Here is a 55,172-nt window from a genome sequence, read left to right as displayed (position 1 = left end):
GCGCGGCCGGCACGCCTTCGCGGGCGCGTTCGGCGGCTATGCGCTCGACTCCTACGACTACTTCACGCTCCCGCTGAGCATGGTCGCGCTGTCCGCGTACTTCGGCCTGGACAGCGGCCAGACGGGCCTGTTCACCACGGTCACCCTCGTCGTCTCTGCCGTCGGCGGCGCCCTCGCCGGCGTGCTCGCGGACCGGGTGGGCCGGGTGCGGGCGCTGCTGCTCACCGTGATCACCTACGCGGTCTTCACGGTCGCCTGCGGCTTCGCGCCCGACTTCGAGACCCTGCTCATCTTCCGCGCGTTGCAGGGCCTCGGCTTCGGCGGCGAGTGGGCGGTCGGCGCCATCCTGGTCGCCGAGTACGCGAGCGCCCGGCACCGCGGCCGCACGCTGGGCGCCGTGCAGAGCGCCTGGGCGGCCGGCTGGGCGCTGGCCGTCATCGTGTACACGCTGGTGTTCTCGTTCGTCGACGACGCTCTCGCCTGGCGTGTGATGTTCTGGACCGGCGCGCTGCCCGCCCTGCTCGTGGTCTGGGTACGGCGCCGGGTGCACGACGCTCCCGAGGCCACCGCCGCACGTGAACGCAGCGGCGAGAAGGGCTCCTTCACGGTCATCTTCAAGCCGGGCCTGCTGCGCACCACCGTCTTCGCCGGGCTGCTGTCGACCGGCGTCCAGGGCGGCTACTACACGCTGGCCACCTGGGTGCCGACCTATCTGAAGTCCGAGCGCGGTCTGTCCGTCGTCGGCACCGGCGGATACCTCACCTTCCTGATCTCCGGCGCGTTCATCGGTTACCTCACCGGCGGCTATCTGACGGACCGGCTGGGGCGACGGCGCAACATCTGGCTGTTCGCGCTGCTGTCGGCGCTGTGCATCGCGGCCTACGCGAACATCCCGAGCGGCGCCAACACCCTGCTCCTCGTGCTCGGTTTCCCGCTCGGGTTCTGCATGTCGGCCATCTTCAGCGGCTTCGGCTCGTATCTGAGCGAGCTGTACCCGACGGCCGTGCGCGGCACCGGTCAGGGCTTCACCTACAACACCGGCCGAGCCGTGGGCGCCGTCTTCCCGACCAGCGTCGGCTTCCTGGCGGACAGCTGGGGCGTGGGCGGCGCGCTGGTCTTCGGCGCGATCGGCTACGGGCTGGCCGCCGTCGCCCTGCTGGGACTTCCCGAGACGCGCGGGAAGGAGCTGGTGTGAACCGTACGGACGACAGCGCGGCCCTCCGTGCCGCCACCGACCGCCCGGTCGTCCTCGTCGACCCGCACGCGCACGCGTGGAGCCCGTCGGCCGCACGCGCCCGCTTCCGGGCGGGGCTGTCCGGCCCGACCGCCGGTGTCGCCGCCGGCCACACCCAGGTCAACCTCATCTCGGTCCCGGCCGACTGGGCGTACGAGACGCTGCTGTTCTGCACCCGCAATCCCAAGCCCTGCCCGGTCCTCGACGTCACCGACGCGGGCTCGTGGACGACCGCGCTCGCCGACGGGGCGGACCTGCGCACCGATCTGCCGCGCTACCGGGTGTGGGAGCACGGCCGGCTGGTGGATGAGCCGACCGATGTGCGGGCGTACTGGCGCGACGACCTGGTGTCGTTCCTCATCGGATGCAGTTTCACCTTCGAGTGGGCGCTGACCGCGGCCGGTGTGCCGCTGCGCCACCTCGAGCAGGGCCGCAACGTCCCCATGTACACGACGAGTTGGCAGTGCCGTCCGGCGGGGCGGTTGCACGGCCCGCTGGTGGTGTCGATGCGCCCGGTGCCGCCTGGGAACCTGTCGGCGGCGATCCGGGAGAGCGGGCTGCTGCCGGCCGTGCACGGCAGCCCCGTGCACTACGGCGATCCTTCGGTGCTCGGCATCGACGACCTCAGCCGTGCCGACTTCGGCGATCCGGTCCGTCCGGAACCGGACGACATCCCGGTGTTCTGGGCCTGCGGAGTGACCCCGCAGGCCGCGGTGACCGCCTCCCGGCCGCCGTTCGCCCTCACCCACGCACCGGGACAGATGTTCCTCACCGACGCCCGCGACGAGCAGTACCGCGTGGCCTGAGCATCCGGGAAGAATCCGTGACCTCGATCGATCTGAACGCCGACCTCGGCGAGGGCTTCGGCCGCTGGGAGCTGACCGACGACGAGCAACTGTTGTCCGTCGTCACCAGCGCCAACGTGGCCTGCGGCTTCCACGCCGGGGACGCGGCCACCATGCGCCGGGTGTGCGAGCTGGCGGCCGAGCGCGGGGTGCGGATCGGCGCGCAGGTCTCCTACCGGGATCTGGCCGGGTTCGGGCGGCGCGCGATGGATGTGCCGTCCGCCGAACTGGCCGCCGAGGTCGCGTATCAGATCGGCGCCCTGGAGGTGTTCGCGCGGGCGGCAGGGGCGCGCGTGGCCTACGTCAAGCCGCACGGCGCCCTGTACAACCGGGTGGTGCGTGACGAGGAGCAGGCGCAGGCGGTGGTCGACGGGGTGCTCCTCGCCGACGCGGCGCTGCCGGTGCTGGGGCTGCCCGGCTCGCGGCTGCTGGAGAGGGCGGTGAAGGCCGGACTGCCCGTCGTCACCGAGGCGTTCGCCGACCGCGCCTACACCGACGAGGCCACCTTGGTGCCGCGCGGCCGGGACGGCGCCGTGATCACCGATTCGGAGGCGGTGGCGGAGCGGTCGCTGAGCCTCGCCCGTTCGGGCACGATTGCCGCGCACTCCGGCGCGCGGATCGAGGTACGCGCGCGTTCCCTGTGCCTGCACGGTGACACGCCGGGCGCGGTGGAACTGGCCCGCCGGGTGCGCCGGCGGCTGGAGGAGGCCGGTGTGCGGGTGGAGGCGTTCGCGTGAGAGCGCTGCCCGTGGGCGACGACGCCCTGCTGCTCGAGGTGACCACCGGCGAGGCGGCCGAGGCGCTGCACGCGGATCTGGTGCGCCGACGTGCCGAGGGACTGCTCACCGTGCGCGAGATCGTCCCTGCGGCACGCACGGTCCTGCTCGACGGCCTGTCCGACCGGGACCGCGTGGCCGGCGAACTGGCCCGCGCCCACATCGCTCCCGCACCCGCACGCGCGCGTGCGGGCGTCGAGATACCGGTGTGCTACGACGGCCCCGACCTGGCGGAGGTCGCGGCGCACTGGGGGGTCGGCGCGGCGGAGGCGGCGCGGATCCACGCGGCGACCGAGTTCCGGGTGGCGTTCTGCGGGTTCGCCCCCGGCTTCGGCTACCTCACGGGCCTGCCGTCCCGTTACGACGTGCCGCGCCGGGGCACTCCGCGCACGGCCGTCCCGGCCGGTTCGGTGGCGCTGGCCGGCCCGTACACCGGCGTCTACCCGCGCTCCTCCCCGGGCGGCTGGCAGCTGATCGGCACGACGGACGCCGTGCTGTGGGACCCCACGCGCGTACCGGCCGCGCTGCTCGCGCCGGGCACGCGCGTGCGGTTCGTGCCCGTGGGCGGGGTGGGTGCCGTATGACGGACCGTGCGCTCGCCGTCGTACGGGCCGGGGCGCTCACCACCGTGCAGGACCGTGGGCGGCCCGGGCACGCGCATCTCGGGGTGCCCCGGTCCGGGGCGCTCGACGCGGCCGCCGCCGAGTTGGTCAACCGCCTGGTCGGCAATCCGCCGGAGGCGGCCGTCCTGGAGACGACGCTGAGCGGCTGCGCGCTGCGGCCGCGCCGCGCGGTCACCGTGGCCGTCGGCGGCGCTCCCTGCCGGGTCACCGTGGCCGGCCGGCCGGCCGCCTGGGGAGCCCCGGTGCGGGTGCCCGCCGGGGCGTTGCTGGACGTCGGCCCCGCGGTGCGCGGCGTGCGCAGTTATGTGGCGGTCTCCGGCGGCGTCGCCGTCGAACCGGTCCTCGGCAGCCGCTCCACCGACCTGCTCTCCGGGCTCGGCCCGGCGCCGCTCGCCGACGGCGCGGTGCTCCCCCTGGGCCCGGAGACCGGCCCGGCGACGGCACCGTACGCGCGCGTGGACGTGGCCCCGCAGCCCTGCCCACCGGACGAACTGGTGCTGCGGGTCACCCTGGGGCCGCGCGACGACTGGTTCACACCGGAGGCGGTGCGCGTCTTCACCACGCGCGCGTACCGGGTGTCCGCCGCGAGCAACCGCATCGGCCTGCGCACCGAGGGGCCTTCCCTGGAACGTGCGCGGCCGGGTGAACTGCCCAGTGAGGGCATGGTCCTTGGGGCCGTGCAAGTGCCACCCGACGGACGCCCCGTGGTCTTCCTCGCCGATCACCCGACCACCGGCGGCTACCCGGTGATCGGCGTGGTCCGCACCGCCGACCTCCCGGCCGCGGCCCAGGCGGTGCCGGGCACGCCGGTGCGGTTCGTGGCGGTACGCCGCCGGTAGGGCGCCGCTTCGGCCTGCTGCGAACTCCCGTCGGCAGAGGGCCCCTTGGCCGACTCCGGACTCCCGCGGGTAGAGGGCCGCATCGGCCGGCTGCGAACTCCCCTCGGCTGCGGGCGGCTTCGGCCGAATCCGGCCCTCCGCCGGCAGAGGGCCGCTTCGGCCGGCCGCGAACTCCGGTGCGGCCGGCCGGGGCGATCGGCAGGGTGATCCCATGCGACTCACCAAGTTCACTCACGCGTGTGTGCGGTTGGAGAAGGATGCCCGGGCGATCGTCGTCGATCCGGGTGTGCTGACCGAGGAGCCCGAGGCGTACGAGGGGGCCGAAGCCGTGCTGGTCACCCATGAGCACTTCGACCACTTCGATGCGGACCGCCTGCGCGATCTCGGCTCGGACATCTACACCTGCGCCGGGGTCGCCCACCGCCTCGGCGATCTCGGAGAACGGGTCCACGTGGTGCGTGTGGGCGACCGGTTCCGCGTCGCCGGGTTCGAGGTGTCCGTGGTGGGCGAGCGCCACCACCCCAGCCATCCGGACGTCCCCCCGGTCGACAACGTCGGTTTCCTCGTCGACGGCGAAGTCTTCCACCCTGGCGACGCGCTGACGGTGGTGGATGCGCCGACGCTCCTGCTGCCCGGGCAGGCCCCGTGGCTGACCGTGCCCGACATGATCCGCTACCTGCGCCGGATGGCGCCCCGCCGTGCCTACGCGGTGCACGACGGGTTGCTGAACGACTGGGGTCTGAAGGTCCTGGACGACGTGCTGGCCATGGAGGCGGAGCGGGCGGGCCGCCAGTACCGGCGGCTCCGCCCCGGGGAGAGCGTTGATCTGTCATAGGGATGCGGTGGCCCGGCGAGGGCCTACGCCGCCTCCTCCACCTCCCCCACGGTCACTGCCGCCAGTGCCGCCGAGACCGCCGCCGATGCGCGCAGGTCGAGGCGGGCGCTGGTGCCCCGGGCCCGGTGGCGCAGTTCCTCCGCGGCGAGGGTGAGCAGTTGGGGCAGCAGGTCGGTGCAGCGGCGGGCCACCCAGCCGGTGCCTGCGGTGGCCAGCCACCGCACGCTCGCCGCGCGGCCGGGCGCGGGGAGCTCCGGCTCGGCCGTGGGCGCGGGCCCGGTCGCCAGGCCCGCACCGGCCAGCAGGGCGTGACAGCGGACGGCGAGCTGCCGGTGCCCGCGTTCGCCGGGGTGGAGGCGGTCCGCGCTCCACATCGCGCGGTCGCTGATCCACGCGTCGCTGCCGGCGTGCAGGTGCAGCGTGCCGTATCGCTCGGACAGGGCGTGCACAACGGAGTTGACCGCGTGCTGCCGCCGGGCCAGCGGCCGGGCGAGGGCGCCGGGGAGGCCCAGCATCGTGCCCGGGTCGGGCAGGCAGGCGGTGAGAACGGTCGCGCCCTGCCGGGTGAGGGCGCCGTACACGGTGTCGAGGCGGGCGGCCACCTCGTGGATGGCGAAGGTGCAGCGCAGCGTGTCGTTGACGCCGATCACGACCGACACCAGGTCGGGGCGCAGCGCGAGCGCGGCCGGCAGCTGCCTGTCCAGCACGTCCCGCGTCTGCGCCCCGCTGACCGCGAGGTTGGTGAAGTCCACGGGCGACTCGGCCAGGGACGGGGCGAGCAGGGCGGCCCAGCCGCGCCAACCGCCCTCGACAGGGTCGCCCACGCCCTGGGTCAGCGAGTCGCCGAGGGCCGCGAACCGCACGGGTCTCATGCCACGCCCTCCGGCACCGTGGGCCGCGGCGCGAGGGGCACGTCGTGCGCGGCGAGGAAGGCGTCCACGGCCTGCTGCCAGCTGAAGCACTCGGCACGCGCGCGTGCCGCCGCCCGGCGCTCCCGCGCGGGCCGCGCCAGCAGCGACTCCACGGCGTCCGCGAAGGCCTCGCCGTGGTCGGCCGCGGTGACGCCCGCCGATCCGACGACCTCGGGGAGCGCGGACGACGCGCTGACAGCCACGGGAGTGCCGCAGGCCAGCGCCTCCAGCGCGGCCAGACCGAACGTCTCGGCGGGGCCGGGCGCCAGGCACACGTCGGCGGACGCCTGCAGCACGCCCAGCTCCCGGCGGTCGGACAGGTGTCCCAGGAAGGTGACCGGCAACCGCCGTTCCACGGCCCGCTGTTCGAGCCGCGACCGCAGCGGGCCGTCCCCGGCTACGACGAGCACTGCCCGGCGTCCGCGCCTGAGCAGCTCTTCCAGGACGTCCAGGGCGGTGCCGGGCCGTTTCTCCACGGACAGCCGCGAGCACATCAGGAGCAGCGTCTCGTCCCCACGCGCGTGCACCGCCCGCACGCCCGCGTCCCGCAGCGCGGGGTGCCGCTCGGCCAGATCGACGCCGAGCGGGGCGCGTACGACGTTGCGGGCGCCGATCCTGACGAACTCGCGCTCGGCGAACTCCGTCGTGCACACCACGCGCGCGTACGTATGCGCGGTGCGGACGTTGAGCGCGTCGGCGGCCCGCCGGGCCGCGCCCTCCGGCAGACCCCAGGTGCGCAGCACCCCGTCCGCGGACTCGTGGGAGACCATCACGGCGGGCACCCGCGCACGGCGCGCCCACTTGCCGGTCCACCTCAGGGTCGTACGGTCGGACACCTCCAGGCGGTCGGGGGCCAGCTCCTCCAAGAGCCGGGCCAGGCGCCGCCTGTCGGTGAGGACGCGGTAGCCGCCGGTGCCGGGCAGCACGGGCCCCGGCAGGGTGATGACACGTCCCTGCTCGGTCTCCTCGTCGCTCTCGCCCGCGCCGGGGACGACCAGGACCGGGTCGTGCCCGGCGGCCCGGTAGCCCTTGCCCAGTTCGCGCAGGGCGGTGCGCAGTCCGCCGGAGGCGGGGGTCACGAAGTTCGCGAGCCGGACGATCCGCAGGCCGCTCATGCCGCCGCCCGGCGCAGCGGCACCGCCCTCGGTCCGTGTCATGCCGCCACCGCCGTCCGACGCGCGGCGAGCACCTCGGCGTAGTGGCCGATCAGCTGGTCACCCACGGCCGCCCAGGTGCGGCCCTCGACCATGGCCCGCCCGGCGGCTCCGAAGGCCGTGCGCAGTGCCGGGTCGGCGGCCAGGGCGCGCACGCCCTCCCGTACGGCGGTGGCGTCACCGGCCGGGAAGAGCAGTCCGGTGTGGCCGTGGGCGACCAGGTCCAGCGGGCCGCCGGCGGCGGGCGCGAGCACCGGCACACCGCTGGCCATGGCCTCCTGCACGGTCTGGCAGAACGTCTCGAAGGGGCCCGTGTGGGCGAAGACGTCGAGGGAGGCGAAGATCCGGGCGAGGTCGTCGCCGGTGCGGCGGCCCAGGAAGACGGCTCCGGGCAGCGCCTCCTCCAGGCCGGGGCGGCTGGGTCCGTCGCCGACGACGACCACCCGCACGCCGTCCAGGCCGCACACCCCGGCGAGGAGTTCGACGTGCTTCTCGGGGGCGAGCCGGCCGACGTAGCCGACGATCACCTCACCGTGGGGGGCGAGTTCGCGGCGCAGTGCCTCGTCGCGGCGGTCGGGCCGGAAGCGGGCGGTGTCCACTCCGCGCGGCCACAGCCTGAGGCGGGGTACGCCGTGCTCGTCCAGGTCGCGCAGGGCGGCGGTGGACGGGGCGAGGGTGAGGTCGGCCGCGGCGTGCACGGAGCGGATGCGCCGCCAGGCGGCGGCCTCGCCCGCGCCCATGTAGGTGCGGGCGTATCCGGCCAGGTCGGTCTGGTAGACGGCGACGGCCGGGATGCCGAGCCGGGCGGCGGCGGCCATGCCGCGCGCCCCGAGGACGAAGGGACTGGCCAGGTGGACCAGGTCGGCGCGGTGCTCGACGAGCGTCGCGGCCAGGCGCCGGGTGGGGAGGGCGACACGGACCTGGGGATAGCCGGGCAGCGGGAGGGAGGGGACGTGGACGACGGGGCAGGGGACGGACGCGTCGGGCTTGTTCCCCGGCGCGGGGGCCGGCGCGACGACGAGCGGGGCGTGACCGCGGTCGACGAGGTGCCGGGCGGTCTGGAGCGCGCAATGGGCCACGCCGTTCACGTCGGGGGGAAAGGATTCGGTCACGATGACGACACGCATACCGGTGTTGTCGCCGCGCCGGACGTGGCCGCGTCAACGTGGATCTTTCCGGCCGAGGAACGTCCTGTGAGCGTTGCGCTGCACACCCGAGCGAGTCGGAAACCGGCCATGCCGTCCTGACGTACGGGTCACCCGGCGTTCACACGGACGGCCGCGATGCCCCGTCGCCGCGCGCCGTGTCGGGCAGGATCACAGCGCCAGGACGGCGGCCCCCGACGGTCTCACCGTGCCCGGACAGCGTGCCGAATACGGGTCTCACCGTGCCCGGACAGCGACCCGCGCCCGGCGGCCTCCCACACCCGCACGGCGGCCCGTGCCGGATCTCCACGTGCCGGACGGACAAAGGCCCGCGCCAGGGTCGTACGGGCCCCGGACGGACGCCCGCCCTCCCCCGTCGCCCGTGTCACACCGCCGACGCGTCCGGCCCGATGCGGCTCCGTACGGCCGTCTGGACCTCGTCCTCCTCCGCCGGGTCCGCGGCCAGCCGGCGCAGTCGCTCCACCACGCGCGCGTCGCCGGTCTCGGCGTGCCGGGCGGCGATCTCGCGGGTGGTCTCCTCGCAGTCCCACAGGCACTCGACGGCGAAGCCGGTGCCGAAGGAGGGGTCGGTGGCCGCCAGCGCGCGGGCGCAGTGGCCGCGCAGATGCGAGGAGGCGGTCTCCCGGTAGACGTGCCGCAGGACGGGTGCGGCGCAGGCGATGCCGAGGCGTCCGGCGCCGTCGACGAGGGTCCACAGGGTGGGCGCGTCACAGCCCTCGCCGCGTACGGCCTCACGCAGGACGCCGAGGACGAGGTCGCTGTCCTGGGCGCCGCCCCGGCAGGCGAGGACGCGTCCGGCGGCACCGCCCAGCGCGTCGGGCCGGCGGGCCCAGCCGCGGGCCCGGTCGACGGCGACGACGCTGCGCATGCGTTCGAAGGCGTCGACGGCGGCCTCGACGACGGGCGCCGTGCCGCCCGCGACGGCTGCCTCGATCAGGTCGAGGACGTCGGGGTCGTTGCTGTCGGCGAGGTAGCGCAGGGCGGTGCACCGGGCTCCCTCGGTGCCGTCCAGCGCGGCCCGCACGATCTCCGGCCGGTCCTCGGGGCCCGCTACGGCGGCGAGGCAGCGGGCGGCCGGGACATGGAGCGCGGCGCCGCGTTCGACGCCCTGCTGGGCCCATTCGAGGACCGCGGCGACGCTCCACCCGGGCCGCGGGCCGGCCGGGCGCATCTGCCGCTGCCAGCGGTCGAAGCTGCCGGCCTCGTGGGCGGCACGTACGCGTGCCGCGATGTCGGCACGCGGGTCCTCGGCCCACAGCCGCCACGGCCGGGGTTCGAAGGCGTCGCGCACGACGGCGGCCAGCGCGGCCTCGCCCTCGGCATCGGTGGTGAAGCGGGCGAGGACGGGCATGGCGAGGGCGCGCAGCCCGGCGTCGTCGTCGCGCAGGGCGAGTTCGTCGAGCGCCCAGGCCCAGTTGGAGCCGGTGGCCGCGTAGCGGCGCAGCAGCTCCAGGGCGTCACGGCGGCCGTAGGAGGCGAGGTGGCCGAGCACGGCAAGGGCGAGTCCGGTGCGGGACTCGTCGGTGTCGAAGACGTCCTCGACGTCGAAGAGGTGGGCCTCGATCTCGTCCAGCTCACCGCCGAGGTCGAGGAAGAGACGGGCGTAGTAAAGGGAGCGGTTCTCCACCTGCCAGTCGTGGCGGGGGTCGCGCAGGACACACTGGTTCAGCGCCGCGAGGGCCTCGGCGCGGGGGGCGGTGAGCGCGTGCAGTGTTCCGTCGCCGCGGCCCCGCTGGAGCAGGCCGAGCAGCGTACCGCTGGGCGCTATGACCGGATCGAACATGGGAAACAGCCTCACATCAAGCGTCGACGCAACCGGGGACGTGCATTACCTGGCCGCGTGACAACACGTCGGGGCGCCCGCCGTTTCCTGCTTGCTGTAGACCATTTCTCTCTGCCTCTCGTCGGTGGCCCATGCGGGCCGCATCACGGCCCGCGCGGTGCGGCACTACCTGCCCGGCCATCACGTCCGTGAATCACGACGTCATGATGACCCGGCGGTTCTGCCCACCGCGACCGAAATTTCCGGCGGCCTGTTACCGCCTCCCCCGTGGTCGGTGTCCTATCTGGTCAAAACCCTTGTTCCCGCTGATCAAAGCGGGTGTGTTCAGGCCGCGCCGAACAGCTCGAGCAGCTCGGCCTTGCCGAACATGCGTGCCGTGTCGACGGCCGACGGGGTGCCCGCGGCCGGGTCGGCGCCGCCCTCCAGGAGGGCCCTGATGACGGCTTCCTCGCCCTTGAAGACGGCGCCGGCGAGCGGGGTCTGACCGCGGTCGTTGGCGCGGTCGGCCTCGGCGCCGCGGGTCAGCAGCGCACGGACGGTGTCGGCGTGGCCGTGGTAGGCGGCGAGCATCACCAGGGTGTCGCCGCGGTCGTTCGTGAGGTTGGCCGGTACGCCCGCGTCGACATAGGCCACGAGCGGCTCCGTCTGCCCCTGCCGGGCCAGATCGAAGATCTTGGTCGCCAGCTCCACGACCTCGGGGTCGGGGGCTTCAGTCATCGGCCGGACCGCCTCTCACTGCGTTCTTGGGGACTGCTGTTGCCGGGCGCCGCCTCCGCGGCCGCGGGAGCAGCGTACGACCGCGAGCGCGGTGCGGCCGTACGAGTGAATCGCCAGGGTACTGGCTCGTCGGTCACCTGTCGGGCGCCGCAGGCGGCAAAGATCACCGACAGGCCTGTTCAACGCCAATTGTCCTGCTCGGACAGCGCAGCCGACGCTCCGCCGAGCGGGGGAAATCGTGGGAATTTCCCCCGTTTGCACCTTTAATCGTATAGATACATCCTGTGAGCCTGGAAGTACTCATGGTGACTGTCCCCACCGAACACCAGGAGAGCTCAAATGATCCTGTCCATCTCAGGCGTCGTCCTGCTCGGCATTGTCGTGTTCGTCTTCTTCCGCAAGGACGGCCTCAAGGCGTCGCACGCGCTGATCTCGGCGCTGTTCGGCTTCTACCTGGCCAGTACGGCGATCGCGCCGAGCATCAAGGCCGGCGGCGAGAGCCTGGCCAGTCTCCTCGGCGGCATCAGGTTCTGACGCCGTCCTCCCGACCCGTACGCACCACAAGGAGGCAGCAGTGGCCCGGCGCCCCCTCCCCCGCATCCTCAGCACAGGCAGCGCGCAGATCGCCCGGAGCCGGGAGCTGGCCCGGACGGCGGCGGACAGCGCCACCGACGTCCTCCATCCGCTGATCACGATCACCCGCGGTCTGCGCCGACTGGCCTCGGCCGGGTGGCGCAGATGGGCCGAGACCCCGAAGGACAAGCGCAGCCAGCTGCTGTTCATGGTGGCCGCGGTGATCCTGGCCGTGGCCCTGGTTCCGTACGGTCTGCTGCTCGCCGTCATCACCCTGATGGCGGCGGCAGCCTGGCAGGGCCGTGACCGCACGCCCCCGGAGCCCGAGGGCCCGGACGAGTCGCAGACGCAACGGCTGAAAGCGCTGTACGAGGCCCTCGTGCCGTACTTCTCCACCGCCGAGGACCCGGCACCGCTGTACGCGCACGGCGGCGAGTGGGAGACGGCCTTCCCGGCGCACGAGTTCGACGGCTCCGGCCGGATCACCCACCTCCAGATCCGCTACCCGGCGTACTTCCCGGACGGCCGGGCCGAGGCACGCGCGCGTGTCGAGCAGCTGCTCACCGCGAAGTCGGGCCGCGGCCGCGAGTACCACTTCGCGTGGGACGAGGAGGGCAACGAGCTGACGGTGAGCGTGCTCGCGCCGCTGCCCACGGACATCGCCGCGCAGCGGTTCGTCACCACACCGGGCGAGACGGTCCTCGGCTTCACGGACTCCCTCCAGGTCCAGCGGACCCTCCCGCTCTCCTTCGGTGACGAGCAGCGCGACATGCCGCCGGTCGTCTGGCGCACGGGCATCCGCTCCACCGAGCCGCACCTGCTGGTCATGGGCCAGCCCGGCAGCGGCACCTCGACCCTGCTGCGCTCGATCGCGCTCCAGGCCCTCCCCTACGGCGACGTCCTGATCGTCGACGGCGGAGGCACCGGGGAGTACGCCTGCCTGACCGGCCGGGACGGTGTGCTGGCCGTGGAGTGCGGGCTAGGCGGGGCGCTGGCCAGCCTGGAATGGGCGGCCACCGAGACCGAGCGCCGGCTGATCGCCGCCAACCGGGCCCGCCAGGAGGGGCACCCGCCGCCGGACGACACCCGGCGCCCGTTGTGGGTCCTGCTCGACCGGCCGACCGCGTTCGCGCCGCTGGCCGCCGCCGACGGCCGCAAGGACCCGGAGGCGCTGCTCCAGGTACCGCTGCGGCACGGCCGCGCGGCGAACGTGACCGTCGTGATCGCCGAGCAGTTCGACAGCCTGGACGCGCTGAGCGATCCGGTACGGCAGCACACACGCGCGCGTGTCGCACTGGGCCCGGCAACACCGGCCCAGCTGGAGGCCGTCCTGGGCGCGCCGCCGTGCACCACTCCCCTCGCCCACGTCCCGCCCGGCCGGGGCTACGCCCGCCTTGGCAGCGGCCCGGTGCACCGGCTGCAGGTGCCGGCGACCCCCGACCCGTACGACGACGCGACCAGTGACGCGCACCGGCAGGCCGTACTGGACCTGCTGCCGCCGCGTACGACCCCCGCGGACGGTGAGAAGGTTCCCATGGACAAGGACGTCCCGGAGGAGCCGCTCACCACGGAGGCCGCGGTCGTGGAACAGGCGTAACCCCGGGGCATCGCCTGCCGGAGGCGCCGCACGCCACGCACGCGTGCGGCGCCTCTGTCCGCGCGCTCACGCCACGAAGGTGCGCGGTGCCTCCGCGCTCCCCGCCCCGCCGCTGGCCACCAGCCGCGCCGCCGACGCGAGCCGTGCCGCCGCCTCGTCGGCGACCGCGCCGCCGACGGTGAACGGCAGGCGGACGAACCCTTCGAATGCCCCGTCGACACCGAAGCGCGGCCCCGACGGCACTCGTACGCCGACCCGCTCGCCCGCCTCGGCGAGCCGCGACCCGGACAGTCCCCCGGCACGCACCCACAGCGTGAGGCCACCTTGCGGCACCTCGAACTCCCAGTCCGGCAGCTCCCGGCGCACCGCGGCGACCAGGGCGTCCCGGTTCTCCCGGGCCTGGGCGCGCCGCAGCCGCACGGCCTCCTCCCAGCCGCCGGTGCTGAACAGCCAGTTCACCGCCAGCTGCTCCAGCACGGGGGTGCCCAGGTCGGCGTACGCGCGGGCGGCGACCAGGCTGCGGATCACATCGGGGGCGGCCCGCACCCAGCCGATGCGCATCCCCGCCCAGAAGGCCTTGCTGGCCGAGCCGACGGTGACGACGGTCGAGCCGGCCGGGTCGAAGCCGCACACCGGCCGCGGCATGGTGCCCTCGAGGTCGTCCTCGAGCCACAGCTCGGTCATCGTCTCGTCGGCCACCAGCACGGTCCCCGCCGAACGGGCCGCCTCCACCAGCCGCCGCCGCTGCTCCTCGTCGGCGAGCGCGCCGGTGGGGTTGTGGAAGTCGGCGACGACATAGGCGATGCGGGGCGCGGCCTCGCGCAGCACCTGACGCCAGCGGTCCAGGTCCCAGCCGGACAGCCCCTCGGCCATCGCGACCGGCACCAGCCGCGCCCCCGCCTCCCGCATCAGCTGCAGGATGTTGGCGTACGACGGCGACTCGACGGCGATGCGCTCGCCGCGGCCGCCGAAGAGATGGCAGATGGCGTCGATGGCGCCCATCGCACCGGTCGTCACCATGATCTGCTCGGGCATCGTCGGAATGCCGCGGGCGGTGTACCGCTCGGCGATCATCGCCCGCAGCGCGGGCAGCCCGGCCGGGTAGTCGCCGTGCGTGTGGGCGTACGGCGCCAGCTCCTCCAGGGCGCCCCGCACGGCCCGGGTCAGCCACGGTTCGGGTGCGGGCAGCGCGGCGCAGCCGAGGTCGATCATCGAGCCGAGCGCCTCGGGCGGCAGCGGCTCCAGACCGCGGGCGGGGAGCGGATTGCCGGCCGGGACGGCGGTCCAGCTGCCGGCGCCGCGCCGGGACTCCAGGAAGCCCTCGGTGCGCAGCGCCTCGTAGGCCGCCGCCACCGTCGTACGGCTGACGGACAGGGCGAGGGCCAGCTCGCGTTCGGCGGGCAGGCGGGCGGCCACCGGGACGCGGCCCTCCAGGACCAGCAGGCGGATGCCGTCGGCGAGCGCGCGGTAGGCGGGGGGCCGGCGCGTGCCGGGGCCCGCGGGGCGGTCCTGCTGCGACTTGAGCAGCCGGGCGAGCTGTGCCGCGCCCACCGCAGAGGTCCACTGGGCCATACAGATCAGTCCACCTTCCCCGAATTGGCCATGGATGGCTCTTCTTCTCAAGCCACAGAGTGTCATGCGTCAGGCCACTCACACCACCCAGGGGGGACCCCAGTGTCCACACCACGCCGGCTGACCCGGCGGCTGATCCAGCTCTACGCCGGCCTCGCCCTCTACGGGGCCAGCTCCGCACTCCTCGTCCGCTGCGGGCTCGGTCTCGAGCCGTGGAACGTCCTGCACCAGGGCCTTGCCGAGCGCACGGGCCTGTCGATCGGCGTGGTGCTGACCATCGTCGGCGCGACGGTGCTGCTGCTGTGGATCCCGCTGCGTCAGCGGCCCGGCCTCGGGACGATCTCGAACGTCCTGGTGATCGGCTTGGCGATGGACGCCTCGCTGGCGCTGCTGCCCGATGCCCGTGGCCTCGCGGCGCGCATCGCGCTGCTGGTGACCGGGATCGTCCTCAACGGCGCGGCGACCGGTCTGTACATCGCGGCGCGGTTCGGGCCGGGGCCGCGCGACGGACTGATGACGGGTCTGCACCGGCGGCTGGGTCTGTCGATCCGCGCGGTGCGCACGGGCATCGAGGTCTCGGTCGTGCTCACCGGCTTCCTGTTGGGCGGCACCGTCGGCGTCGGCACCCTCCTGTACGCGGTGTCCATCGGCCCGCTCGCCCAGTTCTTCCTGCGGGTGTTCGACGTCGCGCAGGCACCGCAGGGCAGCACGGTCGTTGCCACGGGGTCACCCACTCGGGCGATACTGCGTCCGTGACGACGTCCATACGCCACCCGTATCTCGACCATCCGGGCCCGCTGGCCTTCGCGCACCGCGGCGGCGCGGCCGACGGCCTGGAGAACACCATGGCCCAGTTCCGCCGGGCGGTGGAGGCCGGCTACCGGTACATCGAGACCGACGTGCACGCCACCAAGGACGGCCGGCTCGTCGCCTTCCACGACGCCACGCTGGACCGGGTCACGGACGGCGCGGGCCGGATCGCCGACCTGCCGTGGACGCAGGTGCGGCACGCGCGCGTGCAGGGCACCGAACCGGTGCCGCTCTTCGAGGACCTGCTGGAGGCCTTCCCCCAGGTGCGCTGGAACGTCGATGTGAAGGCGGAGGCGGCACTCCACCCGTTCCTGAACCTGATCGGGCGGACGAACACCTGGGACCGGATCTGCCTGGGATCGTTCTCCGAGGCCCGCGTGGTGCGCGCCCAGCATCTGGCGGGCCCGAAGCTCGCCACCTCCTACGGCACCCGGGGCGTGCTCAACCTGCGGCTGCGCTCCTGGGGCGTACCCGCCGCGCTGCGCCGCTCGGCGGTGGCTGCGCAGGTACCGGAGGTGCAGTCGGGGATCCAGGTGGTGGACCGGCGCTTCGTCCGCTTCGCCCACGCCCACGGGCTGCAGGTCCACGTCTGGACGGTCAACGAACCCGAGCGCATGCACCGGCTCCTGGACCTGGGGGTCGATGGCATCATGACCGATCACATCGACACACTGCGCAAGGTCATGGAAGAACGCGGCGTCTGGGTCTGACCGACCGGCGCCCCGCCGGGCGGCGCGCGGCCACTTCAGCGGGGAAGCGAGGGCACGGGTGGGCATCGACACCGTGCGCACGGCGGGGGCGGACGAGGCCGCGGACCGCAGGCGCGAGCAGCGCGGCTGGTATTTCTACGACTGGGCGTGCTCCGTCTACTCGACGAGCGTGCTCACCGTGTTCCTGGGCCCGTATCTGACCTCGGTCGCGAAGTCGGCCGCCGACGCGGACGGGTACGTCCATCCGCTGGGCGTCCCGGTCCGGGCCGGCTCCTTCTTCGCCTACGCGGTGTCCCTGTCGGTGATCGTGGCGGTCCTGGTGATGCCGCTGGTCGGGGCCGCCGCGGACCGCACCGGCCGCAAGAAGCCACTGCTGGCCGCGGCCGCGTACGTGGGAGCCGCAGCGACGACGGGGATGTTCTTCCTCTCCGGCGACCGCTATCTGCTCGGCGGTGTGCTGCTGGTGGTGGCGAACGCGGCGCAGTCCGTCGGGATGATGCTGTACAACTCCTACCTGCCGCAGATCGCCGGGCCCGAGGAACGCGACGCGGTCTCCTCCCGGGGCTGGGCCTTCGGCTACGCGGCCGGCTCTCTGGTGCTGATCGCCAACCTGGTCCTCTACTCCGGCCACGACAGCTTCGGCGTCTCGCAGACCATGGCCGTGCGGATCTGTCTGGCCTCGGCCGGGCTGTGGTGGGGCGCGTTCACACTGATCCCGCTCGCGCGGCTGCGCGACCGCCGCTCGGCGCAGCGCGAGGCCGCCCTGCCGGGGATGCGGCAGCTCGCGGCGACGGTCCGCGACATGCGCCGCCACCCGCTGACCGTGGCCTTCCTGCTCGCCTACCTCGTCTACAACGACGGCATCCAGACGGTGATCTCGCAGGCGTCGGTGTACGGCTCGGAGGAACTGGGCCTCGGCCAGTCGACGCTGATCACGGCCGTGCTGCTGGTGCAGGTGCTCGCGGTCGCGGGCGCGCTGGCGATGGGCCGGCTGGCCCGGACCTACGGGGCGAAGCGCACGATCCTCGGCTCGCTGATCGCCTGGACGTTCACCCTCGGCGCGGGGTACTTCCTGCCGGCCAAGGCGCCCGTGTTCTTCTTCGTGCTGGCGGCCGGGATCGGCCTGGTCCTCGGGGGCAGCCAGGCGCTGTCCCGCTCCCTGTTCTCCCACCTGGTGCCGCCGGGCAAGGAGGCCGAATACTTCTCGGCGTACGAGCTGAGCGACCGCGGGATGAGCTGGCTGGGCCCGCTGCTGTTCGGCGTCACCTACCAGCTGACCGGCAGCTACCGGTCCGCGATCATCTCGCTGGTGGCGTTCTTCGCGATCGGTTTCGTGCTCCTCGCGCGCGTGCCGGTGCGGCGGGCGATCGGCGACGCGGGCAACCCCGTTCCCGAGAGGATTTAGCACTCAGGGTGAAAGGGCGGTAGTGTACGCGTTTGGCCTGCCAGGCGTACCGTTACTGCGCGTCAAAGGCGACGAAGCGCTAGGTGACATCTCCGAGCAGACGTGACAAACCGGGCGTCGGTGGGTACTGCACTGGTTGACAAGGCTGCGGCACGACGGCGACGCATGACCCGGAACGGGACATCGGAACGGGAATCTTATCCGCCGACCGGACGTTGACCGGATGACGACGACAGCGACACCTGTCCTGTGGGCGACAAGCCCGGGAGGCACGATTCATGAGTGAGCGAGCTCTTCGCGGCACGCGCCTCGTGGTGACCAGCTACGAGACGGACCGCGGCATCGACCTGGCCCCGCGCCAGGCCGTGGAGTACGCATGCGAGAAGGGGCATCGATTCGAGATGCCCTTCTCGGTCGAGGCGGAGATCCCGCCGGAGTGGGAGTGCAAGGTCTGTGGAGCCCAGGCACTCCTCGTGGATGGCGACGGCCCTGAGGAGAAGAAGGCCAAGCCCGCGCGTACGCATTGGGACATGCTGATGGAGCGGCGGACCCGAGAGGAACTCGAAGAGGTCCTCGAGGAGCGGCTCGCCGTTCTGCGCTCCGGTGCGATGAACCTCGCGGTTCATCCCCGGGACAGCCGCAAGTCCGCTTAGTCCCTGCGGGGCTCGGACCGGTACACAGCGCACATTACTGACCGCGGGCGCCGTACGTTTCGACGTACGGCGCCCGCGGTCTGTTGTGCGTGCGCGCCCGCGCGGTACGCCCGCGCGGGCTGCCCCAGGGCTCAGCGCGTCAGCGGCGGGCGGCGTTCCTGCGGGGTGTCGCCCGGCTCGTCGTGCTGGATGACCTCGCCCTGGACGACCTTGCCGTCGGGGCGGTGGATACGGGCCTGCTGGAAGACGTCACCGAAGCCGCCCGTCCCCGCGGCGCGCAGTGTGCGGTCCACGGTGCGCTCGGCGTAGCGGCCGACGGCCTTCTGGACCGGCGGGACCAGCAGAAGCAGGCCCACGGCGTCCGAGATCAGCCCGGGGATCATCAGCAGCAGGCCGGCCAGCATGAGAAAGCCGTTGCCGCTGCGCTGCGCCGGGGAGCCGCCCCGCTGCAGGGCCTCGTTGAGGTTCTGGAAGGCCCGCCGCCCCGCCCGCTTGACCACCGCGGCACCGGCCACGACGCCGGCGAGCAGCAGCAGGAAGACCACCCACCCGCTCGACGCGCCGGCGACGACGGTCAGCAGCCAGATCTCCAGCACCAGCCACGCGGCGATCCCCAGCGGCAGGACGGTGCGCAGCCGCGAGCGGCGGGTCCGGCCGGAGGGGCGGGAGGAGGAAGAGGTCGGAGCGCCAGTCGTCATGTCTCCAGTGTGCCTGGCCCCGGCTCAGCTCCGGATAAGGGCCTGATCAGGCGTTCCCGCCCGCAGGCGGCTCACCCGGCTCGCCCGCCGACGGCCTGGCAGGCTTCGTCTTCCCCGTGAGTTTCTCGACGCGCTCCCCCACGCCCCACGCGGTGACCCGCCACAGCGCCTCGACGAGGATGTCGCGGCTCATCTTGGAGTCGCCCAGCTCCCGCTCGACGAAGGTGATCGGCACCTCGACGACGTGGTAGCCGGCCTTGATCGCGCGGCGCGCCAGGTCGACCTGGAAGCAGTAGCCCTGCGAGGCCACCTCGTCCAGGCCCAGCCCTTCCAGGGTCTCGCGGCGGAAGGCACGGTAGCCGCCGGTGATGTCCCGCAGCGGCAGGTCGAGCGCGAGCCGCGAGTACAGGCTGCCGCCGCGGGAGATGAACTCGCGGGACTTCGGCCAGTTCACCACGCGGCCGCCGGGCACCCAGCGCGAGCCGAGGACCAGGTCGGCGCTCTTGAGCGCGGTGAGCAGGCGGGGCAGTTCCTCGGGCTGGTGGGAGCCGTCGGCGTCCATCTCGACCAGCACGCCGTAGCCGTGCTCCAGCCCCCAGCGGAAGCCCGCCAGGTAGGCGGCGCCGAGGCCCTCCTTGCCCTTGCGGTGCAGCACGTGCACGTGGCCGTCCGCGGCGGCCAGCTCGTCCGCCAGCTTGCCGGTGCCGTCCGGGCTGTTGTCGTCGGCCACGAGAACGTGCGCCTCGGGAACCGCCTGCCGCACCCGGCCGACGATGCTCTTGATGTTCTCCGCCTCGTTGTAGGTCGGAATGATCACCAAGGCCGTGCCGAGCGGACCGAACTTCCTCCCCTGGGCCTTCGCCTCGAAAGTCCCGTCGCCGTCGTTCACTGCTGCCCCTTCATGTCCGTACGCAGAGGACCACCATAGTGGCCGCGGCCTGCGATGACGTGACAGGACGTTCGTATGGTGGTGTCCAAAGAGGAAACTCGGGGTAGGAGCGACGGTTTCGGGGTCGTCGGCACGCGCGCGTGCGGCGGATGGGGGCCCGGCGCCCTTCGGGCCGACCTGGGACCCGCTGGCTGCGGATCGACCCAAAGCCGTTGTCTACTGAGCGCCCGGGCCCCACCCGGGTCACACCTCCCCGGTGCGGCCAGAACGTTCCCTCGCCGGCGCCGCGCTGAGCCTGGCTCCCAGTGGCGGTGCCCCCGATCCGGGTGCACCGTCCCTGACCCAGCGGCGCTGCGGCACGTACGTGAACGTTTCCCGCTCCGGGCGTCCGGTGGTGGACTCCGGCGAACCTATCGGCCCCGGGGCGCCGCCTGTCAACAGCCGCTCGACCTGCGGTGACGGCGTCAAAGCGCAGGTCAGCCCACGACAGACCGGCAGTGAGGCGATGGCTGCGGTCCGCCGCCCGGCCGCCGTAGATCACTCGCCCGGCCGTACGTACACCGTGCGGCCCCCGACCACCGTCCGCAGGCAGACGGGCAGGTCAAGGCCCGGCGTGAGGTCGGGCAGACCGGGGGTGCCCGAGCGCGGGTCGGTGGACCAGCGGGCGACGCGGTCGTCGGGGGCCTGGACGACGAGCGCGCCGGTGCGCCACACGGCGTAGTCCGCGGGTGCGCCCGGCACCAGGACGCCCGCGTCGTCGCGTCCGATCGCCCGCCAGCCGCCGCGTGTATGGGCGGTGAAGGCGGCGCGGACGGAGACGCGGTGCTCCGGGGTGCGGTGGAAGGCGGCGGCGCGGACCGTGCCCCACGGGTCGAGCGGCGTGACCGGGCTGTCCGAGCCGAAGGCCAGCGGGACGCCGGCGCGCAGCAGCGCGGCGAAGGGGTTCAGCGTGCGGGCCCGCTCGGCGCCCAGGCGCTGGGCGTACATACCGTCCTCGCCGCCCCACAGCGCGTCGAAGGCCGGCTGCACGGAGGCGGTCAGGCCCAGCTCGGCGAAGGCGGCGATGTTCTCGGGGGTGAGCATCTCGGCGTGCTCGACGCGGTGGCGCGCGGCCCGCACACGGGCCAGGCCGACCTTCTCCGCGGCGGCGCGCACGCCCTCGACCACGGCGGTCACCGCGGCGTCGCCGATGGCGTGGAAGCCCGCCTGGAGGCCCGCCTCGGTGCAGGCGACGACATGGGCGGCGACCGCGTCGGCGTCGAGATAGGCGGTGCCGGTGTGGGCGGCGTCGGCGTACGGCTCGTGCAGGCAGGCGGTGTGCGAGCCGAGGGCGCCGTCGACGAAGAGATCCCCGGCGGCGCCGAGCGCGCCCAGCTCCCGTGCCTTGGCGACGTCCGCCTCCGCCCAGTAGCCGACGACCCGCGGGCCCCGCTCCTCGGCGGCGAGCCGGAGCAGGCCGGTGAAGTCGTCCTCGGAGGAGATCTCGGGGCCGCCGCACTCGTGGACGGAGCCGATGCCGAGGGACGCGGCGTGCGCGAGGGCGGCGCGCTGGGCCTCGGCACGCTGCCCGGACGTGATCGCGCCGAGGGCGGTGGCGCGCACGGCGTGGTGGGCGTCGGCGGTCAGCGGCCCGTCCACGACCCCGAGGCCGGGGGTCAGCTCCAGCAGGGCGGTGGTGACGACGGCGGAGTGGACGTCGATGCGCGACAGGTACAGCGGGCGTCCGCCGGTCGCCTCGTCCAGCTCCGCGCGCGTGGGCGGGCGGCCGTCGGCCCAGCGGGCGGCGTCCCAGCCGTGCCCGAGCAGCACCCGGTCGTGCGGCCGGGCGGCCGCGAACTCCCGTACGGCGGTCAGGGCCGCCTGCAGCGACGGCGCACCGGACAGGTCCAGGCCGGTGAGCGCCAGACCCGTGGCGGTGGTGTGCACGTGGGCGTCGGTGAACGCGGGAGTGACCAGGGCGCCGTCGAGGTCGACCACCTCGTCGACGCCGTCCGCGAAGGCGTCGGCCGCGCCCTCGGAACCCACCCAGGCGACCTGGCCGCGCTCGACGACCATGGCGGTGGCGAAGGGGTCGGCGGGGCTGTGGACCTCGCCACGGCGGAGCAGGACGGTCTGCGGCTCGGGGGTGCGCTCACTCATGGGGAACAGTCTCGCGCCTGGCCCGGACCGCTTCGCACCCAGGTGGGGTCAGATGCGCGGCGGCCGTGCCTCGTACGGCGTGGACAGCACCACCGTGGTGCGGGTGGACACGCCGGCCAGGGAGCGGACCCGGGCGAGCAGCTCCTCCAGCTCGTGCGGGGTGGCCACGCGCACCTTGAGGATGTAGTTCTCGTCGCCGGCGACGCTGTGGCAGGCCTCGATCTCGGGGACGCCGGCCAGCCGGTCGGCGATGTCGTCGGGCGCGCTGGGGTCGAACGGTTTGACCGAGATGAACGCGGTCATCGGCAGCCCGACGGCCTCCGGGTCGACGACGGCCGCGTAACCGCGGATGACGCCACGCTGCTCCAGCCGGCGCACCCGCTGGTGCACGGCTGACGTGGACAGGCCCGTGGCCTTGCCCAGGTCGGTGTAGCTCATCCGCCCGTCCTTGACGAGCAGCTGCACGATCTGACGGTCCAGCTCCTCCATGACGCAGAAACCTACAGGGCGGGTGATCTCCTCGGATACCTCCCAAGCCCAGGTCATACCCGGTTCGTGACCTCACGGTCGGCCGTCCGTGCGCCATCCGGGCGGCGCACGGCCCGCTCCCGGTCAGCCGCGTACGCCGTGTGACGAACGCCACACGCTTCGAACCGTTCCCGTGATGGTCTCGTGATTACCCCCCGGAGCGGGCGGGAAGTGCTTGCTGTGGTCGAGGCCGCAGCGCCTTCACGGCCCAGCCCGAGGGGGAGAATCCCATGCAGAGTCTTAAGCGCCCTGGTCGCTCCGTGCCCAAGCGGCAGCAGATCGTCGTCGAGCCCGAGCCGGAGGGCGTCGAACCCGACGCCTTCGACGACGGCGAGGAGTTCGACGCCTACGACACCTTCGAGATGTACCGGGTGATCTGCCCGGACTGCGCGCAGCCCATCGCCCTGCTGGCGGACGAGGAGGTCCTGCCGGAGCACGCGCTGTGCGCCTCGCCGTGGAACCCGTTCGGGCTCACGGTGTGTGCCGGTACGGGTCGCAGGGCGTCCGACGCCCGGCCCGCGGACGAGTCGTTCGCGCCCCAGGAGCAGGACACGGCCCTGCTGTTGACGCTCCCTCAGGGGCTCGACTGGCGGACGCAGCCCTTCTCGCACGTCGGCGGCCCGGGCTCGCGCCCGATGCGCGTCCCGACGATGCCGCACGCCGCCTGAATTCACCCGTCACCGACCTGCGCCACGGCCGTGAGAGCGCCGTGGCGCGGGTCGGTGTGCGGTGACCCGAGCGGTTGCGGGTCTTCCCCCGGCAGCGGGCACCTGCGGCGGCCGTTCGGTCAACGCGCCTTGGCCGCATGGATGTTGGCGGTCGCTCACGTGATCACGACGGACGGGCGCGAACTCACGCCCGATTCCGTAGGCCGGTGACCTGGCGGACCGCCGCCGCGTTGCCCGGGTATGACTCGCACGTACGCGACGACCGGGCATGAGCGGCGCCTCTTCGTGCCGCCACCCGCAGAATCGGTTCCTCTGGCGCCGCCGCAGCATCCGGACCCGCCCATCTACCGCGCCGTGCTGCGCGTGTGGGCGGAGAGCGGCCGCACCCTGCCGGGGCGCCACGACCCGGAATGGGTCAGGCTGGCGGCCCCGCTGGTCCGGCCGGGCCAGTTCGGCGGCTTCCGCGGCCCGGGCGACCCGGGCTGAGCCGGCGACGGGGGCAGAAGGAGCCGGGCTCAGCGGGGCTCGCCGAGCCGGGGCGCAGGGGGCCATGCGGCCTCGCCGAGCCGGGGCCCAGCAGGCCCATCGGCCTCACCGAGCCCGAACCGGCGGGCCACGCGACCTTCAGTGAACCCCGGCGCGGTGGGCCAAACGGCCTTCACCGACCCCGGCACCGGAGGCCATCCGGCCTGCACCGACCCCCGGCACGGAAGGCCACCCGGCAGAACCGACCCGGGTCCCGCCAGGACACGCGGCCCTTACGAACCCGAACCGGGACCCGGCAGGCAACGCGGCGTTCACCGGACCCGACCCCGAACCCGGTCCCGCCCGACCACGCGGCCGCCCCGTCGACCCGGCGCTCAGCGGGTTTCGGGCCCCGCGACGTGACGGGCGATGACCATGCGCTGGATCTGGTTCGTGCCCTCGACGATCTGCAGGACCTTGGCCTCCCGCATGAACCGCTCGGCCGGGAAGTCGGCGGTGTAGCCGTAGCCGCCGAGGATCTGGACGGCGTCCGTGGTGACCTTCATCGCCGTGTCGGTGCAGTGCAGCTTGGCCATGGCCGCCTGCTTGGCGAACGGCCGGCCCGCGTCCTTGAGCCGGGCCGCGGTCAGGTACAGCGCCCGGCCCGCCTCGATCTGGGTCGCCATGTCGGCGAGCATGAAGCGCAGGCCCTGGAAGTCGGCGATCGGCTTGCCGAACTGCCGTCGCTCGGTCGCATACGTCACGGCCTCGTCGAGCGCCGCCTGAGCCACGCCGATGGCGCAGGCCGCGATGCCGAGCCGGCCGGAGTCCAGGGCGGACAGGGCGATGGTGAAGCCCTGGCCCTCCTCGCCGATGCGCCGGTCGTCGCCGACACGGACGCCGTCGAAGTGGACCTGGGCGGTGGGCGAGCCCTTCATGCCCATCTTCTTCTCGGGCGCCGCGGCGCTCAGCCCCTCGGCGTTCCCCGGAACCAGGAAGGCCGTGATCCCGCGCGGGCCCTCCTCGCCGGTGCGGGCCATGACCGTGTAGAAGTCGGCGACCCCGCCGTGCGTGATCCAGGCCTTGGTGCCGGTGATCACCCAGCCGTCGCCGTCGCCGTCCCGGACGGCCTTGGTGCGCAGGGACGCCGCGTCGGACCCGGAGGCCGGCTCGGACAGGCAGTAGGCACCGAGCAGCCCGCCTCCAAGCATCGCGGGCAGGTGCTCGACCTGCTGCTCCTTGCTGCCGAAGGTCGCGAGGGCGTGACAGGAAAGGGTGTGCACGCTGACGCCGAGGCCCACGGTGAGGCGGGCCGCGGCCAGCTCCTCCAGCACCTGGAGGTAGACCTCGTACGGCTGGTCGCCGCCGCCGTACTCGGAGTCGTAGGGCAGGCCGAGCAGTCCTGACTCGGAGAGGAGGGAGAAGACCTCGCGGGGGAAGCGTCCGGCGTCCTCCTCCTCGGCCGCCTTCGGGGCGATCTCGCGCTGCGCTATGTCACGGACGAGCGAGATCAGGTCCCGGGCCTCCTCCGTGGGCAGCGGACGGTCCACCGGCTGCGGGGCGCGGTCGGGCATGGCGACGCTCTCCTCCCTGTCGGGCACATCGGCGGACGTGCGCCCGGGGTTGGGGCGGCTCCGCCGGGTCTTCCTGGTGCCGGTCGGGGCGGGCGTTTCCGGGTCTCGGAACCGTGCTGACCAGCGGCTGTGCGCTGTGAGTATGCCCGATTCAAGGGGTCGCGTCACCAGTTAACGACCGCTTACTTCAAGAAAAATCCGGGACCCTCCCGCGGGGCCGGAAAACGGGGGCGCACCGCCGCCGGCGTCAGCCGTCGCGGCGGGCGGGCTCGGGGGCCGGGCAGGCCGGCTCGATCTCCTCGATGGCGCGCAGGGCGCCCCCCAGCGTCCTCACCAGCAGGTCGCGCATCACGTCCCGGGACAGCTCGGGGCGGTCGACCCAGTCGAGTGTGGCGCCCTCGACCCCGCACACCCAGGACAGCAGGCCCATGCGGGCCGGCGGGGTCAGGTCGGTGCGGCCGTAGGCGCCCTCGGCGATGGTGAGGATGATCGCCTCGCGCACCGAGTCGCGGATGGCGTGCACCTCGGTGTCGAAGCCGACGCCGCCGCTGACGATGGTGCGGTAGGCGGCCTGGTTCTGCTCGGCGTAGCGCAGATAGCCGTCGATGGTGCGGTGCACGCGGTCCACGGCGGGCAGCTCGGCGCCGCTCGCGGCGGAGGCGACCAGGTCGGCGACCGCGTCCTGGACGATGGCCAGGTAGTAGCCGCGCTTGGACCGGAAGTAGTAGTAGATCAGCCCCTTGGCGACATGGGCCTGGCGGGCGATGTCGTCCATCGACAGGGCGTCGTAGGAGGTGTCGGCGAACAGCCGGCGCCCGATGGCGATCAGTTCGGCGCGACGCGCCAGCGAGCGCTCCGTGCCGCGGGGCCCCGGAACGGTGGCGGCAGCGGGCTGATGGCTGAGGTTCAAGGTCGACCCTGGGTTCCTGCGGGCGGCGGACATGCCGCAGTATGGCAGGTCGGGTATGCCTCAGATCACACTTGTCCGAGCCGCGAGAACCCTTGGTGCGACGGTCGGTTCAGAGCAGTCCGAGCTGGGTGACGAGCATCGCGAGCACGACGACGAGCACCCAGCCCATCGCGTGTTCCAGGATCGTGGGGCCGTCGTCGCGGGGGCCGCCGGTGCGGGCGCGGGGGGCGGTGGCCGTGTGTGCGGTCATGGCGTCGTCTCACTGTGGTCGTCCGTGCGGGTTCGTCCCCCGCCGATCGTCCACCATGCCACCGAACGACCGCTTTGTGGCGGAGAGGTTGGTCACAGCATTCGCCGGTACGACGGCCCCCGGGCGGCTCCCTGGGGCCGTCGAGGGCGGCTCAGCGCACGCCCACCGCCGCGAGCGCGGCCCGTTGCCGCGGGGTCGGACGGGCCGGGAAGTACAGGTAGCAGACGCCTCCCGTGCCGGAGGCGACCTTGCCGGAGGCGTTGTACCGCTTGGTCCGCAGCCAGATGTTCTCGAACTCCCGGCGCAGGTAGACCCGGCGTACCGCCGCGTCGTCGGGCGAGGCCGGGTCGTTGGCGATGACGTCGCCGTCGGCCGTGAAGCCGATGACCGTCATCAGGTGCCCCGAGGTGCCGTAACCGGCCCCGGTCAGTTCGCTCTTGAGGAAGGACTGGGACGTCATGGCCGGAATGCCGGCCGCGATCAGCGTCTCCAGCTCGGTGAGCGACGCGAGCCGGGTGACCACGCCCTGCAGGTCCGGGAAGGTGGCCGCGTAGGCGGCGTTGAAGGGCCAGTTGCCGCAGCCGCCGTACTGGTAGTCATAGGTGTACCGGGCCGCGTGGCAGACCTGCGGATCGGCGTACGACGGATCGACCCAGGCCAGCTGCTCCGGGGAGAGCCGGTCGCCCCAGTACTCGATGATCATCTGCGAGGAGGTGGGGCTGCACCAGGCCTCGCCGCCGTTGTCGTACTCCGGGTACTGGCCCTTGTGGATCTCCTGCGAGTAGCGCGGGACGGCCAGTTCGCGGGCGATGGCCGGGGTGGAGGCGGGGACCGTGAAACGGTCGGGGATGTCGGAGCCCATGGCGCCGAGCCGCCACACCGTCGGCGTGGCCTGCAGCCCCGGGCGGCGGTACAGGGTGAGCCGGAGCCGGTAGGAGGCCAGCCGCAGGCCGGAGGCGGGGTCGTCGATCGAGAAGGTGTCGGTCCAGATGCTGCTCCTGCCGTCCGTCTGGCCGTCGACGGAGGTGCGCCGGATGTCCTGGTCACCGGCCGCCCAGCGGCCCATGACGTACCAGGGTGTGGCGGTGCCGTCGGAGTACGTGCCCTGCAGTTCGGTCTGGATCCAGGTGCCGGCGGGGGTGCGGGCGTTCCAGGAGGCGACGGCCTCGGTGGCCGGGACGGCCGGCCGGTGGACCGGGGAGGTCCAGGTGGCGTACTCCCAGCGGGAGGTGGTGCCGGTGTGCGGGTCGGTGTAGTCGGTGGTTCCGGCCGCCTCGCCGATGATCAGGCCGGGGCGGACGCCCGCGACGGCCCGGGTGCCGCGGTCGGTGCCGCCGCGCCAGTCGGTGTACGTGGTCCAGGACCGGTGGTCGATCGGCCGGCCCGGGATGGCGCGACCGGCGGCGGACGCGCCGCCGGCGGCCAGGACCGGGCCGGCGCCACCGGCCACCGCGGCGGTGACCGCGGCGGCCAGCAGGGTTCTGCGGGAGGGCTGTTCGGCTCTGCTCATGGGCGGAAGACCCCCAGGGATGCGAGTCGGGGCAGGCAGGTCCGTGCGGCAGTGGCCCCACTATGACCGCAGCGGGCGGCACTGGCCAGCACCCGACGGGCATGCCGCGGCACCAATATTGGTCCACACCCCTGGCATGACCTGGGCGGCAGCGGCCGTACACTCTCCCCGCCACCGCCCCAGCCCCCGAACCACCACCGGACGATGCCCGACACCCTGCACCAGCTCGCCGCCCATCTGCGCCGACTCCCCCCGTCCTGCGGCCCGGTGCGTCTGGTCGGCATCGACGGACACGCCGGTTCCGGCAAGTCGACGTTCGCCGGCCGGCTGGCGCGGGCCCTGGACGATGCCCCGGTACTGCACCTGGACGACATCGCCAGCCACAAGGAACTGTTCGCCTGGACGGACCGGCTGCACCGCCAGGTGATCGAACCGCTCGGCCGGGGCGAGACGGCGCACTACACGCCCTACGACTGGCGCACCCGCCGCTTCGGCGCGCCGCGGCCGCTCGCACCGGCCCCGCTCGTTCTGATCGAGGGAGTCGGCGCGGGCCGCCGCGCCCTGCGCCCGCACCTCGCGTGCCTGCTGTGGCTCGACCTGCCGCGCGAGGAGGCGTGGGAGCGCGGCAGGCAACGGGACGGAGCGGAGCAGGAGGACTTCTGGACCGGATGGGTGGAGGCAGAGGAACGGCACTTCGCCCAGGACCCCTCCCGGCCTCACGCGCACCTTCTGGTACGTCAGTTGGCCAAGGGATACGAGGTGCTGCCGGGGCCGGGTGCGACGGCCGTCGAGGACCACGACATCACGCACCGTGACGGACCATCTGCGATGTGATGAACCCATGAAGACCCCTGAGCGGGAACTTGTCCGAGCGCCTCAACTCCGCTTGACCGGGGGCCCTTACAGGACTTACGTTCTCAATGTGCGGCAAACCAAGCCGCCCCTTCGACGCGAAGCCCCTGGTTGTTCCCCCGTGACCGGGGGCTTCGTTCTGCCCTCACAGCCGCGCGCGGCCGCAGTGAGGCGCCGTTCACTCACTCTCGGTGACCGGCCCGCGTACGCCCAGTGTGCTCCCACCTCCCCAAACAGCCGGTGCCATACCCTTCGGCCCACCACCGACCCATGGGTACGATGCCCTCGGTGCGCCCTACGGACGCTGCTTCGCGCACCTGCAACTCCGGTCCGCGGCACAGCGGTTCGAACCAGGCATCGGCGGGGGCACGGTCTGTGGGGGACGTGATGGACTTCGGCACGCAGGGCCCCGAGCCCCCGGCCGACCTCGCCTGGCTGCGAGGCGTGGACGCCTACACCATGGGCGCCTACCCGCAGGCGGAGGAGGAGTTCCGCACCGCGGTGCGGATCGATCCCGGCATGGCCGACGGCTGGCTGGGCCTGCACGCGCTGCGCGTGGACACCACCACCGCCCTGCTGCGCATGTACCGTCACCGGGACCGCTTCGGCGAGCAGCGCACCCGGCACCGCCGTACCCTCAACTCCTGGTACTGGCTGGGCTGGTGGGTGCAGCCCGTCCTGGAAACCCCCCGCGACCTCCTCCTCGCCCACGCCTCGCACTGGCTGGACGGCCGCCACGTCCCCGAACTGGACCGCGCCCTCGCCGGCCTGCCCCCCGTGGACACCGACCCGCAGGTCCGCTTCCTGCACGCCTGCCGCGCCTACCTGGTCAAGGACTGGGAGGAGCTGGTCCGGCACACCGACCCCCTCCTGGACGACCCGCTCCTCGGCATCGAGGCGGGCCTGTTCGGCGGCATGGCGAGAGTCCGCCTGGAGATGTACGGCCAGGCGGAACCGCTCCTGTCGACCGCCCTGATGCGCTGCCGCAGCGAGCAGCCGCAGCGCAAGGAGCTGCGCTACTGGCTGGCCCGCGCCCATGAGGGCACCGGTCGCTCCGCCGCCGCGCTCCCCCTGTACCGGGCCGTGCACCGTGTCGACCCGGCCTTCATGGACACCTCGGCCCGGCTGGCGGCGATCGCCGAGGGCGACGGCTACGACGTCACCACCGACCCGGCCGACCTCGCAGCGGTCACCCTCACCGGGACCGGCCAGGACGGCGCGGACGGCCCCGACGGCCTGGACCCGCTCTTCGGCAGCGAGGGCCGCGACCTGCGACTGACCGACCTGGACGTGCCCCCGGTGCCGTCGGCGGTGAACCCGGTGGTGCGCCACAAGACGACCGTGTCGTCACCCCTGCCGGCCGGCCCGACCGACCCCGCCTTACTCGAGGAGGCGCTCGCCGAGCTGGAGCGCATGGTGGGCCTGGAGCCCGTGAAACGCCAAGTCAAGGCGCTGTCGGCGCAGTTGAACATGGCCCGGTTGCGCGCCGGGCAGGGCCTGCCGGTCCAGCCGCCCAAGCGGCACTTCGTCTTCTCCGGCCCCTCGGGTACCGGCAAGACCACCGTCGCCCGCATCCTCGGCCGCGTGTTCTACGCCCTGGGCCTGCTCGGCGGCGACCACCTGGTGGAGGCGCAACGGGCGGACCTGGTGGGCGAATACCTCGGCCAGACGGCCGTGAAGGCCAACGAACTGATCGACTCGGCCCTCGGCGGCGTCCTCTTCGTGGACGAGGCCTACTCCCTCTCCAACTCCGGCTACGGCAAGGGCGACGCGTACGGCGACGAGGCGCTCCAGGTCCTGCTGAAGCGGGCGGAGGACAACCGCGACCACCTCGTCGTCATCCTCGCGGGCTACCCGGAGGGCATGGACCGCCTGCTCACGGCCAACCCCGGCCTGTCCTCCCGCTTCACCACGCGCGTGGACTTCCCCTCCTACCGCCCCCTCGAACTCACCGAGATCGGCAAGGTCCTCGCCGCGGAGAACGGTGACCTGTGGGACGAGGAGGCCCTCGACGAGCTGCGCTCGATCGCCGGGCACGTGGTCGACCAGGGCTGGATCGACGAACTCGGCAACGGCCGCTTTCTGCGGACGCTGTACGAGAAGAGCTGCGCGTACCGGGATCTACGGCTGTCGGCCTACGCCGGCCCCCTGTCCCGCGACGACCTGGCCACGCTGCGCCTCGCGGACCTGATGCAGGCGTACGGCGAGGTCCTCTCGGGCCGCGGCCCCCAGGACCCGCCGGCCCGCTAGCCGCCGCCAGGACGGCCCACGCGCCCGGCGCGCCCGGTCCACGATCGATGGTGGGTGCAGCTCCGACTCGGGGTCGGGATATTCGTTGGTCGCCGTGTGCGGATGGTGGTCATACTGCCGCGATGGACCCAGTGACTCTCGAGACCGACCGTCTGGTGCTGCGGGCCTTCACACCTGCCGACGTGGACGCGGTGTACGAAGCCTGCCAGGACGCGGACATCCAGTTCTACACCCCGGTGGCGGTGCCGTACCGGCGTGCGGACGCGGAGAAGCTCATCGGCGAGAAGCTGCCCACTCAGTGGGCCGAGGACAGGGACTACACCCTCGGCGCGTTCCGCAAGGACACCGGCGCCCTGGTCGGCTCGTACTGCCTGACCCTCATCAGCCGCGGCGTCTGGGAGCTCGGTTACTGGGCGGTCAAGGAGCAGCGCGGACACGGGTACTCGGTGGAGGCCGCTCGGGCCCTGTGCGACTGGGGCTGGGCCACGCTCGACGTGCACCGCATCGAGTGGTGGGCCATGGCCGGGAACACCGGCTCGCGTGCCGTCGCCGAGAAACTCGGCTTCACCGTCGAAGGGACTCTGCGCAACCGCGGCATCGCCAACGATGGCAAGCCGCACGACTGGTGGGTGGGCGGACTGCTGAGGCCCTGATGCGGCCGGTGCTCCGCGCACACCCGAACCTCCATCGCGGACAGGTCGTAAGCCAGATGACGGGCGGCAGCCGCCCGCGGTGGGAAGGAGCCGGGGTGGGGGGGGTGCCCGCAGCGGCCGGCACCGAGACACGGCACCGCCGTCGGAAAACGGCCGGCCGGACCGAGGACGGACACCCCCCACCCCGGCCCCGACCCACAACGCACCGCAGGCGGGACACCAGCCCCCCACCGGACAGCAAGGGGCCGCCGCAGGCACACAAAGGGGCGCGGGGAACGGCGCGAGCAACCACAGCGCACCCCGCGGACGACCACGCAGCCTACGACGCCAGCACCTGCTCCGCCGCAGCAGCGCGGTGCGCCGGATCCCGCACCTCCCCCACCAACAACTCGAGCACGTCCTCCAGGGCGACCAGCCCCAGCACGCGCCCCGAGCCGTCCGCGACCTGCGCCAGATGCGTGGCCGCCCGCCGCATCACCGTCAGCGCGTCGTCCAGCGGCAGCTCCGCCCGCAGCGTCGTCATCGGCCGCCACACCTGCTGCGGCACCGCCCGGTCGGAGTCCTCGAGATCGAGCACGTCCTTGACGTGCACGTACCCCATGAACACCGAGCCCCGCTCCGCCGCCACCGGGAACCGCGAGTACCCGGTCCGAGCGGTCAGCTCGACGATCTGCCCCGGCGTCACCGACGGCGGCACCGTCACCAGCAGATCCCGCTTCAGCAGCACATCGGTCACCGGCCGGGACCCCAGCTCCAGCGCGTCCTCCAGCCGCTCCTGCTCCTCCGGATCGAGCAGTCCGGCCTGCCCCGAGTCCTCCACCAGCCGGTTGAGCTGCTCACTGGTGAACACGGCCTCGACCTCGTCCTTGGGCTCCACCCGGAACAACCGCAGGATGCCCTTCGCACAGGCCCCCAGCGACACCGTGATCGGCTTGCACAGCCGCGCGAACGCCACCAGCCCCGGGCTCAGCCACAGCGCGGCCTTCTCCGGCGCGGCCATGGCGAGGTTCTTCGGGACCATCTCCCCGATCACCAGATGGAAGAAGACCACCGCCGCCAGCGCGATCACATACCCGAGCGGATGGATCACACCCTCCGGCATCCGCACCCACGCGAACACCGGCTCCAGCAGATGCGCGACCGTCGGCTCGGCCACCGCGCCCAGCGTCAGCGAGCACACCGTGATCCCGAACTGCGCCGCGGCCATCATCTGCGGCAAGTGCTCAAGCCCGTACAGCACCTGCCGGGCCCGGGCGGTACCGAGCGGTTCGATCTGGCTGCGGCGCACGGAGACCAGCGCGAACTCGGCGCCGACGAAGAACCCGTTGGTCAGCACGAGCAGCGCGGCGAACACGAGTTGGAGAAGGCTCATCGCACGGCCTCCATCACGTTCACGGCCGGCGCCGTCCGTACCAGGCGCACCCGCTCGGCCCGGTAGTGCCCCACCTGCCGCACGGACAGCCGCCAGCCGGGCAGCTCCGCCTTGTCCCCCGGCGCCGGAATCCGCCCGAGCAGGTCGGCGACCAGCCCGGCGACGGTCTCGTACGGCCCCTCGGGCGCCTCGAAGCCGACCCGCTGCAGCACGTCGACCCGGCAGCTGCCGTCGACGTCCCAGGCGGGCCGCCCGTCCTCCGGCGGCGCGGGCGCCAGCTCCGGCAGATCGTGCACGTCGTGCTCGTCACGCACCTCACCGACGAGCTCCTCGACGATGTCCTCCAGGGTGACCACCCCGGCTGTACCGCCGTACTCGTCGACGACGACCGCGATCGGCTGCTCGCTGCGCAGCCGGGCCAGCAGCGGCTGCACCGGCAGCGTCTCCGGCACCAGCAGCGCGGGCCGCGCGATCCGGCTGACCGGCGTGCGCAACCGGTCGTGCACCGGCACGGCCAGCGCGTCCTTCAGATGCGCCATGCCGACGATTTCGTCGATCTTCTCCCGGTAGACGGGGAACCGCGACAGCCCGGTCGCCCGGGTGAGGTTCACGACGTCCTCCGCGGTCGCCGACGCCTGCAGCGCGCTCACCTTCACCCGCGGCGTCATCACGTGCTGCGCGGTCAGCTCGCCGAGGGACAGCGTCCGTACGAACAAATCGGCGGTGTCCTGCTCCAGCGCTCCGGCCTGTGCGGAGTGCCGGGCCAGGGAGACCAGCTCGCCGGGGGTGCGGGCGGAGGCCAGCTCCTCGGTGGGCTCGACGCCCAGGGCCCGTACGAGCCGGTTGGCGACGGTGTTCAGGGCGGCGATCACCGGCCGGAACAGGCGCGAGAACACGTGCTGCGGGCCGGCGACGAACCGCGCGACCTGCAGCGGGCGCGAGACGGCCCAGTTCTTCGGCACGAGCTCGCCGATCACCATCTGCACGGCGGAGGCGAGCAGCATGCCGACGACCACCGCGACCCCGGGGACGGCGCCCTCGGGAATGCCGATCGCGGTGAAGGGACCGCGCAGCAGCCGGGCCAGCGCCGGTTCGGCGAGCATGCCGACGACGAGGGAGGTGATGGTGATGCCGAGCTGGGTGCCGGAGAGCTGGAAGGACAGTTCCTTCAGGGAGTCGACGACCCTACGGGCGCGCTTGTCGCCCTCGGCGGCGGCCTTCTCGGCCTCCGGACGCTCCACGGTGACCAGGCCGAACTCGGCGGCCACGAAGAAGCCGTTGGCGAGGATCAGCAGGAACGCGGCTGCCAGGAGCAGCAGGGGGGTGGTCATGATGCCGCCGCCTGCGGGTGCCCGTGGCGCGGGGCCGCGGTATGTCGGCAGGGGGCGGCGCAGGTACTACAGGACGATCCGTCCATCGCCGGAGAGGGTCACTCCTCGGATAGCAGGGGCCCCGGACGCCGGGCGGCGTGCAGGGGCGGGGCGCAGCGAAAAACGCCTCCGCCCCCCAGATTAATCAAGAGGTGGGGCACTACGGCAGGGTGGACGACCCCGAGTTGGCCCCTGATCTTCGCCCGAACGGTTCCCCGACCGGGCTCAGAGCCGCCCGTCGGCGTCGCCGGAGGCGTCGGGGTCGGTGATGGACCGGGCCTCGACCAGCGCCCGCAGGGTGTTCGCGTCGGCGATGGCGCGCTGCTTGTTGATGCCGGGCTGGATGCCGAGGGCGGGCAGGCTGGTGCCGTCGCTGAGGTTGAGGAACACCCAGGGGTCGCCGGTGCGCAGGTTCACCTTGAGGATCTCCGCCCACTCCAGGCGGCGGGTGCCGGCGAAGTTGACCACGGTGACGCCGGACTCGTCGGCGACGACCTTGGGCCGCGACAGCCAGACCAGGACGCCGAAGAGCAGCGCCCCGGTGACCACGAAGCTGAGCTTCTCCCCCGGGCTGAGCTGCTCCAGCAGCAGAGCGACCGTGGAGATCACGACGAAGATCACGACACCGGCGGTGAGCAGGACGACCCGGGTGCGGGCCGGCCGGAAGGTGACGGGAAGGGAAGGCAGATCGGACATGTCAGGAAGATCCCACACAGGCGACGGGTGCGGCCGCCGCTCAGAGCCGGCAGGCGTGGATGGCCGTGGTCAGGATGGCCCGCGCGCCGATGGCGTACAGGTCGTCCATGATCCGCTGGGCCTCCTTGGTCGGCACCATGGCGCGGACGGCGACCCAGCCCTCGTTGTGGAGCGGCGAGACGGTCGGACCCTCCAGGCCGGGGGTGACCGCGACGGCCTCCTCGAGGTGCTCGGCGCGGATGTCGTAGTCCATCATCACGTAGGTGCGGGCCACCAGGACGCCCTGGAGGCGGCGCAGGAACTGCTGGACCTTGGGCTCGTCGGAGTCGGCGCCGGTGCGTCGGATGACGACCGCCTCGGACTTCATGATCGGCTCGCCGAACACCTCGAGGCCGGCGTTGCGCAGCGAGGTGCCGGTCTCGACGACGTCGGCGATGGCCTCGGCGACACCCAGCTCGATGGCGGTCTCGACGGCGCCGTCGAGGTGCACGACGGCCGCGTCGACGCCCTGGTCGGCCAGGTACTGGGAGACGATTCCCTCGTAGGAGGTGGCGACGGTCTTGCCCTTGAGGTCCGCGAGGCTCGCCACCGCGCCCGGCTTGGCGGCGAAGCGGAACGTGGAGCGGGCGAAGCCCAGCGGCAGGATCTCCTCGGCGTCGGCGCTGGAGTCGATCAGCAGGTCACGGCCGGTGATGCCGATGTCGAGCATGCCGGAGGAGACGTAGATCGCGATGTCGCGGGGCCGGAGGTAGAAGAACTCGACGTCGTTCTCCGGGTCGACGATGCGCAGCTCTTTGGACTCGCGGCGCTGCTGGTAGCCGGCCTCATGCAGCATCTCCGCCGCAGGGCCGGACAGTGAACCCTTGTTGGGGACGGCGATGCGCAGCATGAGGTCGGCTTCCTTTGTGTGAAGGGTTTTTAAGCGGTCTTACGGCTCTGGCGGCGATCCGGCTCACAGATGGGCGTAGACGTCGTCGAGGGAGATCCCCCGGGCGACCATCATCACCTGGAGGTGGTACAGCAGCTGGGAGATCTCCTCGGCCGCCGCCTCCTTGCCCTCGTACTCCGCGGCCATCCAGACCTCGGCGGCCTCTTCGACGACCTTTTTGCCGATGGCATGGACGCCCTTGCTCACCAGCTCGGCGGTGCGGGAGGTGGCGGGATCGCCGTGGGCGGCCTTGTGCTGGAGCTCGGTGAAGAGCTCCTCGAACGTCTTCTTGGACATGGTGCCGCCCACTCTACGCGGTGTGCCGCACGGCCTAGTGCCACGGTTCAGATACTGAGCGCAGCGTGGCCGCGGTGGCGACGGCCGCCGTCACCGCCTCGTGCCCCTTGTCCTCGCTGGAGCCCTCCAGGCCGGCCCGGTCCAGGGCCTGCTCGTCGTTGTCGCAGGTGAGCACGCCGAAGCCGACGGGGACGCCGGTGCTGACCGACACCTGGGTCAGGCCCTGGGTGACGCCCTGGCACACGTAGTCGAAGTGCGGGGTGCCGCCGCGGATGACGACGCCGAGGGCGACGACCGCGTCGTAGCCGCGTTCGGCCATGACCTTGGCCGCCACCGGCAGCTCCCAGCTGCCGGGGACCCTGAGCAGGGTCGGCTCGTCGATGCCCATCTCGTGCAGGGCGCGCAGGGCGCCGTCCACCAGGCCGTCCATCACCTTCTCGTGCCATTGCGCCGCGATGACGGCGACCCGCAGGTCACCCACATTGCGTACGGACAGCTCCGGTGCGCCCTTGCCGCTCACGTCTCTCCTCAGTGCCGTTTGTTACTGGTTGCCGCAGGTGGTCGCGGGTGCCGTGTCCAGCCAGGGCAGGTCGTGCCCCATCCGGTCCCGCTTGGTGCGCAGATACCGCAGATTGTGCTCGCCGGCCGTCACGGCCATCGGCACCCGGCCGGTGACCTCGATGCCGTACCGCTGCAGCGCGTCGGTCTTGTCGGGGTTGTTGGTCATCAGGCGGACGCTGCGCACGCCCAGGTCGGTCAGGATCTGCGCGCCGGCGGCGTAGTCGCGGGCGTCGGCGGGCAGTCCGAGTTCGAGGTTGGCGTCCAGGGTGTCGCGTCCGCGTTCCTGGAGTTCGTAGGCGCGCAGCTTGGACATCAGGCCGATGCCGCGGCCCTCGTGTCCGCGCAGGTAGACGACGATGCCCCGGCCCTCGGTATGGATGCGCTCCAGGGAGGCGTCGAGCTGGGGGCCGCAGTCGCAGCGCTGCGAGCCGAAGACGTCGCCGGTGAGGCACTCGGAGTGGACCCGGACGAGGACGTCCGTGCCGTCGCCGATCTCGCCGTGGACGAGGGCGACGTGTTCGACGCCGTCGACGGTGGAGCGGTAGCCGTAGGCGGTGAAGGCGCCGTGCGCGGTCGGCAGGTGGACCTCGGCCTCGCGGCGGACGGTGGGCTCGCTGGAGCGGCGGTAGGCGATCAGGTCCTCGATGGAGATGATCGTCAGGCCGTGCTTGCGGGCGAAGGGGATCAGCTCGGGCAGGCGGAGCATGCGCCCGTCCTCGCCGGCGATCTCGACGATGGCGCCGGCCGGGCGCAGACCCGCGAGGCGCGCGAGGTCGACGGCGGCCTCGGTGTGGCCGTTGCGGACCAGCACACCGCCGGACCGGGCGCGCAGCGGGAAGACATGGCCCGGACGCACCAGGTCGGTGGGCTCGGCGGTGCCGCTCGCCAGCAGCTGCAGCGTGGTGGCGCGGTCGGACGCCGAGATGCCGGTGGTCACGCCGTGGGCGCCGGAGGCGTCGACGGAGACCGTGAAGGCGGTTTTCATGGACTCGGTGTTGTCCTGGACCATCTGCGGCAGTTCGAGCCGGTCCAGCTCGTCGCCCTCCATGGGGGCGCAGATCAGGCCGCGGCACTCGCTCATCATGAAGGCGACGATCTCCTCGGTCGCCTTCTCGGCGGCGATGACGAGGTCGCCCTCGTTCTCGCGGTCCTCGTCGTCCACGACCACGACCGGGCGGCCCGCGGCGATGTCGGCGATGGCCTGCTCGATGGGGTCGAGGGAGAAGTCCTCGACGCCGTCGGTGGAGTACAGGATCGGTGCGGTGCTCATGCCGGCGCTCCTTCCAGGGCGGGCTGCGCGTTCCGGCGGGAGCGCAGCCACCAGTCGCGCATGCCCCACAGGACGAGCGCGCCGTAGATGACGTAGACGAATCCGGAGAAGGCGTAGCCGTTGGCGAAGTTCAGGGGGACGCCGACGAGGTCGACGAGCAGCCAGGCGAACCAGAACTCGACCATGCCCTTGGCCTGGGCGTACATGGCGACGATCGTGCCGACGAAGATGTAGGCGTCGGGCCACGGGTCCCAGGAGAGCTGGGGGTAGGCCGTGAAGAGCAGGGCTACGGCCACGGTGCCGGCGGCGGCCGCGGCGAGCATCGCGCCGCGCTCGCGCCAGGTGGCGAACCGGACGGCGATCCGGCCGTCGTCGCCCTTGTCCCGGTCGCGCTGCCACTGCCACCAGCCGTACAGGGCGACGACCATGACGACGACCTGCTTGCCGGCGCTGCCGGTGAGGTGGCCGTAGAAGGCGCCGAAGAGGACGAGCCCGGACAGGAACTGCACCGGCCAGGTCCACACGAAGCGGCGCCAGCCGAGGGCGAGGGTGATCAGGCCGAGGATGTTGCCGACCATGTCCGACCAGATGATGTGCTGGCCGAAGAGGCTGAAGGCCTCGGAGTTCATCCAGTTCATCGGCCGGCCCCCGGCAGGCGGTCGCCGAGCATCCGCTCGACGTACTTGGCGACGACGTCCACCTCGAGGTTGACCGGGTCGCCGGGCTGCTTCAGGCCGAGCGTGGTCAGGGCGAGGGTGGTGGGGATGAGGCTGACGGTGAAGTAGTCGGGGCCGGCGTCGACGACGGTGAGGCTGATGCCGTCGACGGTGATGGAGCCCTTCTCGACGACATAGCGGGAGAGGTCGGCGGGGAGGGAGATCTTGACGATCTCCCAGTGCTCCGAGGGCTTGCGGTCGAGGATCTCGGCGGTGCCGTCCACGTGGCCCTGCACGATGTGCCCGCCGAGGCGGTCGCCGACGGCCATGGGGCGTTCGAGATTGACCCGGGAGCCGACGGTGAGGGCGCCGAGGCTGGAGCGGCTGAGGGTCTCCGCCATGACGTCGGCGGTGAACTCGTCACCCTCGTGCTCGACGACGGTGAGGCAGACGCCGTTGACGGCGATGGAGTCTCCGTGCTTCGCGCCCTCGGTGACGACGGGCCCCCGCAGCCGGAAGCGACAGGCGTCGTCGAGGGTCTCGACGGCGGTGATCTCGCCCAGCTCTTCGACGATTCCGGTGAACACTTCCCGGGTCCTCCTGCCTCATGGGGCACGGACTCCGGGGCTGTCGATGACGACAGAGACCACGGGCAGGGACACCGGGGGCGACGCCGGACGGACTCGTCCGCGTGGACGAGCTGATACGGCGGCGCGCATGGATGCCCGCCCGCCGCGCACTGCCTCCCATCCGGACTTTAACCGTCGGTCCAGGAATTTCACCTGGTCAACCGGTCACTGGAGGTGACCGGGTCGCGGACTGTAACCGCCGGTTCGGACTTTCACCGACCCCGGAGTGCGCTGCTTTAGGTACAGGGCCAGTGTGCCACGGCCGGTACTCGTCCATGCGGGGGAGGTGTGTGGAGTGGCTCACAGGACGACCCGGACGACCCATTGGTCCATACCTGTTGACACATTGGTCTAGTCCTCCTTATGGTCGGCGCAACTTCCCGGCAGCCGGGCCGCGTTGCCGCCGTCGGGACCGGCCCGGCCCAGGACCCGGGCCCGCCGGGTCGCCCCCACAGACGGGCCCGGCGGCGGTGACGACGGCCCTTGCCCGCCGCCGGGTCCTCCCATGTCCGGGCGGCGGGCCGTCTGGCAGGGTGAGGACATGTCGACCGCGCTCGCCGAGGAGTTCGAGACCCACCGCCCCCGTCTGTTCGGTCTGGCCTACCGCATGCTCGGGTCCGCCGAAGAGGCCGAGGACACCGTCCAGGACGCCTACCTGCGGTTCAGCGGCGCCGACCGCGCCGGGATCACGCATCCCGGGGCCTGGCTCGCCAAGGTCGTCACCAACCTCTGCCTCAACCGCCTGACGTCCGCCCGGGCGCGGCGCGAGAGCTACGTCGGCACCTGGCTGCCGGAGCCCGTCGTCACCGTGGACGGCACCCTCGGCCCGCTGGAGTCCGCCGAGCAGCGCGACGCGGTGTCCGTGGCGCTGCTGGTGCTGCTGGAGCGGCTCACGCCGACCGAGCGGGCGGTGTACGTGCTGCGCGAGGCGTTCGGCTACGGCCACCGGGAGATCGCGGACGTACTGGATCTGAGCGAGGCCAACTGCCGCCAGTTGCACCGGCGGGCGCTCAAGCGGCTGGAGTCGGCCGAGAGCCGGTTCCGGCCGGCGCCCGACCGGCAGCGCGAGCTGGTGGCCTCGTTCCTCTCCGCCGCCCGCAACGGTGACCTCGCAGGGCTGGAGAAACTGCTCGCCGACGACGTGACCTGGTGGAGCGACGGGGGCGGCAAGGTCAGGGCGGCCCTGCGGCCGGTCCAGGGCCGGGAGAAGGTCCTGCGCTTCCTGCTGGGCATCCACCAGAAGTACGGGGCGGATCTGGACTTCGCGGTCGCCGAGGTCAACGGCGCGGACGCGGTGCTCCTGCGGGCCGGCGACACGCTGTACGGGGTGGTCGCCTTCGAGTACCGCGACGGCCTGATCAGGGAAGCGTGGACGGTGATGAACCCGGACAAACTTCAATGCGTACGTCGTCAGCTCGGCCGGTCGTAGGAGCCTGTCACATTCTCGCGGGCTGTCCGGTCCCAGCTGGTGAGGGGCGCTCCGCTCGGGAGCGCCCGGCGCCATGAAGGAGCTGAACGGCATGACCACCATCCTGGTGACCGGCGGTACCGGTACCCTCGGCCGGCTCGTCACCGAGCGGCTGCGCGCGGGCGGCCACGAGGTGCGGGTGCTCAGCCGGCACACACAGCCGTACGCCGCCGATCTGCGCGAGGGCGGTCCCGGACTGGACGCGGCCGTGGCGGGCGTGGACACGATCGTCCACTGCGCGAGCAGCCCGCGCGGCGACGAGGGCGCGGCCCGGAACCTGATCGCGGCGGCGCGGCGGGCCGGTGTGGGGCACCTGGTGTACATCTCGATCGTCGGCGTGGACCGGGTGCCGTTCGCCTACTACCGGTCCAAGCTCGCAGTGGAGAAGCTGGTGGAGGAATCCGGCCTCGGGTGGACGATCCTGCGCACGACGCAGTTCCACGATCTGGTGGTGCAGGTGCTCCGGACGCTGGGGAAGTCCCCGGTGATGCTGATGCCCGCCGCGGTGAGCGACCAGCCGATCGAGGTGGCGGAGGTCGCCGACCGGCTGACCGAGCTGGCCCTCGGCGCGCCGGCGGGCCGGGTCGCGGACATGGGCGGCCCCGAGGTACGCACCCTGGAGTCGCTGGCCCGCGCCTGGCTGAGGGCGACGGGCCGGCGGCGGCTCATGGTTGCGGTACGGCTGTGGGGCGCGGCGTACCGGGCGTTCCGGGCCGGTGGTCACCTGGCGCCGGAACGGGCCGTGGGCGGGGGCACGTTCGAGGAGTATCTGGCGAAGCGTTTCGGCGACGCGCCGGCCCGCTGAGGCGGTCCCGTTCCGGCCTGGCCGGGCGACCACCCACTGCGCCCGCGGCCCGGCGAACAGCCACCCCTGCGGTCGGGCGAACGGCTCCTCCCCTGCGGCCTGGCGGTCGACTACTTCTGCGGCCCGGCGAGCGACTACCCCTGCGGCCCGGCGAACAGCTCGTCCTGTGCGCGTTCCCGGGCCGTCAGCAGCGCGCCGCGCAGCACGGCGCCGCCGCCGAACGTGCTCGGCCGGACCTGGGTGGGCAGCGGTGACATCGCGTCCAGCCGTTCCTGCACCCGCCGCGCCAGGGCGTCCCCGCCGGCCTGCCCCAACTCACCGCCGAGGACGAGGCACCCGGGGTCGAGGACGGCCACGACGGAGGCGGCGCCGATGGCGATGCGCCCGGCGAGCGCGTCGAGGAAGCGGTCGGCGTCCCCGGGGGCGGCGGCCTGCCGGGAGGCCGCCACCGCGGCCCGCACCACCGCCGCGCCCACCGGCTCGCCCTCCCGCGGAGTGCCGCTCAGCCCGTGCTCCGCCGCCAGCCCGGCGACCGCCGCCGCGCCCGCCAGCGAGTGGAACCCTCCGTCGCAGGCCGTCGCCGACGGCAGTCCCGCCGTTCCCGGCACCGGCAGGAAGCCGATCTCCCCGGTGCCGCCGGAGGCGCCCCGGCGCAGGGCCCCGTCGAGGACCACGGCGGCGCCGGTGCCGTGGCCGAGCCAGAGCAGGACGAAGGTGTCCCGGTCACGGGCGGCGCCGTCGCGCTGCTCGGCCAGGGCGGCGAAATTGGTCTCGTTCTCGACGCTGACGCGGGCGTCGGGCAGGCGCTCCTGGAGGGCGGCGACCAGGCGGCGGTGCCATGCGGGCAGGCCGCTGGAGTCGCGGAGTTCACCGGTGGCCGGGTCGATCAGGCCGGGCGCGCCGATGCCGACGGTGTGCAGCCGGTCGGCGCCCGCCTCCTTGACCGCGCGCTCGACGAGGGCGACCGCCTGCTCCACCGCCGGCCCCGTGCCGCTCTCGCCGCCGATCGGCGCGGACGCCTCGGCGAGGACGCGGCCCACCAGGTCGGAGACGAGGACGGCGACGCCCTCGGTGCGCACGTCGAGCGCGGCGAGGTGGGCGCGGCCGGCGACGATGCCGTACAGCTTGGCGTTGGGGCCGCGGCGTTGCTCCCCGGCCTCACCGACGACGGTGATCAGGCCGGAGGCCGTCAGGCGCTCGACGAGGTCGGCGACCGAGGGCCGGGACAGGCCGGTCAGCTCCTTCAGCCGGCCGGCCGTGAGCGGGCCCTCCTGCTGAAGCAGCCGCAGGGCGAGCCGGTCGTTGATGGCCCGGGCGGTGCGCGGTGATGCGGGCATGGGCGCATCTTATCCGCTATCTATCAGGCAGGGTTCCTGATAGTTTGCTGCGGGCACGACCGCGGCACCGCTGCCGCGCGGCGGGGCGACGAGGCATGTCCGGGAGGGGCGGGAGAATGAAGGCAGTGTCCTACGACCAGTGCGCCGTGCGGCGGGCCCGGTACGCCGTGGCCGCCGTGTTCGCCGTGCACGGCGCGGTGACCGGCTCGTTCGCGACGCGGGTGCCGTGGATCCAGGAGCATGCCGCGGTGGGCGCGGGCCAACTGGGCCTCGCGCTCGCCTTCCCGGCGCTCGGCGCGTCCCTGGCCATGCCGCTCGCGGGCCGCATCAGCCACACCTTCGGTGCCCGCAACGCGCTGCGCGGGCTGATCGCGCTGTGGACGCTGTCGCTCACGCTGCCGTCCCTCGCCCCGAACCTGCTGACGTTGTGCCTGGCGCTGTTCGTCTACGGCGCGACCGCCGGTATGGCCGACGTGGCGATGAACGCGCTCGGCGTCGAGGTGGAGAACCGGCTCGGGCGCTCGATCATGTCGGGGCTGCACGGCATGTGGAGCGCGGGCGCGCTGGTCGGCTCGGCCGCGGGGACGCTGGCCGCGCACCTGGGCGCCGACGCCCGGCTGCACCACACGCTCGCGGCGGCCGTGCTGACCGTGCTCGGGATCGGGGCCTGCACCTGGGTGCTGGACCTGCAGCCGGCCGAGGACGAGGAGCCGCCGCCGCGGTTCGCGCTGCCGCCGAAGTCCGCGCTGCTGATCGGCGCGGTCGGGTTCTGCGCGGTGTTCGCCGAGGGGGCGAGCCTGGACTGGTCGGCGGTCTATCTGCGGGACCGTCTGGAGACCTCGGCCGGACTCGCCGCGGCGTGCACGACGGGGTTCACGCTGACCATGGCGGTGGCCCGGATCGCCGGCGACAAGGTCGTCGACCGCTACGGCTCGGTGCGCACGGTCCGGGCGGGCGGTGTCCTCGCCGTGCTCGGCGGGCTGCTCATCGTCGTCTCCCGCCAGCCGGCCGCGGCGATGGCCGGGTTCGCCCTGATGGGCCTCGGCATCGCGGTCGTCGTACCGCTGTGCTTCGCCGCGGCGGGCCGCAGCGGCCCGAATCCGAGCCAGGCCATCGCGGGCGTGGCGACCATCACCTACACCTCGGGGCTGGTCGCGCCGAGCGCCATCGGCGGGCTGGCCCAGGCGACCAGCCTGGTGGTCTCGTTCGGTCTGGTGACCCTGCTGGCCTGCGGTCTCGCCGCGTTCGCCGGAGTGCTGCGGGCGGGCGACCGCAACCGTCCGACGGTCAGCCGTCCGTCGGACGCAGCAGTTCCCGACCCGCGGCCCTGAACGTCTCGCTCCACGGCGCCGGGCGCAGCGTGTCCGCGTCGAGCCGGACCAGCACCCGGCTGCCGTGCGCGTACGTCGTCGCCCCGTCGGCCGAGCAGAAGCGGAAGCCGTACGTGAGGCCGGTGGTGCCGAGCCGCTCGAGCCAGAGGTGGACGGCGTAGGTGCCGGGCCGGGTGACCGGGGCCTCGTAGGTGATGCGCAGTTCCTTGACGGCGTTGCAGGCGTCGCCGGCCGCGGCCCAGTCACCCTCGAAGCGGAAGCCGTGCTCCTGCCACAGCTCCGCCCAGGCCCGCTCGACCATCAGCGGGTAGCGGGCGTTGTGCAGCAGTCCGAGCGCGTCCAGGTCGTCGAAGTGGACGGTGACGGGGATCAGCCGGCCGTACGACAGGGCGGGGGCGATCGGGGCTTCGGCGGTCACGGGGTGGGTCTCCTGTGGTGGACGGTTCAACCACTCCATCCTAAGCGGACGCTCAGCACCTCTCGTGACCGGGGACAATGGTCGGTGGCCCCCACCCCCACGACGAAAGCGAAACCCACCATGGATCTCGGCGTCCGCTGGAAACTGCACGGCGACGGACGCACCCCGGCCCCCGGAGCGGTGGTCCGGACCGACGAACGGCTCTCCTGGCCTCGCACGATCGGCCTCGGCGCCCAGCACGTGGTGGCGATGTTCGGCGCGTCCTTCGTGGCGCCCGTGCTGATGGGGCTCGACCCGAACCTGGCGATCATGATGTCGGGCATCGCGACCGTGGTGTTCCTGCTCGCCACCCGCGGCCGGGTGCCCAGCTACCTCGGCTGCTCGCTGTCGTTCGTGGGCGTCGCCGCCGTCATCCGCGCCCAGGGCGGCACCAGCGCCACGGTCACCGGCGCGGTGTTCGTGGTCGGCGTCCTGCTGTTCCTGGTCGGGCTCGCGGTGCAGAAGTTCGGCGCACGGATCATCCACGCGGCGATGCCGCCGATCGTGACCGGCGCGGTGGTGATGCTGATCGGCTTCAACCTCGCCCCGGTCACCGCCTCGACGTACTGGCCGCAGGACCAGTGGACCGCGCTGCTGGTGATGCTGTTCACCGGTCTGGCCGTGGTCTGCCTGCGCGGCTTCTGGTCCCGCGTCGCCATCTTCCTCGGCCTGGTCTTCGGCTACGGCATCTCCTGGCTCTTCGACCGGGTCTTCGGCAAGATCCACTCCGTGGACGCGAGCGGCAGGATCGCCGACCACTGGCGTCTGGACCTCTCCGGCGTCCACAAGGCGGACTGGGTCGGCCTGCCGTCGTTCCACGGCCCCACCTTCCAGTGGTCGGCGATCCTGGTCGCGCTGCCGGTCGTCATCGCGCTGGTCGCGGAGAACGCCGGGCACGTCAAGGCGGTCGGCGAGATGACCGGCGAGCAACTCGACGACAAGCTGGGCACCGCCATCTCCGCCGACGGCATCGGTTCGATGCTGTCCACCGCGGTCGGCGGCCCGCCCAACACCACCTACTCCGAGAACATCGGCGTGATGGCCGCCACCCGCGTCTACTCCACGGCCGCCTACTGGGCCGCCGCCGGCTTCGCCCTGCTGTTCGGCCTGTGCCCGAAGTTCGGCGCGATCGTCGCCGCGATCCCCGGCGGCGTGCTCGGCGGCATCACCGTCATCCTGTACGGCATGATCGGCCTGCTCGGCGCGCAGATCTGGCTCAACGCCGGGGTCGACCTGCGCAACCCGCTCAACCTCGTCCCGGCCGCCGCGGGCATCATCATCGGCGTCGGCAACGTGACGATGAAGTTCACCGACACCTTCTCGCTCAGCGGTATCGCGCTCGGCACGCTCGTCGTCATCACCGGTTACCACGCGCTGCGCGCCTTCGCCCCCGCCCACCTCAAGAGCCAGCAGCCACTGCTCGACGAGGGCACCAGCTCCTACGACACCGAGGGCCACGACGGCTCTCAGCGCGCCAAGTCGTAGGCGTACGACGGGAGGAACGTGCGCGGGGTGGGCATGCGGCCCGGCGCACGGTGAGTCTCCGGGCACCTGAGCCGGGGACATGAACCTGGCGCGCTTCTCCGCGGCCGCTCCCCCGCGGCAGGCGCGCCGTGGGCGGTGGGCCCGTTCCCCCGTTCTGGGGAAGCAGCGGGCCCGCGGGCGCTCCGGCGGGCCCAGGACTGGGACCCTGCCTCCATGGCGCAGTTGGAACAGTTCACCACTCCCGTCGACGCGGTGGTCTCCCGCATGCGCGCCCTGGACGCGGCCCTGCCCGCGTGGGACGGCGTGGGGGTGTTCAACCGCGTCTACCTCGCCGTCACCGAAGAGGTCGACCGGCGGATCGACACCGGTGCCTTCCCGGACCGGCGAGCCGCGATCACGCTGGACGTGCTGTTCGCCGAGCGGTATCTGACGGCGGTCGAGGCGGACGGACCAGACCGCCGGGCACCGGCGTGCTGGCGCCCGCTGCTGCAGTTCCGCCGCCATCCCGGGGTACGGCCGCTGCAGTTCGCCCTCGCGGGCATCAACGCGCACATCGGCCACGACCTGGCGCTCGCCGTGGTGGACGCCTGCCGTGGCCTCGGCTGCGCTCCGGCCGAGCTGGAGGACGAGTACGACCGGGTGGGTGATGTCCTCGTGTCGCTGGAGGAGCGCATCCGCGAAGAGCTGATGCCGGGCCCCGACCTGCTGCAGATCGCCGACCCGCTCACCCATCTGCTCGGCTCCTGGAGCCTGGAGCGGGCCCGGGACGCCGCCTGGTCGGCGGCGCGAGCCCTGTGGGCGCTGCGCCAGCTGCCCGAACTGGCCGGGGAGTTCGCCGACCGCCTCGACGCGGCGGTGGGCTTCGCGGGCCGCATGCTGCTCACCCCGCTGCCCGCCTGAGCGTGGCGCGACGGGGGTACGGCCGACCCGGCCGAGCGTGGCCTGACGGGTGTGGGCCCCTCGGTCGCTGTACGTTGGCCGATGGGGCCCGATCGCGAAGGAGCAATCAGTCATGGCCATCCGTCTCGGACTCGGTCTTCCCCAGCACCGGCAGTACGACCTCGCCAAGGACGTCACCGACGTGGCGCGAACCGCCGAGCAGATCGGATACGACAGCCTGTGGGTGTACGAGCGGGCCCTGGTCCCGGAGAACCCCACCCAGGGCCTGTACGGCATCCCCGGCCTGCCCTGGCCCGACTTCTACCGCGGGATGGCCCACCCGCTGGTCACGCTGACCCTGGCCGCGGCGGTCACCGAACGGGTCCGGCTGGGCTCGGGCATCCTCGTCGCGCCGCTGCACGGACCGTTCCAGCTCGCCAAGGCCCTGGCCTCGCTGGACGCGGCGAGCGGCGGCCGGGTGATCGCCGGCCTCGGCACCGGCTGGTCGACCGACGAGTTCGCCGCCGCGGGCGTACGGCCCTACGAGGAGCGCGGCCGGGTGCTGGACGAGGTGATCGACGTGTGCCGGGCGGTGTGGGGCCCGGACCCGGTGAGCTACGACGGCCGGATCACCAAGCTCGACGGGGCCGTCGTCGGCCCCAAGCCGGCCCGGCCGATCCCGATCCTGGTGGGCGCGGCCAACAAGAGGGCGCTGACGCGGGTCGTGGACCGCGCCGACGGCTGGATCCCGGTCGCCATGGGCGTCGACGCCTACGCCACCGGGTGGAATCAGCTCCAGGACATCGCCGCCGAGCGGGGCCGCAGCCAGCCGCTCCAGCGGGTGCCGCGGGTGAACGCGCTGTACAGCGCCAAGGCGTACGACGGCGACGACCGCCAGCCCTTCCAGGGCAGCGCCGACCAGATCGTGACGGACCTCGCGGCGTTCGCCGAGGTCGGCATGGACGAGGTCCTGCTCGACCTGCAGACGACTCCGCGCGACGCCCAGGAGCTCAAGGACGTCGCCGCGGAGGTCTACGAGAAGGCGCGGGCGGCCGGGCTGTGACTCCGGCCGTGAACCGCGCTCAGTCCTCGGGGAGTTCGACCGGAGCGATCTCGTCGTAGACGTCGCCCGGGCCGGGGTTCGTCGCGTCCGTCGTACCGCCGAAGTGGTGCATGACACCCCAGACCGCGTTCAGCGCGGTCTGGACGGCGCCCTCGGCCCAGCCGGCCGTCCAGGAGATGTCGTCGCCGGCGAGGAAGATGCCGCGCTTGTCCTCGGGCAGCCGGTCCTGCATGAAGTGCGTGAACAGGCGCCGCTGGTAGCGGTAGTGGCCGGGCAGGTTGGCCTTGAACGCGCCCATGAAGTAGGGCTCGTTCTCCCAGGAGACCGTCACCGGGTTGCCGATGATGTGCTTCCTGATGTCGACCTTCGGGTAGATCTCGCCGAGCGACTTCAGCATGACCTCCATCCGCTCGTTCGCGGACAGCGGCAGCCACTTCAGGCTGTCGTCGCACCAGGTGTAGGACAGGCAGATGACGGCGGGCTGGTCAGGACCGTTGTCCAGCAGGTAGGTGCCGCGGGTCATGCGGTCGGTGAGCGTCATCGACATGACGTCCCGGCCGGTCTCCTCGTCCTTGTCCAGCCAGAAGGGCCGGTCCACGGGCACGAAGAGCTTGCTGGACTCCATGTAGTGGGTGCGCTCGATCGCCGTCCAGTGGTCGATCGGGAAGAGCGAGTCGTCGCAGGCGATCTTGGACAGCAGCATCCAGGACTGGGCGGTGAAGATGGCCGCCTTGTAGGTGCGGATGTCGCCGTTGGCGTCCGTGACGGTGATCTGGTTGCCCGCGGTGCGGTGCAGCCGGGTCACGGCCGGGCGGGGCTCGCCGTCCACGTGGAGCGACTTCAGCGAGGTGCCGTAGGGCCAGTGGACGATCTTCTCCGGCTCGCGCTCCCAGAGCCTGACCGGGAGCTGCTGGCTGCCCCCGACGATGCCGCGGTGGTGGTCGTCGGCCTCGGTGTACACGACGCGGAGGATCTCCAGGATGGAGTTCGGGAAGTCGGTGTCCCAGCCTCCGGTGCCGAAGCCGACCTGGCCGAAGATCTCGCGGTGCCGGAAGGACTTGAAGGCCTCGGAGTCGCAGAGGAAGCCGTAGAAGGTCTGGTTGTCGAGCTTCTCGACCAGCTTCGCCCAGATCTCGCGGATGCGCGGGACGTCCCGCTCGCGCATGGCGCGGTTCATGTCGGAGAAGTCGGCGCCCTCTTCGAGGCACTTGTTCCAGGCCTCGGCGACGTCCCCGTACACCTGGGGCAGGTCGTCGACGGTCTCGGCGTAGTGCGACTCGCCCTTGAGGTCGACGACGGTGGAGGGGGTGGCCTCGGCGAGCGGGTTCGGGAACGGCCTCGTCTCCAGGCCGACCAGGTCGATGTAGTGCTGCAGGGCCGTGGAGGACGGCGGGAAGCGCATCGCGCCCAGCTCGCAGTTCAGCGACTCGTCGCAGCCGTCGAAGCCGACGGTGCGCAGCCGGCCGCCGAGCTGGTCGGCCTCGTAGACGACGGGCTTGAGGCCCATCTTCATCAGCTCGTACGCCGCGACGATGCCGGACAGGCCGCCGCCGATGATCGCGACCTCGGTGCCGTGCTCGGTCGCCGGGATCTGGCCGAGACCGGCCGGGTGGGCCAGGAAGTCGTCGTAGGCGTAGGGGAAGTCCGGGCCGAACATGGTGATCGGCGGCTGCTGCTCGTCGGTGTGCTCGACGGCGTTGGGCACCGTGGACGTCATGGGGTACGGACTCCTTGCGCGGGGTGTGACTGGGGGAGGCTCGGGGGTTCGACGGGGGGCTGTGCGTCGGCTCAGACGAGGGACCCGTACAGGTCCGGGCGGCGGTCCTTCAGGTACGGGTTGTTCTCGCGGGAGGCGGCCAGGAACCCGGGGTCGGCGTCGGCGAACACCAGCTGCTCGGTGCGGCCGGCGCGGGCGCGGGCGACTCCGTCGGGGCCGGCGAGGGTGGAGAGGCCGACGAACTCGAACTCGTCCTCCTGGCCGACCCGGTTGACGTACGCGACGTACATCTGGTTCTCGAAGGCCCGCACCGGGATCATCGACTCGGCGACGAACTGGAAGGGGTGCATCTGCGCCGTCGGGACGAGGAGGAGGTCGGTGCCGGCGAGGGCGTGGGCGCGGACGTTCTCCGGGAACTCGACGTCGTAGCAGATGAGCAGGCCGACGGTGAGGCCGTTCAGCTCGGCCTGGACGAGCTGCTGGTCGCCGGGGGTGAAGTGGTCCCGCTCGAAGCAGCCGAAGAGGTGGGTCTTGCGGTAGTTCGCCCGGCGGGTGCCGGTGGCGTCGATCAGCTGGGCGGAGTTGTGGACGGTTTCGCCGTCGCGCTCCGGGTAGCCGTAGGCGATGGCCAGCCCGTGCCGGGTGGCGATCTCGGCGATCGCGGCGGCCGAGTCGCCGTCGGCGGGCTCGGCGAGGCGGGCGATGTCGTCGCCGATCGCGTAGCCGGTCAGGAACATCTCCGGCGCGGCCAGCATTCCGGCTCCCGCGGCGGCGGCGCGGCCCGCGGCGTCGTCGAGCACCTTGAGGTTCTCGGCGACGGATCCGGGGCGGCCGGAGCTCTGGAGCAGGGCTGTGCGCATGCGTGTTCCTCACCGGTACGGAGGGGGTTGGGGGCCTTCTAGACGGTACGGTCGGCTGCGCGGGCGGGACAAGATTGAGCCGTTGCGCGCCGGTGAGCGGATTGTTGCGTGGGGTGGGGGGTGGGTGGCGAATCGTTGCGTGGTGCCGTCCGGCGGTTGGGTGCGTTTTTCGTCTGCGGGTGCGTTGTGGCTGGTCCGGGTGCCTGCGGCGCCGGATCGTGCGTCGGATGCGGGTTTCGTTGCGGCCGGTCACGGGTGCCTGCGGCGCCGGGTCGTGTGTCGGGTGCGGGTTTCGTTGTGGCCGGTCACGGGTGCCTGCGGCGCCGGATCGTGCGTCGGATGCGGGTTTCGTTGCGGCCGGTCACGGGTGCCTGCGGCGCCGGGTCGTGCGTCGGATGCGGGTTTCGTTGCGGCCGGTCACGGGTGCCTGCGGCGCCGGATCGTGCGTCGGATGCGGGTTTCGTTGCGGCCGGTCACGGGTGCCTGCGGCGCCGGGACGTGCGTCGGATGCGGGTTTCGTTGCGGCCGGTCACGGGTGCCTGCGGCGCCGGGTCGTGCGTCGGGCGCGGGTTTCGTTGTGGCCGGTCGCGGGTGCCTGCGGCGCCGGGTCGTGCGTCGGGCGCGGGTTTCGTTGTGGCCGGTCGCGCAGTTCCCCGCGCCCCTTTTGTGCCTGCGGCGGCCCGTTGCTGTCCGGTGGCCGGTTACTGTCGCGCCTTCGGTCGTGTGTGAGTCGGGGCCGGGGTGGGCGGTGTCCGTCCTCGGTCCGGCCGCCCGTCCCCGACGAGGGGCACCTTGCCCGGTGCCGGCCGCTGCGGGCGGACACCCCCCACCCCGGCCCCTTCCCGCCGTCGGCTACTGCAGCCCGTCGTCGCTACCGCTACCTGCCCGGCTGCGGGTGGGCAGTCCGGTCCTGCCAAGCCGCGGGCACGCGTGCCTCCCCAAGCTCTTCGAGCAGGGGGACCCCCAGGGCGGCACGGGTGGGCGCGGGCGGCGCCCCGTCAGCGCCGGGCTGCGCGTCCCACCCCCGGCCCGCACCCACACCAGGTGCAGGTCAACGCCGCGTCGGGCGGCGCCACAGGAGCGCTGATATGAGGAGGTACGGCGTCGCCAGTGCCGTGAACGCCAGGGCGTGGTGTGTCCCCACCGTCGTCAGGGCCGCGTACGTGCCGTAGACCGCGATCGTCGTCAGGTCGGTGCCCAGGCCCGCCAGGGACGTCACCGTCGCGCGGGTGGTGTCGTCCAGGCGTTGCTGGAGGCGGGCGTCGGCCAGGACCGTCGTCAGTTGGAAGGCGCCGAAGGAGAGGGCGATCAGGGACAGGGCGGCCGGTGTGCCCGCGGTGGCGCCCACGGCAAGGCAGAGCGCCCCCGCTGCCAGTACCGTCGCCAGGCCGCCGGAGGCCAGGCGGGCGCACGGGCCGGCGAGCAGGCCGCCCGCCGTGGCTCCCGCCCAGATCAGCAGGAGGAAGAAGGGCGCCGTCTCGTCCGGGACCCCCGTTTCGCGGACCAGCAGCGGCGTGTACTCGTCGAGCGCGCCCCAGATCGCCGACACCGCCGGGACCAGGAGCACCGCTGCCCGGACCCGGTGGTCGGCGCGGACCGTCGCCACGCCGGAGCGCAGGGTCTCCGACCAGCCTTCCGCTCGCTCGGCGGCTGGCGGCCGGTGTTCCGTGAAGCCCGTGGCGACGGCCGCCGTCAGCAGACAGGCGAGGACGCTGGCCGCGCCGACCGCCGGGTAGCCGCCGGCCCCCAGCACCGGTCCGGCCAGGGCCGTCGCGGTCATCACGCCGAGCAGTCCGGCCGCCCGGGCCCGGCCCATCAGCCGGGGATAGCGGTCGGCCGCGCCGAGCCGGTCGAGTTCGTCGTGTATCAGGGCCTCCAGGGCCCCGGAGGCCAGGGCGCCGCGGGTGCCCCACAGGACGAAGCCGAGCGCGAAGGACCAGTACGCCGGGTGCAGCACCCAGAGGGTGAAACCGGCCGCCGTCAGCAGCGGGCCCAGCCACAGCAGAAGGCGTCGGGAGACCGCGTCGGCCCACGCGCCGGAGGGGACCTCCAGCAGGACGCCGGTCGCCGACCAGAGCGCGAACAGGGAGGAGATCTGGCCGACCGACAGGCCGGTGTCGGTGAAGAGCAGGGCGTAGACGGGGTAGAGCAGGACGCAGTCGTCCAGGAACGCGTAGGCGTAGAGGGTGAGCGCAAGCCGTTGCGCACGTGAGTGAGTCATGAGGCCTTCCCGCAAGGACGGATCGGACGCCGGACGTGCGGTGTCCGAGGCGGCCCTCGGGAGGCGCGGCGGGGAGATCAATGTCGCCAGGTCATGGCATTGATGGTAGGCCGCGTGGGCTCGGCCGTGCAGGTGATTACCGGGGAGGAGGCGTCCGGCCCGCGTCTCCGCCGTGCGGGCGAGCGGGTCCGTCCGGCGAAGGAGGCGGCGCGTGGGGGCACAGCGGGAGACTGCCGGGGAGGAACCGACCGCCATGCGAAGGGGCCCTGTGATGGAGCACGCCGAGATTGTCGCTCTGCCGTTCGTCGACGAGCAGACGGCGCTCGTCGACGCGGAGCCGGACGTCGTCTGGCGCGCCCTGGGCGACGTACTGGAGGGTTCCTGGGGGCGCTGGGGCCGCGTCGTCCGGCTGCTCGGGTGCGCCGACGTCACGGCGTCCGGGCCCCGGCCCCTGGCCGAGGGATCGGCCCTGCGCGGCTTCCGGGTGGCCGTCGCGGACCCCGGCCGGGAGCTGACCCTGGTCGGCCGGCACCGCTTCGCGTCGTACGCGCTCGTCTTCCGGCTGGAGGCGTTCGGTCCGGAGGTGACCCGGGTGCGGGCCGTGACGCGGGCCCGGTTCCCGGGTCCCGCGGGGGCCGTCTACCGGTGGTTCGTCATCGGTTCGGGCGGACACGCCGTCGTCGTACGGCGCATGCTGTCGACCGTGCGCACCCGCGCCCCCGAAGGGGCGCGGGGAACGGCGCGACCGGGCAGGGGGTAGCCGCGGCGCTACCGGCGGAGCGTCACGTCGGCGAGCCCGACGAGAAGCGGCGCAGCAGCGGGGAGAGGACCAGGACCGACTTGGTGCGTTCCACGAACGGCTCCCCCGCGATGCGTTCCAGGACGCGTTCGAAGTGGCGCATGTCGGAGGCGAAGACCTGGGCGATCGCGTCCGCGTCGCCGGTGACGGTCGACGCGGCCACGACCTCCTGGTAGCGCTCCAGGCCCCGCTTGATGGTGTCCGGCGAGGTGTTGCGCCGGCAGTAGATCTCGACGAACCCCTCGGTCTCCCAGCCGAGGGCCGCCGGGTCGACGCGGACGGTGAAGCCGGTGATGGCTCCGGTGGCCCGCAGCCGGTCCACGCGCCGCTTGACGGCCGGCGCGGACAGGCCGACGAGCTGCCCGATGTCCGCGTAGGAGCGGCGGGCGTCCTCGGCGAGGGCGTGCACGATGCGTTCGTCGAGATCGTTCAGCACGGCGGGTTGTTCACTTCACTTCTGGTCAGGCACGGCGAGTCGGGAGCGGCGGTAACCGTAACTGAAGTAGAACACGAGCCCGACCGCCATCCAGACACCGAAGACCACCCAGGTGACGGCGGACAGGCTGCCCATCATCCAGAGGCAGAACAGGAAGCCCAGGGCCGGGAGCACCGGGGACAGCGGGACGCGGAACGTGCGGTTCATGTCCGGGCGGGTCCGCCGCAGCACCACGACGGCGATGTTGACCAGAGCGAAGGCGAAGAGGGTGCCGATGCTGGTGGCATCGGCGAGCTGGCCGAGCGGGATCGCCGCGGCGAGGACACCGCAGAACAGGGAGACGATCACCGTGTTGGCGCGCGGGGCGCCGCTCTTCGGGTGGACCTTGGAGAAGATCTTGGGGACCAGGCCGTCACGGGACATGGCGAAGAGGATGCGGGTCTGGCCGTAGAGCACGGTCAGCACGACGCTGGCGATGGCGATGACGGCGCAGAAGGCGAGCAGGGTGCCCCAGAAGCTCTGTCCGGTGACGTCCGTCATGATCTGGGCGAGCGCGGCCTCGGAGTCGTTGAACTTCCGCCACGGCTTCGCGCCGACGGCGACGGCGGCGACCAGCACGTACAGCGCGGTCACGATGACCAGCGACAGGATGATCGCGCGGGGCAGGTCGCGCTGGGCGTTCTTGGCCTCCTCACCGGCGGTGGAGGCGGCGTCGAAGCCGATGTAGGAGAAGAAGAGGGTGGCGCCGGCCGCGCTGACGCCGGCCATGCCGAGCGGCATGAAGTTGTGGTAGTTGCCGGACTTGAAGCCCATGAAGCCGATGGCGCAGAAGAGGATCAGCGCGGCGATCTTCACGCACACCATGATGGTGTTGGCCCGCGCGGACTCCTTGGCGCCGCCGAGCAGGAACACCATGGCGAGGACGACGACGATCAGCGCCGGCAGG

General features: G+C 72.8%; 54 protein-coding genes and 1 riboswitch (2 of these 55 only partly in view). Of the genes, 24 read left to right on the top strand and 30 right to left on the bottom strand.

From position 1 onward, the window contains the following. The 6 genes from AB0J12_RS17250 to AB0J12_RS17225 all read left to right on the top strand — a co-directional run. A protein-coding gene (locus AB0J12_RS17250) for an MFS transporter (RefSeq protein ID WP_363265119.1) crosses the window boundary here: on the top strand, nt 1–1,195 show its 3' portion. 107 nt of this gene lie to the left of the window's left edge; the window shows 1,195 of its 1,302 coding nt (coding positions 108–1,302); its start codon lies off the left edge, out of view; its stop codon occupies nt 1,193–1,195. Next, nucleotides 1,192–2,040: a putative hydro-lyase gene (locus AB0J12_RS17245; protein ID WP_363265118.1), complete on the top strand. Its 849-nt coding sequence runs from the start codon at nt 1,192–1,194 to the stop codon at nt 2,038–2,040. Before AB0J12_RS17250 ends, AB0J12_RS17245 begins: the two co-directional genes overlap by 4 nt. Before the next feature lie 17 nt (nt 2,041–2,057). After that, nucleotides 2,058–2,816 carry a 5-oxoprolinase subunit PxpA gene (locus AB0J12_RS17240; RefSeq protein ID WP_363265117.1) on the top strand — a complete coding sequence of 253 codons (759 nt, stop codon included), beginning with the start codon at nt 2,058–2,060 and terminating at the stop codon, nt 2,814–2,816. Beyond that, complete coding sequence (locus AB0J12_RS17235) at nt 2,813–3,439, top strand: allophanate hydrolase subunit 1 (protein ID WP_363265116.1); 627 nt, start codon at nt 2,813–2,815, stop codon at nt 3,437–3,439. The genes AB0J12_RS17240 and AB0J12_RS17235 overlap by 4 nt, the downstream gene beginning before the upstream one ends. Beyond that, nucleotides 3,436–4,317 (top strand): biotin-dependent carboxyltransferase family protein, encoded by an 882-nt coding sequence (locus AB0J12_RS17230; RefSeq protein WP_363265115.1) that lies wholly within the window; start codon nt 3,436–3,438, stop codon nt 4,315–4,317. The genes AB0J12_RS17235 and AB0J12_RS17230 overlap by 4 nt, the downstream gene beginning before the upstream one ends. Before the next feature lie 211 nt (nt 4,318–4,528). Next, entirely contained in the window at nt 4,529–5,152 is a 624-nt protein-coding gene (locus tag AB0J12_RS17225) for an MBL fold metallo-hydrolase (protein ID WP_363265114.1), read from the top strand. A 23-nt stretch (nt 5,153–5,175) separates the two neighbouring features. On the opposite strand, the gene AB0J12_RS17220 is transcribed toward AB0J12_RS17225, so the two are convergent. The 5 genes from AB0J12_RS17220 to AB0J12_RS17200 all read right to left on the bottom strand — a co-directional run bounded on the left by AB0J12_RS17220 (nt 5,176) and on the right by AB0J12_RS17200 (nt 10,883). After that, entirely contained in the window at nt 5,176–6,024 is an 849-nt protein-coding gene (locus AB0J12_RS17220) for an SGNH/GDSL hydrolase family protein (RefSeq protein ID WP_363265113.1), read from the bottom strand. Further along, nucleotides 6,021–7,178: a glycosyltransferase gene (locus AB0J12_RS17215; RefSeq protein ID WP_363265152.1), complete on the bottom strand. Its 1,158-nt coding sequence runs from the start codon at nt 7,176–7,178 to the stop codon at nt 6,021–6,023. Before AB0J12_RS17215 ends, AB0J12_RS17220 begins: the two co-directional genes overlap by 4 nt. 38 nt (nt 7,179–7,216) lie before the next feature. Beyond that, complete coding sequence (locus AB0J12_RS17210; RefSeq protein ID WP_363265112.1) at nt 7,217–8,344, bottom strand: glycosyltransferase family 1 protein; 1,128 nt, start codon at nt 8,342–8,344, stop codon at nt 7,217–7,219. Between the two features lie 403 nt (nt 8,345–8,747). Then, entirely contained in the window at nt 8,748–10,166 is a 1,419-nt protein-coding gene (locus AB0J12_RS17205; RefSeq protein WP_363265111.1) for a HEAT repeat domain-containing protein, read from the bottom strand. A 324-nt stretch (nt 10,167–10,490) separates the two neighbouring features. Continuing rightward, nucleotides 10,491–10,883, bottom strand: a complete 393-nt coding sequence (locus tag AB0J12_RS17200; RefSeq protein ID WP_363265110.1) for an ankyrin repeat domain-containing protein — start codon at nt 10,881–10,883, stop codon at nt 10,491–10,493. Between the two features lie 339 nt (nt 10,884–11,222). Between AB0J12_RS17200 and AB0J12_RS17195 the strand changes: the two genes are divergently transcribed. Together AB0J12_RS17195 and AB0J12_RS17190 are read left to right on the top strand one after the other, a co-directional pair. Next, entirely contained in the window at nt 11,223–11,417 is a 195-nt protein-coding gene (locus tag AB0J12_RS17195) for a hypothetical protein (protein ID WP_363265109.1), read from the top strand. A gap of 40 nt (nt 11,418–11,457) precedes the next feature. Further along, on the top strand, nt 11,458–13,053 hold the full coding sequence (locus tag AB0J12_RS17190) for a hypothetical protein (RefSeq protein WP_363265108.1): 1,596 nt from the start codon (nt 11,458–11,460) through the stop codon (nt 13,051–13,053). A 66-nt stretch (nt 13,054–13,119) separates the two neighbouring features. On the opposite strand, the gene AB0J12_RS17185 is transcribed toward AB0J12_RS17190, so the two are convergent. After that, entirely contained in the window at nt 13,120–14,625 is a 1,506-nt protein-coding gene (locus tag AB0J12_RS17185; protein ID WP_363265107.1) for a PLP-dependent aminotransferase family protein, read from the bottom strand. A gap of 102 nt (nt 14,626–14,727) precedes the next feature. Between AB0J12_RS17185 and AB0J12_RS17180 the strand changes: the two genes are divergently transcribed. The 4 genes from AB0J12_RS17180 (at nt 14,728) to AB0J12_RS17165 (ending at nt 18,203) form a co-directional block, all read left to right on the top strand. Beyond that, nucleotides 14,728–15,381 carry a hypothetical protein gene (locus AB0J12_RS17180; RefSeq protein WP_363265106.1) on the top strand — a complete coding sequence of 218 codons (654 nt, stop codon included), beginning with the start codon at nt 14,728–14,730 and terminating at the stop codon, nt 15,379–15,381. Further along, on the top strand, nt 15,378–16,145 hold the full coding sequence (locus AB0J12_RS17175; RefSeq protein ID WP_363265105.1) for a glycerophosphodiester phosphodiesterase: 768 nt from the start codon (nt 15,378–15,380) through the stop codon (nt 16,143–16,145). The genes AB0J12_RS17180 and AB0J12_RS17175 overlap by 4 nt, the downstream gene beginning before the upstream one ends. Nucleotides 16,146–16,203: 58 nt before the next feature. After that, nucleotides 16,204–17,550 carry an MFS transporter gene (locus AB0J12_RS17170; RefSeq protein ID WP_363265104.1) on the top strand — a complete coding sequence of 449 codons (1,347 nt, stop codon included), beginning with the start codon at nt 16,204–16,206 and terminating at the stop codon, nt 17,548–17,550. A gap of 278 nt (nt 17,551–17,828) precedes the next feature. After that, nucleotides 17,829–18,203: an RNA polymerase-binding protein RbpA gene (locus tag AB0J12_RS17165; RefSeq protein ID WP_010357981.1), complete on the top strand. Its 375-nt coding sequence runs from the start codon at nt 17,829–17,831 to the stop codon at nt 18,201–18,203. Nucleotides 18,204–18,334: 131 nt separating this feature from the next. On the opposite strand, the gene fxsA is transcribed toward AB0J12_RS17165, so the two are convergent. The 4 genes from fxsA to AB0J12_RS17145 all read right to left on the bottom strand — a co-directional run bounded on the left by fxsA (nt 18,335) and on the right by AB0J12_RS17145 (nt 22,418). Beyond that, nucleotides 18,335–18,901, bottom strand: coding sequence for an FxsA family membrane protein (fxsA, locus tag AB0J12_RS17160; RefSeq protein WP_363265102.1), 567 nt, complete (start codon nt 18,899–18,901; stop codon nt 18,335–18,337). Between the two features lie 46 nt (nt 18,902–18,947). Continuing rightward, the gene (locus AB0J12_RS17155) at nt 18,948–19,790 is read right to left on the bottom strand and encodes a polyprenol monophosphomannose synthase (protein ID WP_363265101.1); all 843 of its coding nucleotides are present in this window, start codon (nt 19,788–19,790) and stop codon (nt 18,948–18,950) included. A gap of 537 nt (nt 19,791–20,327) precedes the next feature. After that, nucleotides 20,328–21,929 (bottom strand): amidohydrolase, encoded by a 1,602-nt coding sequence (locus AB0J12_RS17150; protein ID WP_363265100.1) that lies wholly within the window; start codon nt 21,927–21,929, stop codon nt 20,328–20,330. 48 nt (nt 21,930–21,977) lie between these two features. After that, nucleotides 21,978–22,418 carry an Lrp/AsnC family transcriptional regulator gene (locus tag AB0J12_RS17145; protein ID WP_006136660.1) on the bottom strand — a complete coding sequence of 147 codons (441 nt, stop codon included), beginning with the start codon at nt 22,416–22,418 and terminating at the stop codon, nt 21,978–21,980. A gap of 269 nt (nt 22,419–22,687) precedes the next feature. Here AB0J12_RS17145 and AB0J12_RS17140 point away from each other — a divergent pair, with 269 nt between their 5' ends. Together AB0J12_RS17140 and AB0J12_RS17135 are read left to right on the top strand one after the other, a co-directional pair. Beyond that, nucleotides 22,688–23,125, top strand: coding sequence for a hypothetical protein (locus AB0J12_RS17140; protein WP_363265099.1), 438 nt, complete (start codon nt 22,688–22,690; stop codon nt 23,123–23,125). A gap of 240 nt (nt 23,126–23,365) precedes the next feature. Further along, a complete protein-coding gene (locus AB0J12_RS17135; protein WP_363265098.1) occupies nt 23,366–23,611 on the top strand; it encodes a hypothetical protein in 246 nt (81 codons plus the stop codon). Nucleotides 23,612–23,985: 374 nt separating this feature from the next. Here AB0J12_RS17135 and AB0J12_RS17130 read toward each other — a convergent pair whose 3' ends face one another. The 4 genes from AB0J12_RS17130 to AB0J12_RS17115 form a co-directional block, all read right to left on the bottom strand. Further along, complete coding sequence (locus tag AB0J12_RS17130; protein WP_363265097.1) at nt 23,986–25,164, bottom strand: acyl-CoA dehydrogenase family protein; 1,179 nt, start codon at nt 25,162–25,164, stop codon at nt 23,986–23,988. Between the two features lie 247 nt (nt 25,165–25,411). Then, complete coding sequence (locus tag AB0J12_RS17125) at nt 25,412–26,074, bottom strand: TetR/AcrR family transcriptional regulator (protein ID WP_363265096.1); 663 nt, start codon at nt 26,072–26,074, stop codon at nt 25,412–25,414. 109 nt (nt 26,075–26,183) lie between these two features. Beyond that, a complete protein-coding gene (locus AB0J12_RS17120) occupies nt 26,184–26,324 on the bottom strand; it encodes an SCO1431 family membrane protein (RefSeq protein WP_363265095.1) in 141 nt (46 codons plus the stop codon). Between the two features lie 151 nt (nt 26,325–26,475). Continuing rightward, nucleotides 26,476–27,834: a peptidase C39 family protein gene (locus tag AB0J12_RS17115; RefSeq protein WP_363265094.1), complete on the bottom strand. Its 1,359-nt coding sequence runs from the start codon at nt 27,832–27,834 to the stop codon at nt 26,476–26,478. Nucleotides 27,835–28,038: 204 nt separating this feature from the next. On the opposite strand from AB0J12_RS17115, the gene AB0J12_RS17110 reads away from it, so the two are divergent. The 3 genes from AB0J12_RS17110 (at nt 28,039) to AB0J12_RS17100 (ending at nt 31,589) form a co-directional block, all read left to right on the top strand. Beyond that, a complete protein-coding gene (locus AB0J12_RS17110) occupies nt 28,039–28,668 on the top strand; it encodes a hypothetical protein (protein ID WP_363265093.1) in 630 nt (209 codons plus the stop codon). Between the two features lie 405 nt (nt 28,669–29,073). Continuing rightward, on the top strand, nt 29,074–30,936 hold the full coding sequence (locus AB0J12_RS17105; protein WP_363265092.1) for an AAA family ATPase: 1,863 nt from the start codon (nt 29,074–29,076) through the stop codon (nt 30,934–30,936). 122 nt (nt 30,937–31,058) lie between these two features. Continuing rightward, complete coding sequence (locus AB0J12_RS17100; protein ID WP_363265091.1) at nt 31,059–31,589, top strand: GNAT family protein; 531 nt, start codon at nt 31,059–31,061, stop codon at nt 31,587–31,589. A 319-nt stretch (nt 31,590–31,908) separates the two neighbouring features. Here AB0J12_RS17100 and AB0J12_RS17095 read toward each other — a convergent pair whose 3' ends face one another. From AB0J12_RS17095 to AB0J12_RS17055, 9 genes are all read right to left on the bottom strand, one after another. Continuing rightward, a complete protein-coding gene (locus tag AB0J12_RS17095) occupies nt 31,909–32,961 on the bottom strand; it encodes a hemolysin family protein (protein ID WP_363265090.1) in 1,053 nt (350 codons plus the stop codon). Beyond that, nucleotides 32,958–34,292 carry a hemolysin family protein gene (locus tag AB0J12_RS17090; RefSeq protein WP_363265089.1) on the bottom strand — a complete coding sequence of 445 codons (1,335 nt, stop codon included), beginning with the start codon at nt 34,290–34,292 and terminating at the stop codon, nt 32,958–32,960. Before AB0J12_RS17090 ends, AB0J12_RS17095 begins: the two co-directional genes overlap by 4 nt. Nucleotides 34,293–34,556: 264 nt before the next feature. Then, complete coding sequence (locus AB0J12_RS17085; RefSeq protein WP_363265088.1) at nt 34,557–35,027, bottom strand: PH domain-containing protein; 471 nt, start codon at nt 35,025–35,027, stop codon at nt 34,557–34,559. Nucleotides 35,028–35,067: 40 nt separating this feature from the next. Further along, nucleotides 35,068–35,916, bottom strand: coding sequence for an ATP phosphoribosyltransferase (gene hisG / locus AB0J12_RS17080; RefSeq protein WP_363265087.1), 849 nt, complete (start codon nt 35,914–35,916; stop codon nt 35,068–35,070). Nucleotides 35,917–35,979: 63 nt separating this feature from the next. After that, nucleotides 35,980–36,252, bottom strand: a complete 273-nt coding sequence (locus AB0J12_RS17075; protein WP_363265086.1) for a phosphoribosyl-ATP diphosphatase — start codon at nt 36,250–36,252, stop codon at nt 35,980–35,982. Nucleotides 36,253–36,286: 34 nt separating this feature from the next. Next, nucleotides 36,287–36,772: a 6,7-dimethyl-8-ribityllumazine synthase gene (ribH, locus tag AB0J12_RS17070; RefSeq protein ID WP_363265085.1), complete on the bottom strand. Its 486-nt coding sequence runs from the start codon at nt 36,770–36,772 to the stop codon at nt 36,287–36,289. Between the two features lie 21 nt (nt 36,773–36,793). Beyond that, nucleotides 36,794–38,083, bottom strand: coding sequence for a bifunctional 3,4-dihydroxy-2-butanone-4-phosphate synthase/GTP cyclohydrolase II (locus AB0J12_RS17065; RefSeq protein ID WP_363265084.1), 1,290 nt, complete (start codon nt 38,081–38,083; stop codon nt 36,794–36,796). After that, entirely contained in the window at nt 38,080–38,721 is a 642-nt protein-coding gene (locus tag AB0J12_RS17060) for a nicotinamide mononucleotide transporter family protein (protein WP_363265083.1), read from the bottom strand. Before AB0J12_RS17060 ends, AB0J12_RS17065 begins: the two co-directional genes overlap by 4 nt. Then, nucleotides 38,718–39,326: a riboflavin synthase gene (locus tag AB0J12_RS17055; protein WP_363265082.1), complete on the bottom strand. Its 609-nt coding sequence runs from the start codon at nt 39,324–39,326 to the stop codon at nt 38,718–38,720. The genes AB0J12_RS17060 and AB0J12_RS17055 overlap by 4 nt, the downstream gene beginning before the upstream one ends. A gap of 145 nt (nt 39,327–39,471) precedes the next feature. Then, nucleotides 39,472–39,602: riboswitch (FMN riboswitch) on the bottom strand. A gap of 307 nt (nt 39,603–39,909) precedes the next feature. Here AB0J12_RS17055 and AB0J12_RS17050 point away from each other — a divergent pair. Continuing rightward, on the top strand, nt 39,910–40,797 hold the full coding sequence (locus tag AB0J12_RS17050; protein WP_363265081.1) for an RNA polymerase sigma-70 factor: 888 nt from the start codon (nt 39,910–39,912) through the stop codon (nt 40,795–40,797). 91 nt (nt 40,798–40,888) lie between these two features. Beyond that, nucleotides 40,889–41,641 carry an NAD(P)H-binding protein gene (locus AB0J12_RS17045; protein ID WP_363265080.1) on the top strand — a complete coding sequence of 251 codons (753 nt, stop codon included), beginning with the start codon at nt 40,889–40,891 and terminating at the stop codon, nt 41,639–41,641. Nucleotides 41,642–41,775: 134 nt separating this feature from the next. Here AB0J12_RS17045 and AB0J12_RS17040 read toward each other — a convergent pair whose 3' ends face one another. Next, on the bottom strand, nt 41,776–42,978 hold the full coding sequence (locus AB0J12_RS17040) for an ROK family transcriptional regulator (protein WP_363265079.1): 1,203 nt from the start codon (nt 42,976–42,978) through the stop codon (nt 41,776–41,778). A 116-nt stretch (nt 42,979–43,094) separates the two neighbouring features. Between AB0J12_RS17040 and AB0J12_RS17035 the strand changes: the two genes are divergently transcribed. Continuing rightward, a complete protein-coding gene (locus AB0J12_RS17035) occupies nt 43,095–44,309 on the top strand; it encodes an MFS transporter (protein ID WP_363265078.1) in 1,215 nt (404 codons plus the stop codon). On the opposite strand, the gene AB0J12_RS17030 is transcribed toward AB0J12_RS17035, so the two are convergent. Continuing rightward, nucleotides 44,266–44,727, bottom strand: a complete 462-nt coding sequence (locus AB0J12_RS17030) for a thioesterase family protein (protein ID WP_363265077.1) — start codon at nt 44,725–44,727, stop codon at nt 44,266–44,268. The two genes, AB0J12_RS17035 and AB0J12_RS17030, sit on opposite strands and share 44 nt — an antisense overlap. Nucleotides 44,728–44,847: 120 nt before the next feature. Here AB0J12_RS17030 and AB0J12_RS17025 point away from each other — a divergent pair, with 120 nt between their 5' ends. The 3 genes from AB0J12_RS17025 (at nt 44,848) to AB0J12_RS17015 (ending at nt 48,193) form a co-directional block, all read left to right on the top strand. Continuing rightward, a complete protein-coding gene (locus AB0J12_RS17025) occupies nt 44,848–46,251 on the top strand; it encodes a solute carrier family 23 protein (protein WP_363265076.1) in 1,404 nt (467 codons plus the stop codon). A gap of 213 nt (nt 46,252–46,464) precedes the next feature. Continuing rightward, complete coding sequence (locus tag AB0J12_RS17020; protein WP_363265075.1) at nt 46,465–47,151, top strand: DUF5995 family protein; 687 nt, start codon at nt 46,465–46,467, stop codon at nt 47,149–47,151. A gap of 112 nt (nt 47,152–47,263) precedes the next feature. Next, complete coding sequence (locus tag AB0J12_RS17015) at nt 47,264–48,193, top strand: LLM class F420-dependent oxidoreductase (protein WP_363265074.1); 930 nt, start codon at nt 47,264–47,266, stop codon at nt 48,191–48,193. Between the two features lie 19 nt (nt 48,194–48,212). On the opposite strand, the gene AB0J12_RS17010 is transcribed toward AB0J12_RS17015, so the two are convergent. The 3 genes from AB0J12_RS17010 to AB0J12_RS17000 all read right to left on the bottom strand — a co-directional run bounded on the left by AB0J12_RS17010 (nt 48,213) and on the right by AB0J12_RS17000 (nt 52,991). Continuing rightward, nucleotides 48,213–49,910: an NAD(P)/FAD-dependent oxidoreductase gene (locus AB0J12_RS17010; protein ID WP_363265073.1), complete on the bottom strand. Its 1,698-nt coding sequence runs from the start codon at nt 49,908–49,910 to the stop codon at nt 48,213–48,215. Nucleotides 49,911–49,981: 71 nt separating this feature from the next. Next, nucleotides 49,982–50,770 carry a carbon-nitrogen hydrolase family protein gene (locus tag AB0J12_RS17005; protein WP_363265072.1) on the bottom strand — a complete coding sequence of 263 codons (789 nt, stop codon included), beginning with the start codon at nt 50,768–50,770 and terminating at the stop codon, nt 49,982–49,984. Nucleotides 50,771–51,821: 1,051 nt separating this feature from the next. Next, nucleotides 51,822–52,991, bottom strand: coding sequence for an MFS transporter (locus AB0J12_RS17000; protein ID WP_363265071.1), 1,170 nt, complete (start codon nt 52,989–52,991; stop codon nt 51,822–51,824). 271 nt (nt 52,992–53,262) lie between these two features. Here AB0J12_RS17000 and AB0J12_RS16995 point away from each other — a divergent pair, with 271 nt between their 5' ends. Next, nucleotides 53,263–53,751 carry a hypothetical protein gene (locus AB0J12_RS16995; RefSeq protein WP_363265070.1) on the top strand — a complete coding sequence of 163 codons (489 nt, stop codon included), beginning with the start codon at nt 53,263–53,265 and terminating at the stop codon, nt 53,749–53,751. 22 nt (nt 53,752–53,773) lie between these two features. On the opposite strand, the gene AB0J12_RS16990 is transcribed toward AB0J12_RS16995, so the two are convergent. Together AB0J12_RS16990 and AB0J12_RS16985 are read right to left on the bottom strand one after the other, a co-directional pair. Continuing rightward, on the bottom strand, nt 53,774–54,226 hold the full coding sequence (locus AB0J12_RS16990) for an Lrp/AsnC family transcriptional regulator (RefSeq protein ID WP_363265069.1): 453 nt from the start codon (nt 54,224–54,226) through the stop codon (nt 53,774–53,776). Nucleotides 54,227–54,241: 15 nt separating this feature from the next. Continuing rightward, nucleotides 54,242–55,172, bottom strand: partial view of an amino acid permease gene (locus AB0J12_RS16985; protein WP_363265068.1) — the 3' portion only. The gene runs 539 nt beyond the window's last position; only the last 931 of its 1,470 coding nucleotides appear in the window; its start codon lies off the right edge, out of view — the gene reads right to left on this strand; it ends in the stop codon at nt 54,242–54,244.

The sequence above is a fragment of the Streptomyces sp. NPDC049915 genome, assembly GCF_040656475.1.
In the GTDB taxonomy this organism is placed as follows: Bacteria; Actinomycetota; Actinomycetes; order Streptomycetales; family Streptomycetaceae; genus Streptomyces.
Note: the sequence above shows the minus strand (reverse complement) of the source record. Positions and strands in the feature narration are given on the sequence as shown.

Excerpts from the sequence above, each read along its gene's own strand:
- AB0J12_RS17230 (WP_363265115.1), top strand. The coding sequence starts at position 3,436 with ATGACGGACCGTGCGCTCGCCGTCGTACGGGCCGGGGCGCTCACCACC.
- AB0J12_RS17225 (WP_363265114.1), top strand. The coding sequence starts at position 4,529 with ATGCGACTCACCAAGTTCACTCACGCGTGTGTGCGGTTGGAGAAGGAT.
- AB0J12_RS17220 (WP_363265113.1), bottom strand. The coding sequence starts at position 6,024 with ATGAGACCCGTGCGGTTCGCGGCCCTCGGCGACTCGCTGACCCAGGGC.
- AB0J12_RS17215 (WP_363265152.1), bottom strand. The coding sequence starts at position 7,178 with ATGAGCGGCCTGCGGATCGTCCGGCTCGCGAACTTCGTGACCCCCGCC.
- AB0J12_RS17210 (WP_363265112.1), bottom strand. The coding sequence starts at position 8,344 with ATGCGTGTCGTCATCGTGACCGAATCCTTTCCCCCCGACGTGAACGGC.
- AB0J12_RS17205 (WP_363265111.1), bottom strand. The coding sequence starts at position 10,166 with ATGTTCGATCCGGTCATAGCGCCCAGCGGTACGCTGCTCGGCCTGCTC.
- AB0J12_RS17200 (WP_363265110.1), bottom strand. The coding sequence starts at position 10,883 with ATGACTGAAGCCCCCGACCCCGAGGTCGTGGAGCTGGCGACCAAGATC.
- AB0J12_RS17195 (WP_363265109.1), top strand. The coding sequence starts at position 11,223 with ATGATCCTGTCCATCTCAGGCGTCGTCCTGCTCGGCATTGTCGTGTTC.
- AB0J12_RS17185 (WP_363265107.1), bottom strand. The coding sequence starts at position 14,625 with ATGGCCCAGTGGACCTCTGCGGTGGGCGCGGCACAGCTCGCCCGGCTG.
- AB0J12_RS17165 (WP_010357981.1), top strand. The coding sequence starts at position 17,829 with ATGAGTGAGCGAGCTCTTCGCGGCACGCGCCTCGTGGTGACCAGCTAC.
- fxsA (WP_363265102.1), bottom strand. The coding sequence starts at position 18,901 with ATGACGACTGGCGCTCCGACCTCTTCCTCCTCCCGCCCCTCCGGCCGG.
- AB0J12_RS17150 (WP_363265100.1), bottom strand. The coding sequence starts at position 21,929 with ATGAGTGAGCGCACCCCCGAGCCGCAGACCGTCCTGCTCCGCCGTGGC.
- AB0J12_RS17145 (WP_006136660.1), bottom strand. The coding sequence starts at position 22,418 with ATGGAGGAGCTGGACCGTCAGATCGTGCAGCTGCTCGTCAAGGACGGG.
- AB0J12_RS17140 (WP_363265099.1), top strand. The coding sequence starts at position 22,688 with ATGCAGAGTCTTAAGCGCCCTGGTCGCTCCGTGCCCAAGCGGCAGCAG.
- AB0J12_RS17135 (WP_363265098.1), top strand. The coding sequence starts at position 23,366 with ATGACTCGCACGTACGCGACGACCGGGCATGAGCGGCGCCTCTTCGTG.
- AB0J12_RS17130 (WP_363265097.1), bottom strand. The coding sequence starts at position 25,164 with ATGCCCGACCGCGCCCCGCAGCCGGTGGACCGTCCGCTGCCCACGGAG.
- AB0J12_RS17120 (WP_363265095.1), bottom strand. The coding sequence starts at position 26,324 with ATGACCGCACACACGGCCACCGCCCCCCGCGCCCGCACCGGCGGCCCC.
- AB0J12_RS17115 (WP_363265094.1), bottom strand. The coding sequence starts at position 27,834 with ATGAGCAGAGCCGAACAGCCCTCCCGCAGAACCCTGCTGGCCGCCGCG.
- AB0J12_RS17110 (WP_363265093.1), top strand. The coding sequence starts at position 28,039 with ATGCCCGACACCCTGCACCAGCTCGCCGCCCATCTGCGCCGACTCCCC.
- AB0J12_RS17105 (WP_363265092.1), top strand. The coding sequence starts at position 29,074 with ATGGACTTCGGCACGCAGGGCCCCGAGCCCCCGGCCGACCTCGCCTGG.
- AB0J12_RS17100 (WP_363265091.1), top strand. The coding sequence starts at position 31,059 with ATGGACCCAGTGACTCTCGAGACCGACCGTCTGGTGCTGCGGGCCTTC.
- AB0J12_RS17095 (WP_363265090.1), bottom strand. The coding sequence starts at position 32,961 with ATGAGCCTTCTCCAACTCGTGTTCGCCGCGCTGCTCGTGCTGACCAAC.
- AB0J12_RS17090 (WP_363265089.1), bottom strand. The coding sequence starts at position 34,292 with ATGACCACCCCCCTGCTGCTCCTGGCAGCCGCGTTCCTGCTGATCCTC.
- AB0J12_RS17085 (WP_363265088.1), bottom strand. The coding sequence starts at position 35,027 with ATGTCCGATCTGCCTTCCCTTCCCGTCACCTTCCGGCCGGCCCGCACC.
- hisG (WP_363265087.1), bottom strand. The coding sequence starts at position 35,916 with ATGCTGCGCATCGCCGTCCCCAACAAGGGTTCACTGTCCGGCCCTGCG.
- AB0J12_RS17075 (WP_363265086.1), bottom strand. The coding sequence starts at position 36,252 with ATGTCCAAGAAGACGTTCGAGGAGCTCTTCACCGAGCTCCAGCACAAG.
- AB0J12_RS17065 (WP_363265084.1), bottom strand. The coding sequence starts at position 38,083 with ATGAGCACCGCACCGATCCTGTACTCCACCGACGGCGTCGAGGACTTC.
- AB0J12_RS17060 (WP_363265083.1), bottom strand. The coding sequence starts at position 38,721 with ATGAACTGGATGAACTCCGAGGCCTTCAGCCTCTTCGGCCAGCACATC.
- AB0J12_RS17050 (WP_363265081.1), top strand. The coding sequence starts at position 39,910 with ATGTCGACCGCGCTCGCCGAGGAGTTCGAGACCCACCGCCCCCGTCTG.
- AB0J12_RS17045 (WP_363265080.1), top strand. The coding sequence starts at position 40,889 with ATGACCACCATCCTGGTGACCGGCGGTACCGGTACCCTCGGCCGGCTC.
- AB0J12_RS17040 (WP_363265079.1), bottom strand. The coding sequence starts at position 42,978 with ATGCCCGCATCACCGCGCACCGCCCGGGCCATCAACGACCGGCTCGCC.
- AB0J12_RS17035 (WP_363265078.1), top strand. The coding sequence starts at position 43,095 with ATGAAGGCAGTGTCCTACGACCAGTGCGCCGTGCGGCGGGCCCGGTAC.
- AB0J12_RS17025 (WP_363265076.1), top strand. The coding sequence starts at position 44,848 with ATGGATCTCGGCGTCCGCTGGAAACTGCACGGCGACGGACGCACCCCG.
- AB0J12_RS17020 (WP_363265075.1), top strand. The coding sequence starts at position 46,465 with ATGGCGCAGTTGGAACAGTTCACCACTCCCGTCGACGCGGTGGTCTCC.
- AB0J12_RS17015 (WP_363265074.1), top strand. The coding sequence starts at position 47,264 with ATGGCCATCCGTCTCGGACTCGGTCTTCCCCAGCACCGGCAGTACGAC.
- AB0J12_RS17010 (WP_363265073.1), bottom strand. The coding sequence starts at position 49,910 with ATGACGTCCACGGTGCCCAACGCCGTCGAGCACACCGACGAGCAGCAG.
- AB0J12_RS17005 (WP_363265072.1), bottom strand. The coding sequence starts at position 50,770 with ATGCGCACAGCCCTGCTCCAGAGCTCCGGCCGCCCCGGATCCGTCGCC.
- AB0J12_RS17000 (WP_363265071.1), bottom strand. The coding sequence starts at position 52,991 with ATGACTCACTCACGTGCGCAACGGCTTGCGCTCACCCTCTACGCCTAC.
- AB0J12_RS16995 (WP_363265070.1), top strand. The coding sequence starts at position 53,263 with ATGGAGCACGCCGAGATTGTCGCTCTGCCGTTCGTCGACGAGCAGACG.